Origin of the sequence: Streptomyces sp. NPDC085481 (genome assembly GCF_044541845.1) — a bacterium.
GTDB lineage: Bacteria > Actinomycetota > Actinomycetes > Streptomycetales > Streptomycetaceae > Streptomyces.
Map to the genome: position 1 here is coordinate 1 of NZ_JBITTJ010000005.1, position 54,946 is coordinate 54,946.

Sequence of the window (54,946 nt, forward strand, 5' to 3'; positions counted from 1 at the left end):
ATGGCGGTTTCCCTTGTTCTTCAGCGGGCGCTCCGTGCGCCGCGCTGTTTTCGATGAGGGAAAAGCTACGTTGCGTTCAAAGACTCGGCAACACCCTCGTTGCGCGAGAACTGCATTTATGCAGGTGGGAGTGGGGAAATCGTTGCAGTGACCCTGGCGGGTAACGCAACGTCAGGTGGGTGCGCGTTGCAATGAATTGAAAATGAACGCTATAGTGAAGCCACTACGGACCCACGAAGGAGGCCGCGATGCCGGGCGGCAGACTCACCCAGCAGGAACGCCAGCAGATCTCGCTGGGGCTGGCCGACGGGCTCGCCTACGCGGAGATCGCCAGACGCCTCGAGCGCCCCACCTCGACGATCACGCGCGAGGTGATGCGCAACGGCGGCCCCGCTGCCTACCGCGCCGACCTCGCCCACCGCGCCACCGAACGCCGCGCCCACCGCCGCAAGCCGGCCGCTTCCCGGGGGTCGGAGGCGCTCCCGCAGGCGCACGGACGCGATCCCGAGGCGGTGCGCGAGTACGAGGAGACGCTCACCACCGTCTTCATGGCGTCGGGTATGCCCAAGATGATGGCCAGGGTCATGGCCTGCCTCGTCATCGCCGACACGGGCAGCCTCACCGCGTCCGAACTCGTCCAGCGCCTCCAGGTCAGCCCGGCCTCCATCTCCAAGGCGATCGCGTTCCTCGAAAGCCAGGACCTCATCCGCCGCGAGCGCGACGAACGCCGCCGCGACCGCTACGTCGTCGACGACGACGTCTGGTACCAGTCGATGATGGCCAGCGCCCGCTCCACCGCGCACATCGCCGAGACCTCACGCCAGGGCGTCGGTGTCCTCGGCCCCGGCACCCCGGCCGCCATCCGCCTCGAGAACATCGCCCGCTTCCTCGACTTCGTCTCCGAAACCTCCGCCCGCGCCGCGCAACAGGCCCGCGACATCCTCCACTCGAAGCCGAGGCAGGACGAGGTCTAGGGGGGTGTCCCGCGCCTGCCCGGCGGCCGGCCCGGAGCGCGCCGGAGAAAAAACTTTCCGGACTCCGGTCACATCCGCGTGCGCCGATCCGTCAGGGCTGTGACGACGCCAAGCGGGCGCCGCAGCGAAGGAGAGCAGCCATGACGAACACGAACCCCTCCATCTCCCGGATGCCCGACCCGAGCGAGTTCGTGCCCGAGCTGAAGGACGTCAGCGCGGCCCTGTTCCGGGCCACGGGCAACCACTCGGTGCCGCGCACCACGATGAGCCTGGTCCACCTGCGGGCCGGGCAGATCGTCCACAACACCTACCTGACGGTCCTGAACACGTCCTTCCTGCGCAAGGCCGGGGAGTCCGAGGAGCGCATCACCGCCGTCTCCTCCTGGCAGGACGCCCCGTACTTCACCGACGCCGAGCGCGCCGCCCTCGCGTTGGTGGAGGCCACCCTCCAGCCCGCCCCGCACGGCAGGGAGCGCGTCACCGACGAGCTGTACGCCGAGGTGGCCGAGCACTACGACGAGAAGGCGCTGGCCACCCTGACCGTCGCGATCGGCCAGATCAACTTCTTCATCGCCCTGGCCGTCATCGGCAAGCCCCAGCCGGTCAGTTCCCTCGCCGACCAGCAGTGGGACTGACACCCGGGAGCAGGGGGGAGCGGCGAGCGGCGCTGTCGGCCCGGCTGGATAGCATCGGCGGCTCGACGTCTCTTCTGTCCTGGAGGACCCGGTCATGCGCAGGCGCACGTTCGTCACCGCCCTCGGCGCCGCTGCCGCGGCCGGCACCCTGCCGGTCGTCGGCGCGGGAAACGCGGCCGCCGCCGCGCCGCTCATCGCGTCCACGCTGACGGGCCGGGACCCGGCCGCGTCGCCCAACGCCCGTGCGGTGTACGCGCATCTGGTGAAGCTGGAGAACAACGCCCGTTCCGGGAAGCAGCCGATGACCATCATCGGCCAGCACATCGAGACCCAGAACGAGCTGTACAACCCGGGCTACGGTGATGCCGGCGGCACCACGCACTCCGGCTACTACTACGGCAAGGCCCGGGACATCACCGGAAAGCTGCCCGGCTTCCTGGAGATCGACCTCGGTCCGGGGTACGGCGCCGCCGGCGGCTGGGGCAGGTACGAGGACCGCTCGTACAACCGGCCGCTGGGCCTGCCGTCGGGCCAGCGGCAGTGGCAGTACGCGGACGACGCCGTCGACATCGCGGCCGGCGTCTGGAAGGGGCTGCCGCGGGCCGCGGACGGCACGTACAACCCCGGGGGCGTCATGGTCCGCGGCGACGGTACGAGCGCGACGCTCGCGAACGGCGGGGCGGCGGCCGGGATCGTCGGCATGAGCTTCCACCAGCCGTACCCGGGCTCCCCGTTGAAGGACTTCAGCCGGGTGCTGACCCAGGTCGCCGGCCGGCACCCCGGCGACGAGGCGGGCTATCCGGTCGCGACGGTCACGACGGACCAGGCCTGGTTCGACCGCGTGGTCGACTGGGAGTCGAACACGCCCGAGTACCGCGCCCTCCTCGCCGACCTCGGCGTCCTCGCCGCCTCGCTGTCGTACTTCGCCGCGTACGACATCCCCGTGCTGCTCCGGCCGTACCACGAGATGAACGGCGGCTGGTTCTGGTGGGGCGGCAGGACCCCGGCCGGCTACAGGAAGCTGTGGCGGATCACGTACGACTACCTCGTGAAGACGAAGGGCCTGCACAACCTGATCTTCGCCTGGTCCCCCAACGCCTGGAACCCGCAGGGCACCGACGTGCCGTCGGCCTACTACCCGGGGGCCGACCTCGTCGACGTCGTCGGTGTCGACGACTACAACCCTTACGGCTCCGACCTCACGCACGTCTACTACACGGGTCTCGCCGGCTACGCCAAGCCGCGCATGCTCGCCGAGACCTTCAACGTCCCGATCACGGCCTCCGGCAGCAACGCGCTGACCCGCAGCCCGTGGGTCATCTGGAACGTCTGGGGCTCCGGCCTGTCGAACACGTCGATCAACACCAACGCCGACGTGAAGGCGACCTACTACGCCACCGACCAGGTCCACACGGGCGGCTCGGGCACCGGTTTCGGCCAGAACTTCGCGTGGGGCTCGCTCCACGCGCACTGAGCTAGTCGATGTGCACGATCTGGAACGCCTCCGCCATCCGGCCCGCGGGCAGTCCGCCCGCCGTCGCGTGTTCGCTGAGCCAGTCGCGGAGCAGGCCCGACAGGTCGTCGAAGTGGGCGGTCTGGGAGGTGTGGATGCGCAGGGCCTCGACCTTGCGGTCGAAGACGGGGGTGACGTCCACGTACTGGTTCGGGGTGGGCCCCGTCATCAGCCACAGTTCGTGGACGATCCAGGGCTCCAGGCCCTCCTGCTTCAGGAGGTCCGGGTGGGCGAAGGGGTTGCGGGCCTCGGGGTAGATCGCGCGCAGGCAGGCGTCGCCGACGGCCCGGTGGTCGGGGTGGAGATCGGCGACGCGAGCCCAGTTGATCTCGGGGGACGGGACGATGGCGCGCTGCGGGCGGACCTCCCGGATGACCCGGCACAGGTCGCGGCGCAGCTCGACGGAAGGTTCCACGAAGCTGTCGGGGTAGCCGAGGAAGCGGACGTCGGCCACGCCGCTGAGCTTGGCCGAATGGACCTGTTCGGCGCGGCGCAGGTCCGCCATCGCCTGGCGGGGGAGCGCCTCGTCGTAACCGCCCGCGCCGCCGTCGGTGACGATGCAGTACGTGACGCGGGTGCCCCGTTCGATCCACTGCATGACGGTGCCGCTGACGCAGAACTCGATGTCGTCCGGGTGCGCCGCCACCACCAGCAGGGACTCGGGGGCTGAGCGGTCCGTCGGGTCGGGTGCGAAGTCCTCCATGGGGTCAGCCTGTTCGGGTGGCGGGGGGCGTCGCAAGGCCGTGCCGTGGCGTGAACCGGACATGGCACTTACGCGCCATTCAAAAACTTGGTAGATTCAAATCATTGGTCCGACAGAGGTGCGAACAGCGACCGTCAACGACACGTGAACACCGACCGGTACTGGTACGAGATCCGGAGGCCACCGGCAATGTGCAGGATTCTCGGCTCCTTCGCCGCGGGGGCGGACCGCCCCGACCCCGCCGAGCTCGCGGCGGTCTCGGCCCGCCAGCGGCACGGCGGCCCCGACGAGCACCAGGTGCTCAGCGGCCCCGGCTGGTCGCTCGGCTGCGACCGGCTCGCCGTCACCGACCCCTGCGGCGGCCGGCAGCCCTACCGGCTGCCCCACCTGCCCGGGATCCTCGCCGTCCTCAACGGCGAGATCTACAACCACGCCGAGCTCCGCCGCCGCCTCGCCGCCCGCGGCCACCGCTTCCCCGACCGCTGCGACGGCACCCTCCTGCCCGCGCTCTACGCCGAGTACGGGCCCGCCTTCGCCGAGCACCTCGACGGCATGTTCGCCGTCGCCGTCCTCGACCTGCGCCCCGGCTCCGTCCGGCTCGTCCTCGCCGTCGACGACATGGGCATGAAGCCCGTCCACTTCCACCACGACGGCCGGGACGGCTCGACCCGCTTCGCCTCCGAGATCCCCGCCCTGCTCGCCTTCGAGGGGGTACGCATCGCCCCGCGCGAGAACGCCCTCGACACCGTCCTCGCCACCCGCACCTCCTTCGCCACCCACACCGCCCTCGACGGCATCTCCGTCCTCCCGCCCGGTGCCACCGCCGTCGTCCGGCCCGGCTGCGCACCCGTGGTCCGCCGCCGCGCCCCGCACGGCACCGCGCACACCGCCCCGTCCGACGCCCCGCCCGCCGGCCCTCGGCCGGCCTTCGGCGACACCCAGGACGTGTTACGGCACGAGGTGCGCCGCCTCGCCACCGCCGACGTTCCCGTCTGCGCCGTCACCAGCGGCGGACTCGACTCCGGGCTCGTCACCGCCCTCGCCGCCGAGTTCGGGCGCGAGACCGACGCGCCGCCCCTGCACACCTTCCACCTCGCCTACCGCGGCAAGTGGCCCGGCTCCGAGGCCGCGTACGCCCGTTCCGTCGCCCGCCGGGCCCGCACCGTGCACCACGAGGTCACCGTCGACCCCGACGAGATCCCCTCCCTCCTCACCCGCACCGTCCGTCACCTCGGGCAGCCCAACGCCGACCCGATCGCCCTCTCCACGTACGCGCTCTTCCGCGCCGTCCGCGAGAACGGCTTCACCGTCGCCCTCGCCGGCGACGGCGCGGACGAACTCTTCGGCGGCTACGACCGGATGCGCGCCGCCCTCGCCGCGCCCGCCGGATCGGACTGGGCGGGCGCGTACGCCGACGCGCTCTCGGCGGCGCCGCGGATGCTGCGCGAGCACCTGTACACGTCCTCGTACCGCGCCTTCATCGCCGACCAGGGCTCCGCCGCCGACCGCATCGAGCAGGAGCTGCGCTCGGCCGAGGCGACCGGGACCGACCGGGCGACCGCGATGAGCGCCTTCGAGACGCGCTGGCGGCTGCCCGCCTACCACCTGCGGCGCCTGGACCACCTGTCGATGGCCTGGGCGGTCGAGGCCCGCCTGCCGTTCTGCCAGCCCGCCGTCGCCGCCCACGCCCGCGCGCTGCCGCCCGGTGCGCGGCACGGCAAGCGGGCGCTGTACGAGGCCGGTGCCGAGCTCCTGCCCGCGTCGGTCCTCAACCGGCCCAAGCAGCCCTTCACCCTGCCCGTGGCGGCGATGATCGCCCCCGGCGGCCCGCTCCTCGAAACCGTCCGTGAGCTGCTGTCCCCGGCCCGCCTCGTCCTGGGCGGCAAGATCCGCGCCGACCGCGCCCAGAGGCTGCTGGCCCGCCACCTCGAGCGCCCCAACGACCGGGACGCCCTGGCCCTTTGGGGCCTCGCCGTGCACGAACTGTGGAGCGAGGTCGTCCAGGGCATGCGCATCCCGGTGGGCTGTGCGGCCTGAGCCCTCGGGGCGCGTCCGCGCCACCGTCGTCCGTGCCACCGTCGTCCGCGCCGAGGACGCCCCGGGCCCCACTCTCGTGGTCGGCCTCGACCAACTCCCGGTCGGGGCCCTGGCGTCGGCGGACGAGCTGGCGTACCTGCGCCAGGTGCTCGCCGACACCCCGTACCGCGATCTCCACAAGATCGCCCTGTACGGGCCCCCGGCCCGCCCCGGCGCCCACCTCGACTACCGCTTCGTCCAGGCCCTCCCCGCCGGCCGTTTCGACTTCCGTACCGGGTGCGGGCACTCCCTCCTCGCCTGCGTCGTCGCCGACGGACGCACGGGGCCCGTCACCGTCCGTGCCGTGACCACCGGCGACACCGTCCTGTGCGAGCCGGAACCCGACGTCACGGCCCCCCACGCCCCCACCCACGCTCACACCCTCAGCTTCCTGCGCGCCCCCACCGCCCCCGGCACCCTCCCCACCGGCCGACCGCTCGATGTGCTCGGCGGCGTTCCCGTCTCGATCGTGCGGTACGGCAATCCGTACGTCTTCGTCGACGCCCGGCACCTCCCCGAACCGGCCCTCCAGGAGCAGGCCCTGCTCCACCTACGCGCCCACGCCGCCCGCCTGCTCGGACACCCGCCCCACTCCCCGCTCCCCAAGATCGCCACGTTCGCCCGGACCCGCGACGGGCTCGCCGTCCGCGCGCTCACCGTCGGCGGCTGGCACCCCCGGCTCGCGCTCACCGGTGCCGCGGCGCTGGCCGCCGCGGGGGCCATCGACGGCACCGTCGTGCCGGGGCCCGTCTCCACCGTGCGTACGCCCGGGGGCGGCACCGTCACCGTGTCCGCCGCGCGCGACCGCGTCAGCGTCCACCGCAAACGCGCTCACGTGCTCGCCCGCCTCGACCTGCCCTGGCGTATCCACGCAACGGCGTGAACGCGCACCCCGCTCGGCGCGAGATTCCCAACTCTCCTCTGCCACGCTGAATTACGACCGGCAACCGGTATCCGTGGGGAGAGCAGACACACATGAAATTCGAGAATCTGCGTGTCGTCGTGACCGGCGCGTCCCGCTATTTCGGCCGCGCGCTCGCCGTCGGATTCGCTCATCTCGGCGCCGAGGTCTATGTGTCGGCCCGTACCGTCGAGGCCGCCGAACGCACCCGTACCGAGGTCATGGGCTCCGCCCGGGACCGTATCCACGCGTTCGGCTGCGACCTGAGCCGGCCCGCCGAGATCCGGGAGTTCGCCGCGCGGGTCGGCGAGCGCACCGACCGGGTCGACCTGCTCGTCAACAACGGGGCCCGCTGGCTGGACGGCATGGACCTGGAGGCGGCCAGCGACGACGAGATCGTGGAGACGATCGAGTCGACGGCCGGCGGAACCGTCCTCATGGTGAAGCACTTCCTGCCGCTGCTGCGCGGCTCGCTGCGGCCCGACATCGTCAACATGGTCGCCGTCCGCGACGCCGAGGGCGCCTCCGCCGCCACCGCGGGCGTCGCCCACGAGGCCTTCTGGACCGCCAAGAGCGCCCAGGCCGGCTTCGCCGACATCCTCTCGCGCCGGCTGCGGCCTTCCGGGGTGCGGGTCTTCTCGCTCTATCCGCCGGACTTCTCCACCTCCGATCCGCGCTTCGCGGAATGGGACGGATCGAATCCGGACGGAATAGCCCCCGACGAGAAGCTGACCACCCAGGCGCTCTTCGAATGCATCGTCTACGCCGTCGAACAGCCCCGTGACTGCTTCATCCGCTCCTTCCACTTCGAACCCCGCTGAGCTCACCGCACCACAGCGTCAAGGAGGTCCCATGAGCACCCCCGTCTGGATCACCGCGACCCCTCCGGCCACCCACGGCGAACTGCACATCGGCCATCTCGCCGGCCCGTACGTCGCGGCCGACGTCCTGACCCGCTACCTGCGCGCCGAGGGCGAGCCCGTGCGGTTCACCACCGGCACCGCCGACCACGCCAGCTCCGTGGAGGTCCGGGCGCTGCGGCACAACCGCAAGCCCGAGGAGGTCGCCGAGGGCTACCGCGCCGCGATCACCGCGGACTGGCTGCGCTCCGGCGTCGAGTTCGACCACATCGTCAGACCGCGCCGGGACAAGGGGTACGCGCGCTGGGTGCAGGACCTCTTCAGCCGCCTGTACGCGCAAGGGGTCATCGCCCCGCGCACCCGCCTCCTGCCGTACTGCGAGCCCTGCGAGCGCTGGCTGTACGGGGCGCACGTCACCGGCACCTGCCCGCACTGCGGCTCGCTCAGCGACGGCGGCATGTGCCACGAGTGCGCCCGCCCCAACGACGGCGGCGACCTCATCTCGCCGCGCTGCTCGCTGTGCGACACCCCCGCCCTCGCCAAGCGCTGCCGGCGGCTCTACGTACCCCTGGAGCCGTTCCGCGAGACCCTCGCCGACTACTGGGCCGCCGCCGGGCTGCCGCCGCGGCTCGCGGCGCTGTGCGAGTCGCTGGTGGAGGACGGCCTGCCGGACATCGCCGTCGGACACCCCGCCGACTGGGGGCTTCCGGTTCCGGTCGAGGGCTTCCCCGAGCATCGCATCGACGGCTGCTTCGAGTCCGCCGCGATGCACCTGTTCGGCTACGACACGAAGGGCCCGCTGCCCGCCCGTGCCATCCACTTCTGCGGCTTCGGGCACGCCTTCTGCCACGCCGTGCTCCTGCCGGTGCTGCTGCTCGCCCAGGACATCAAGCTGCCGCAGGACTTCAACGTCAACGAGTCGTACGTCGTCGAGGAGGGCGTCCGCGAGGGGAACGTCTGGGCGCTGGACCTGCTCACCGAGTACGGCTCCGACACCCTGCGCCGCCACGTCCTGCAGGCCCGTCCGACCGGCCGCAGGACCGTCTTCCAGCGCGACCGGCTGGCCGCGGCCCGCCTGGAGCTGGACGAGAACTGGAACAGCTGGCTCACCCGGCTCTTCGCCTCGGTGCGCGAGGAGTGCGCCGGGCTCGCCCCGCAGGCACTGCCCGGTGGCACCGGCTGGGAGATCCTGGAGCGGCGCCTGCACCGGGGCGTGGACGACCTGCGCGAGGCGTACGGCGCCGACGCCTTCGACCCGCGCCGGGCCGTGGCCGTGCTCGACGAGATGGTCCGCTCGGTCGCCGACTTCGGTCACGTCAACGCGCACGAGCGCTGCCGGCCCACCACGAGCTGCCGCCACCTTCCCGCGCTTGCCGCCCAGTTGGCCGTGGCGTCCGCCCTGTCGGCCTGGTCGCGGCCGGTGATGCCGGAGGGCGCCGACCGGCTCGCGGCGGCGCTCCAGGTGGCACCGGGCAGGCCGGTCGACTGGTCCGCCCTGATCGCCCCGCTGCCGGGGACGCGGCTCGCGCCGCCGTCAGGCCCGGTCTACGGCTTCTGAAGCACCCCGGACCCTGAGACCCTGAACTACTAATCAACTAAGTAGCGCCGTAATCGAGTCATCGAGCACCCCCACCCCTGCCGCGTGACCGTGCGCGCGACGCGCAGGGACACACGCGGCCCACCCACAGGAGCCCCACGTGTCCCTGCGCGTCGCCATGCTCAGCGTCCACACCTCCCCGCTCCACCAGCCCGGAACCGGGGATGCCGGCGGCATGAACGTCTACATGGTCGAGCTCTCCCGCGCCCTCGCCGAACAGGGCGTGGCGGTCGACCTGTTCACCCGCTGCCGCGGCGAGGGCGTGCCCCGCCTCGTCGACCTGGAACCCGGCGTGCGGGTCCGCCACCTGCACGCGGGGCCGCGCCGGCCGCTGCCGAAGGAGGCGATGCCGGACCTGGTGCTGCCGTTCTCCCTCGCCCTCCTGAAGGAGGAGCGGGGCTACGACCTGGTGCACTCGCACTACTGGCTGTCCGGGCAGGCCGGGCGGATCGCCTCGTTCGGCTGGGGGATACCGCTGGTGCACACCGCGCACACCCTGGCCCTGGTGAAGAACGCCCATCTCGCCGACGGCGACACCCCGGAGCCCGAGCTGCGGATCCGCGGCGAGCGGCGGATCGTGGGCGACGCCGACCGGCTGATCGCCAACACGGGCGACGAGGCGGAGGCGTTGCGTTCGCTGTACGGGGCGGCGCCGTTGCGCACGGAGGTGGTACGGCCAGGCGTGGACCTGCGCACCTTCGGCCCGGGGTCCGAACGGGACGGCCGGGCCGCGGCGCGGGCGCGGCTCGGCCTGCCGGCCGATGCCTTCGTGCCGCTGTACGCGGGGCGCATCCAGCCGTTGAAGGGCCCGGACATCCTGGTGCGGGCCGTCGCCGAGCTGCTGTGGATGGCGCCGGACCTGCGCCGGCGGCTGCTGGTGCCGGTGATCGGCGGCCATTCGGGGGCGAGCCGGGAGGGCACGGTGTGGCGGCTCGCGGCGGAGCTGGGCGTCGACGACGTGCTGAAGGCCTGTCCACCCGTACCGCAGGAGCGGCTCGCGGACTGGTACCGGGCGGCGGACGTCCTGGTGGTGCCCTCGCGCAGCGAGTCGTTCGGTCTGGTGGCCCTCGAGGCGCAGGCGTGCGGGACGCCGGTGCTCGCCTCGGCGGTGGGCGGGCTGCCGACGGCCGTGTGGGACGGGGTGTCGGGGCTGCTCGTGCGGGGTCACGACCCGGTGGACTACGCCCGCCGGCTGCTCTGGCTGGCCCGGCATCCGCGGGCGCGGGTCTCGATGGGGGAGGCGGCGGTCCGGCACGCCCAGGGGATGAGCTGGCGCACTTCCGCGACGCGGACGATCGACGTCTACCAGGACGCGTTGGCGGGTGCGCTTCGGGTGGGGCAAGGGCGGCGGCACGCCCCTGCCCCGTCGGCCTCCCTCTCCTGGAGGAACGAGAAGGCCGTAGCACGAGTCTAGCATCTCTTTTGGTCTGACCAAAGGTTAGGGAAGCTCCGGATCCGTCAATTCCGTTGATTCGACGGCCCATTGACGCACTCACGCCATGGCGGGTCCACGCATGGAGAATCCCTGGATTCACCTCACGGGGCCGGACAGAATGGAGATGTCTTCAGGGAGCGCCCGGCGGCACGGGCCCCCGGAAGGCGGAATTCACATTCCCACTCCTGGAGGAATCATGACCGCTGAGCAGAACTCCGGAATGCGCAAGACGGTCCGTCAGTTCACCCTCGCCCTGGTGGCCTGTCTGGCCGTCGCGGGCGGAGCCGCGCTGGCCGCCGCCCCCGACGCCGCTCCCGCGGGGCAGCAGCAGGCCGGCGCGAACGACGACTGGCCGCACGCGACGGGCACCCCGGCCCCGCCGGTCGACTGACGCCGAGACGAAACGGAATGCGGCGCGTACGAGCGCCGAGAAAGGCCCCGCAATCGTCCTGCCACGATTGCGGGGCCTTTCCCCTGTACGTCGCAGGGAATTCGGCGCAGGGCGAGCCGCCCATCAGTCCAGCCAGCCGAGCCGCAGCGCACGCACCCCGGCCTCGAAGCGGCTCGACGCACCCAATTCCTGCATGAGTTCGGAGAGCATCCGGCTCACCGTCCGCAGCGACACCCCGAGGTTCCGGGCGATCTTCTCGTCCTTCATCCCCGACGCGAGCATCTGCAACGCCGCCCGCTGCTGCTCCGACAGCCCGTCCCCGCCCTGCTCGGGCGCCACGTGGTCGCCGTACGGGGAGGCCGTGTGCCAGCAGTGCTCGTACAGGCTCAGGTAGGAGCGGACGAGGAGCGGGCCGCGGGCCAGGATCGCGCCTTCGCCGGGTGCCTCCGGGCGCAGCGGCACCATGGCGTACTGCTGGTCGATGATGACCATGTTCATCGGGAGGTCGGGCGCGATGCGGACCTCGACGCCCAGCTCGGCCCGCCGGTTGAGCACCTCCGCCGCCTCCGGCCGGGAGGCGTCGCTGCTGCGGTAGATGGCACGGACGCGCACCCCGTTGTCGAGCTTGCGGCGGTCGCGTTCGAGTATCCGCTCGGGGACCTGCCGGCTCGGCCCGGTCGGATACATCGAGCAGGACGCCTCCTGCGTCACGTCGATGATGTCCTCGAGCGCCTGCTGGATCCGCCGGTAGTCGGTGATCACCTCGACCGCTATCTCGGAGCGGGTCAGCGAACCGGGCCGCAGATACGTGCCGGCCAGCGTCTCCAGGGTGCTGTACGCCTGGTCGGCCTCGGCCAGGTGCTCCCGCAGCCGGGCCCGTTCGCGGTCCAGCAGCCGCAGCAGCGCGATCTCCGGGTCGACGGAGGCCACCGCGTCCGCGTCCGGCCGCCAGGCCGAGTCGCGCAGGTCGGCGCTGGTGGCGTGGGTGCTGGTGGTGGGGACGATCAGGCCGAGGGAGATCAGCTCCGACCGACATCGCTCGTACTCCTCGCAGCCGAGGCCTAACTCTCTCGCCACCTCGGTGAAGCTCGACACCCCTCGTCTGCGCAACTCCTGGTAGAGGGGCACCAGTCGACCGGCCGTGTGGTCTCCGATGCCGCCGCCCGTCCTGACCATGGCGAACTCCCCCCTTGTCGCTGCGAATCGACCGTCCGGACCGTCAGGCTACGCCGTGTGCTCGTGCGGATCGCCGTCCAGGAGACCGAGCCGGGCGGCCTTCACACCGGCCTCGAAACGGCTGGCCGCGTCGAGCTCCTGCATCACCTCGGAGATCAGCCGGCTGACCGTGCGCAGCGAGACGCCCAGGTTCCGGGCGACCTGCTCGTCCTTGATCCCGGAGGCGAGCATCCGCAGCGCGGCCCGCTGCTGCTCGGTGAGCCCGTCGCCGCCGTGCTCGGTCGGCTCCTCGTGGCCGTACGGGGTGGCCGCGAGCCAGCAGTACTCGTACAGGGCCCGGTAGGAGCGCACCAGGCCGGGACCGCGGGCCAGGATCGCGGCCGCTTCCGGGTCGCGCGGATCGGTGGGCAGCAGCGCGAAGTTGTCGTCGGCCAGGACCATGTTCATGGGGACGACGGGGGAGAGCCGGATCTCGACGCCGAGCGCGGTCCGCGCGGCCAGGTGCTGCACCATCTCGGGAACCTGGCCCACCCGGTGGCTGTACATGGCCTGCACCCGGACCCCGCGCGAGACCCGGTCACGGTCCCACGCCAGCTCCAGGGCCATCTCCTCGCGCCGTACCGAGCCGGTCAGCATGGAGTGGACGGAGCCGCGCACGGTCCTGGTCAGTTCGGCGAGCTCACGCCGCACGAGGGCCGGGTCGTCGACGATCTCCACCTCGACCTGGGAGCCGGGCTCCATCCCGGCCCGCAGGAAGGGTCCGGCGAGGGTCTCCAGGGTGGTGTGGGCCCGGCTGGTCTCGGCGAGCCGGCTCTCCAGCCGGTCGCGCTCGTGCCGGAGGAGCGCGAGGAGGGCGATGTCGGGAGCGACGACGGCGGGGGTGGTGTGTCCTGCGGTCGGCCCTGCGGTCGGACCGATCAGGCCGAGGGCCGCCAACTCCGCGCGGCAGCGCTCGCGTTCGGCTTCGGTCAACTCCAGCCGGTCGGCGACCTCGTCGAACGTCTCGCCCGGGGCGGCGCGCAGTGCCTGGTAGAGGGCGAGAGCCTGCTCGCTTCCCGTGCGCGCTCCGACGGCGTTTTTGGACACAGCGCAGCAGACTCCCCTCGGATCGCGCGGATCCTGTTGAAACGCCCCGCTAGACCCTGCCACAAAATCGAACGCCACGCACGATGTTCAATCGTCGACCGAATCGGCACAATCGGGGCACAGGCCCTTGAAGACCACCTCGGCGTCGCTGACCCGCCACTGCGGCAGGCTGCCGCGCGGCGGCGCGGGCGCGGAGGCGGCGACGTTCTCCACCCGGCCGCAGTTCGTACACAGGGCGTGCTGGTGCGCGGGGCCCGAGATCTCGAAGACGGCGGGCAGGCCGGGGCGGTCGAACTTGCTGACCAGGCCCGTCTCCTGGAAGTGCCGCAGCATCTCGTACACGGCCTGGCTGGTGAGCGTGCCCAGCCGCTCACGTGCGGTCGCGGTGATCGCCTCGACGTCGAGATGGCCGCCGGCGGCGAGCACGGTGAGCACCTCGAGGCGCGGACCGGTGACCCGCAGGCCGACGTCTCGCAGGCGCTGGATCACCGCCTCGCGGCCCGTCAGCTCTTCCACGACTGCCATCTTCTCCGCCCGCCACCTGGTCGGCCCAAACTTTTGTGGGCATCGTACCTCTTGGCCGTCCTTGTCGGCAGTGGGCCGGTCGGTCCGCCCGGGCTGCTCGGTCCGCCCGGGCTGCTCAGGCTGCCCGGACTGCTCGGGCTGCCTAGTCGTCGGTCCGGCATACGAGCAGCACGCTCTCCGTGCGGTCGTCGATGCGGTGCCGCCGCCGGCCCTCGATGTGCAGGCCCGCCGAGTGCAGCTCGGCCGCCAGGTGGTCACCGTCCACGATCCACTTGTCGGTGGTCAGTACGACCCGCTCGGTGGAGAGCTTGCCGGTGCGCGCCGCGTAGTACGTGATCCGCTCGCTCATCGACGGCAGGTCGAACACCTGCCGGGCCACCACCCACTCGTCGATCCCGTCGAACCGCGGCACCTGGAACGCCCAGGTCCGCTGCGGCTCGGCGATGAGCCCCGGCAGCAGGTGCGAGGTGTAGTCGAGCGCGAGCGCACCGCCCGCCCCCAGGCGCGAGGCGATCTCGCGCAGCAGCCTGGGCCGCGCGTGCGGCGGTACGGCGGAGACCATCGCACCCGCGAGCAGCGCGAGCCGGTAGTCGCCGTCCAGTCGCAGCTCGGTGAGGTCGGCCCGGGTGGTCACGATCAGCTCGGCGACCTGCGGGCCGATCCGCCGGGCCCAGGACTCGAGGCGTTCCAGGGCGGGGCCGTCCCGGTCCACGGCCTCCACGGCGAAGCCGTGCCGGGCGAAGGGGACGGCGAGCCGTCCGGCGCCGGAGCCGAGGTCGAGGACGGGGCCGCCGGTGGAGCGGGCGAGGCTGAGATAGCGGACGATGTCGGCGCTGTGCGGGCCGAGGAGGGCGTCGTGGAGCCAGACCGCGTCCGCGTCGCCGGGGGAGACGGTCTCGAGCCCGGGCAGGGTGTCGGACGTGATCCGGATGCCTGCGCCGGGTGCGGGCGGGTCGAAGGGGGCCTTGCCCGGCCGGTCGTATCGGGACGGCAGGACCGGTGCGAGCACTGCGGGCACGGCGGGCAGGGAAGTGCCGCTCGGTGTGTGCATCGCTCCTCCAGGGGCTCGCTCGGTCCATGCCGTCCGGGCGGGGCGCCCGTGCCGCCGGGACCGCGCCGCTGTGCTCCATCCTGACCTGGGGCGGAGTGCCGGTTCCAGCGGATCGGGGGGCGTGAACACGCGATGGCGTGTGTCTGCCACGGGGGGGCGGCGGGAACGTCGGGGGAGGAACGGAGGGGTCAGAGCGAGCGGTTGAGGCGCGTGGGGTTGAGCGGGGCGAAGCCCTGCCGCTCGTAGAAGGGGAGCGCCGGGTCCTGTTCCGTCGGCAGGGTGAGCCGCTGCCGGGCGGCGCCGAACTCGCGCATCCGCTCGCTGGCCGCCGCCAGCAGGGCCGTACCGACGCCGCCGCGGCGCGCTCCGGGGATCACCGCGAGTGCGTACAGCTCGCCCTCGCCCGGTACGGGTACGCCGCCGGCCGCGACGCCGACGAGCGCGCCGTCCGCACCGGTCGCCACCAGCCAGCCGAGCCAGCCGGGCGCGCCACCGGGAATTTCAATTTCCGCGCGGATACGGGAAAGTGCGCATTGCGTCGAGACAAGCCGCCCCGTCGGGATTTCGCCGAGTATTTCCGTGTAGCTGCCCCGAATGGACTCCGCAAGCAGCCTGGATATCGTCGCCGCGTCGGCGGCGGCGGCCGCCCGCACGTCAGCCAGCTGCATTGGTTCGTACCCTTCGACGTGCCGAGCTGAACGCCAACATACCCACAATAGCGGGGAATTCAGGGTGGCGTGACCGATGTGAAATCTACGAATTCCCTTAGTAATTAATAGGGGAACGAGCAGCAGGCGATGATCAGCGGCGCCGCGGCGAGTCCGGCCGCCGCGATCGTGAGCAGCCCGCGGAGCACCGGATGCCCCGCGCTGTGCGGGGTGAGGATACGGCGCATGCGCAGCGCGGCCGAGGGGCCGCCCGCGGCGAACGCCTCGCGGGGTGCCCTTCCCGAGGCGAGCGCGTACAGGGCGGTCGCGAGCGCGTCGCGCGAGCAGCAGCGCAACGCCCTGTCGTCCGCGGTCATTTCGAGGAGCAGCGGTACCGCGGTGCCGCCGTTCCGGGCGAGCGGAAGGCGCGGAAAGACGGCGGCGAACGACTCGGCCGCGGCGACGAGCAGATGGTGCCGCCCCGAGATGTGCGCCCGCTCGTGCGCGAGGGCGGCCGCGAGTTGGGGGCGGGTGAGGGTGTGCAGGGCGCCCGAGGAGACCACGACCCGGCGCGAGCGGCCCGGCAGGCAGTACACGGCGGGGCGTTCGTGCTCCAGGACGGTGGCGCGCAGCCCCGCGTCGTACCGGCCGACGAGCCGCAGCGTCTCCGCGTGCCGCTGCCGCTGCCGGCGCGCCCGCAACAGCGCGCGGACGAATCCGGTGGCCGGTACGGCGAGCACGGCGAGGGCGACGCCGGCCGCCGTGGTCTCCAGTCCGCTGAGCTCCGACAGCCGCTCGGGCGGAGGGAACCGGAACGTGAACAGCGCGTCGCTGAGCCGGTGTCCGGTCCTGCTCGGCAGGATCAGCTGGGCCGGCAGCAGGGCGGCCGAGCCCGCGAACAGCAGGCCGCTCGCGACCCACACGGCGAGCGCGAGCCGGGGCACCTGCTGGGCCCAGCGGGCCCGTACGAGCAGCCAGGGCACCAGGAAGCCGGTGCAGAGGACGAGACCGAGCGGGGGCAGGGTGTGGTGGTTCATCGGTCCTCGCCCTGTGCGCGCCTGGCGGTGCGCAGCGCCGCGTCCAGGGCCGCCATGTCCTCGTCGGAGATGGTCTCCACGAAGCGCAGGAGCGCGGCGGGCCGGTCCTGGCTGTCGCCGAGCGCGTCCTGCATGAGTCCCGCGGTGTACTCCTCGCGGCTGCGGACGGGCTCGTACAGCCAGGCCCGGCCCGATTTCTCGCGGCGGAGCCAGCCCTTGCGGTGGAGTATGTCGGCGACCGTCATCACCGTGGTGTAGGCGACGCGGCGCCCCAGATTGATGTCGTCGACGATCTCGCGGACGGTCGCGGGCCGTTGCCATGCCCACAGCCGGTCCATGATCTCGGCCTCCAGCTCTCCCAGCCGGCGCACGTGCATCCCCTCCCCCTCGCGGGCGGCTCATCGTACGGGCCGTCCCGCCCGCGGAGGTATACCCCTCAGGGGTAGTCAGGGGGTGTGATGGCGCGATGACGACCCTCATGAGGAACCGCCCCCGCGCTCGGCGCAAGGGCGGTCGTCCCGAGGTGTGTTCCGAAGTGCCTTCCCGAACTCGTCTCGAACTGTCGTCGAACCGCTTCGCGGAGTGCGTCAGGTCCTGATCAGGCGGGCGATGGCCTTCGAGGCCTCCCCGACCTTCACCTTGGCCTGGTCCCCGCCGGCGGCGATGGCCTCCGTGACGCAGCAGCTGAGGTGCTCGTCCAGGAGGGCCACGGCGCAGGACTGGAGCGCCGCGTTGATGGCGGAGACCTGGGTGAGGACGTCGATGCAGTAGACGTCCTCGTCCACCATCCGCTGCACCCCCCTGACCTGCCCCTCGATACGCCTCAGGCGTCTGATGATGTCTTCCTTGTGCTGTACGTAACCGGCCACGGCGGCCTCCTCGTCACATCACTGGCCGACGGTCACTCGGCTCGGTTCCCGGTGGACTGGAAGCCCCGCAGGCGCAGGCTGTTGCCGACCACGAAGACCGAGGAGAAGGCCATCGCGGCGCCGGCGATCATCGGGTTGAGCAGGCCTGCCGCGGCGAGCGGCAGCGCGGCCACGTTGTAGGCGAAGGCCCAGAACAGGTTCGAGCGGATGGTGCCGAGGGTCCTGCGGGACAGCCGGATCGCGTCCACCGCGGCCCGCAGGTCGCCGCGTACGAGGGTCAGGTCGCCGGCCTCGATGGCGGCGTCCGTGCCGGTGCCCATGGCCAGGCCCAGGTCGGCCTGGGCGAGCGCGGCGGCGTCGTTGACGCCGTCGCCGACCATGGCGACCGAACGCCCCTCGGCCTGGAGCCGCTTGACGACGTCGACCTTGTCCTGCGGCATGACCTCGGCGACGACCTCGTCGATGCCGACCTCGGCGGCGACGGCCTCGGCGACCGCCTTGTTGTCGCCGGTGAGCAGGATCGGGGTGAGCCCGAGGCCACGGAGGCCGCGGATGGCCTCGGCGCTGGTCTCCTTGACCGCGTCGGCGACCTCGAGGACCGCGCGGGCCTCGCCGTCCCAGGCGACGGCGATGGCGGTCCTGCCGGCCTTCTCGGCGGTGTCCTTCGCGGTCCTGAGCTCCGCCGGCAGGGCCATCGTCCACTCTTCGAGCAGCTTCTCGCGGCCGACGAGGACGGCGTGACCGTCCACGACGCCCTGGACGCCGAGGCCGGGGATGTTGGCGAAGTCCTCGGGGGCGGGCAGGGTGCCGACGCGGGCGGCGGCGCCGGTGGCGACGGCCTGGGCGATCGGGTGCTCCGAGGAGTGCTCCAGGGCGCCCGCGAGGCGCAGGACGTCCTTCTCGTCGGTGCCCTCGGCGGTGTGCACCTTCAGCAGGGTCATCCGGCCCGTGGTGACGGTGCCGGTCTTGTCCAGGACGATCGTGTCGACCTTGCGGGTGGTCTCCAGGACCTCGGGTCCCTTGATGAGGATGCCGAGCTGGGCGCCGCGGCCGGTGCCGACCATGAGGGCGGTCGGGGTGGCGAGGCCCAGGGCGCAGGGGCAGGCGATGATCAGGACGGCGACGGCCGCGGTGAACGCGGAGGTCAGCCCCTGTCCCGTACCGAGCCAGAAGCCGAGGGTGCCGAGCGAGAGCGCGATGACGATCGGCACGAACACGGCCGAGATCTTGTCGGCGAGGCGCTGGGCGGCGGCCTTGCCGTTCTGGGCGTCCTCGACGAGCCTGGCCATCCGGGCCAGTTGGGTGTCGGCGCCGACGCGGGTGGCCTCGACGACCAGGCGGCCGCCGGCGTTCAGGGTGGCGCCGGTGACGGAGTCGCCCACGCCGACCTCGACGGGCACGGACTCGCCGGTGAGCATCGAGGCGTCGACTGCGGAGGAGCCCTCGACGACGGTGCCGTCGGTGGCGATCTTCTCGCCGGGGCGGACCAGGAAGCGGTCGCCGACCTGGAGTTCGGCGGTCGGCACGGTGACCTCGCGGTCCCCCCGCAGGACGGTGACCTCCTTCGCGCCCAGCTGCATCAGCGCCTTGAGGGCGGCGCCCGCCTTGCGCTTGGAGCGGGCCTCGAAGTAGCGGCCGGCCAGGATGAAGGCGGTGACGCCGGCGGCGGCCTCCAGGTAGATGTTCCCGGCGCCGTCGGTGCGGGCGATGGTGAACTCGAAGGGGTGCGTCATGCCGGGGGTGCCGGCGGTGCCGAAGAACAGCGCCCACAGCGACCACAGGAAGGCGGCGACGGTGCCGACCGAGATCAGCGTGTCCATGGTCGCGGCGCCGTGCCTGGCGTTGGTCCAGGCGGCCCGGTGGAACGGCCAGGCGGCGTACGTGACGACCGGCGCGGCGAGCGTGAGGCTCAGCCACTGCCAGTACTCGATCTGCAGCGCCGGCACCATCGCCATCGCGATGACGGGCACGGCGAGCGCGACGGCGGTGATCAGCCGCTGCTTGAGCGGCCGCAGCTCGGCGTCGGCCTTCTCCTCGTCGGAGGGCCCGTCGGCGCCGGGGGTCTCGCTCTTGGGGGGTGCGGGCTCGGCGGCGGTGTAGCCGGTGGCCTCGACGGTGGCGATGAGGTCGGCGACGTCGGTGTCGGCGCCGAAGGTGACCTTCGCCTTCTCGGTCGCGTAGTTGACGGTGGCCTCGACCCCGTCCATGCGGTTGAGCTTCTTCTCGATCCGGGCCGCGCACGAGGCGCAGGTCATGCCGCCGATGGCGAGCTCGACCTGGGCGGTGCCGGGGGTCGTCGTGGTCATGGTCTGCTCCTCGTGGTCTTTCGGGCGACTCGGGGGCCGGGGCTCGGGCGGAGGCGGGCGAGCCCCGGCGGCCGGTTGGCGCTCGGGGCGCCGGTCAGGCGCGGCCGGTCAGCTCGTAACCCGCGTCGTCGATCGCCGCGGCGATCGCGGCGTCGTCGGGCTCGCCGCCGGTGGTCACGGTCACCAGGCCGCCGGCGACGTCGACGTCGACGGTGATGACGCCGGCGAGTGCGCTGACGGAGTTGGTGACGGACGTCTTGCAGTGGCCGCAGGTCATGCCGGAGACGGCGTAGACGGTGGCGGTGCTGTCGGCGACGGCGGTGGCCGTCGAGACCTCGGCGGTGTTGGTCGAGCAGCTGCCGTCAGGGGTGCAGCAGGAACCCATGTCTTCCTCCATCGATCGGTGTGCGTTGTAGGCATTGGATACCCTCCGGGGGTATCCCTTCGAGTCCATGTATACCCCCCTGCCGTATGTCGCGCAAGCGTGGCCCCCGACTTGACTTGATACCCCCCAGGGGTATGGTGAGGTGCAATGAAGCAGTCGCTCACGGAGCGCCCACGTACGGGAGAGCAGCCATGAACACCGGAGTGAAGATCACTGCCTTTGCCGCCGCGCTCGCCGCGACCTTCGGGACCGCGTACGGAGTCGGCAAGGGCGTCGGGCCGATCGGCGAGCCGGCGAAGGCGGAGCACGCGGGACACGCGGGGCGCGCGGAGGCGACACCGGAGGGGGACCCCGGCGCGGGCCACGCGGGTCACGGCGCGGCGGAGACGGCGAACGCGCCGGCCGCCGGCGGCCTTCAGGTCTCGGAGGGCGGCTACACCCTCGCCCTCGGCACGCCGACCCCCGCCCTCGGCAGGAGCACCCTCACGTTCTCGATCAAGGACGCGGCCGGCAGGAAGGTCACCGCCTTCACCACCGAGCACGGCAAGGAGCTCCACTTCATCGTCGCCTCGCGCGACCTGACCGTCTTCCGCCACCTGCACCCGGTGAAGGCGGCCGACGGCACGTGGACGGTGGCCGCGGACCTGCCGGCGGCCGGCGGCTACAAGGCCTTCGCCGACTTCAAGCCGGCGGTGAAGGGCGCGAAGGGCGTCACTCTCGGTGCCGACCTGTCCGTTCCTGGCGCGTACGCCCCGAAGCCGATGCCGCCGGTGAGCCGGACCGCCGACGCCGACGGCTACCAGGTGCGGCTCGCCGGCACCCTCGACCCGGGCAAGGCGGGCGAGCTGCGGCTCACCGTCACCAAGGCCGGCCGGCCCGTCACGGACCTGGAGCCCTACCTCGGTGCGTACGGGCACCTCGTCGCCCTGCGCGACGGCGACCTCGCCTACCTGCACGTCCACCCGAACGAGGGTGGCCCCGGCCCGGACGTGTCCTTCACGGCGACGGCGCCGAGCCCGGGCACGTACCGCCTCTTCCTCGACTTCCAGCACGAGGGGAAGGTGCGGACGGCGGCGTTCACGGTCCGTACGGGCGGTACCGCGCCGGCCGGTGAGGCGCCGCACGATGCGGGAGCCCACTCCCACGGCTAGTCTGGTCATTGGACTAGACCTGTAGCCGCCGTTCGTGTCATGGAGGAATGGGCTCAATGAGCAACCGTGCAGTGCTGGAGGTGATCGCCCTCGACGAGGAGGACGCGGTCGCTGCCCAGGCCGGTGGGGCGGACCGCCTCGAGCTGGTCACCGACATGGCGGCGGACGGACTCACCCCGTCCACGACCGGCTTCGCGGCGATCCGCGCCGCCGTGGACATCCCGCTGCGCGTGATGCTCAGACTCGCCGACGGCTTCGCGGCGGGCGACATCGACACCCTCGTCGCCAGGACCGCCGAGCTGCGCGAGGCGGGCGCGACCGAATTCGTGCTCGGCTTCCTGACGCCGCACGGCGACCCGGACCTGGTCGCCGTCGAGCGCCTGATCGCCGTACTGGACGGCTGCAGCTGGACCTTCCACCGCGCCATCGACCGCGCCGCCGACCGCGACGCGCTGCGCAAGCAGCTCGCGGACCTGCCGGGCCTCGACACGTACCTGACGGCCGGCGCGGCCACCGGCGTCGACGACGGCCTGGCCACCCTGAAGGCGGAGGCGGCGCGCGCGGGCGAACCGGGCTACGAGCCGCAGATCCTCGTCGGCGGCGGTCTCCGCCTCGACCACCTGCCGGAGCTCCGCGCCGCGGGCCTCACCGCCTTCCACATCGGCGGCGCGGCCCGCCCCGCGGGCTGGACGGCACCGGTGTCGGCGACCGCGGTACGAACGTGGCGCGAGGCGCTGGACGCGTAGCGCGACAGGTCGTGCGCCGGGGCCGAACCCGTCCCCCCGGCGCACGCCGACACGAACCCGCACGGGGCAAGCCCCGCACCCTTCCTGGCCCCTTGGCCCCGGGGCCCCGTGGCCCACTGTTGGCCCCGTGCGCGGTCTTCCCCGGCCGGGCGGGGGCTGAAGGTCAGCGCAGAAAGGTCTTCCGCCATTCCAGCGGTGACATGGTCAGCGCCGCCTCGGCGAGAGCCTGTGCGGAGGCCGTCTTGAGGCTGTTCAAGGAAGTGTCGATCCAGTCCTGGACCAGGGTGTTGCCCTGCGCCCGGTACTCCACGGCCTGCACGAGACACTCCAACTTGTCCGCATCCCTGGCCACGACAGCCTCGGGCGTCTCCTTGGCCTCGTACTCCTCGACCACGCGCTGAACCCCGTCCCTCACCGCCGGGTGCGCGGCAGAGACCTGATCCGCGGTGACCGTCGCGTTGGTAGCGGCGTCGATGTAGCGCCGGCCGATGTGCGGGATGTCCCCGATCCGGGTCTCCTGCGTGTCGTGGAACAGACACATCAAGGCGACCTTGGCGGGATCCACCCCTTCCATCATGGCCAGCACCGCACCGATGACGCCGACGCGGAACGAATGCTCGGCGATCGACTCGGGGTTGTTGTTCCCGGTGAACCACCACCCGGTGCGCTTGGCGTTCTTGAGCACCCCCATCTCGAAGATGAACCCGGCCGTACCCTCGGCGTTCGCCGTCTCGTCTGCCATGCGGTGCCCTCCGGTGTCAGGTGCGATCAAGCAAAACGTAATGCACGGTGCTGAGTTCGCGGCGTGACCTCTCCGAGGTGCCGCCTCCGTCGAGCAGCCGCCCTGCGCGCTCCGCCAGGTCGCGTGCCAGCACATGCGACGCCTGGGGCAGCCAGGGATGCGCGGTCAGCAACGCCCAGAGGGTGTGCACGTACAGGTCGACGAATCCGGGAGCGTGGTGCAGACCGTATGTGAGTCCACGCAGGAGCGTGACCGGATCCCAGGCCGTCAGCTCGCGGTCCCGCATGAACTGGTCGTCGGACTGGGGAAGTCGCACGCCGCCCAGCCAATACGCCCAGTAGTTCAGGTTCGCGGCCTCGGCGGTGTCGTCATCGGCCAGGGACCGCTCGATGAAGTCCAGAAGCGGTTGCGGGTCTCCCAGCCGGGCCAGCGCCGTGGCAGTCGATCGCGCTTCCGCCCAGTGCTCCGACCATCCTCGTCCCGAGAGAACTCCCCGACGGGCATGCAAGGCGTGAGCCGTCCAAGACGCCGCCGCCGGTCCCCGGTCGTACGAGGTGAGGTAGAGGGCTTGGCGATGTAACAGCCTGCCACCCCCTGGTCTCCGGGCGGCTTCCGCCGTCTCTCGCAGATGATCGAAGAACGCGATTCGGTCTGCCGTTCCCAGCAGCGGGGCGGCTACGGCAGGCCTTCGGCTCGGAGCGGGCATACGTTCGCCCACCGCCGGAGGGGCCACTCCGGTCAAGGCCCAGGCCAGCATGTGCGCCGTGTCCCGGGTGTGTACCCATGACGCGAGTGGGTGCAGCCCGATGTCGCCACTGGGCTCCAGCGCGGCACCGATGATCTGGTCGGCGTCCATGGCCGAGTCCAATAACCCCACCACAGCCGGGTCCGCGCCCAGAGCCCCCAGCCGACGCCGCAGGTTCAACAGGGCCCCGGCCTTCATGTTCGCGAGCGGTCTGCGCCCCGACTCCCACCCCTGCATCGTGCCCAGATCCACGCCCAGGGCCTCGGCCATGGACATCTGCGTACGCGGGATGCTCTCCCGCGCCAGACGCAGCACGAAGCCTGCGACCGTCCCAGTGGCCGTACGTCCCCGTGCGGACGGTTTCGCCGCCATGACCAGCTCCCCGAGAGCGTTTCGTCCCCCAACACGTACTGCCAGTCAGTCCTACCGCGTCCGCGCCGACCGTACGTTCAAGACACGAAAACGACCAGCACCCGGGCGGGTCACGGGTGTTGACCACTCCGCCGTATCCCGTCCAGAGAGGAGTACGCCCATGACCACGTCCGATCCGTCCCCAGGCGCGCCGAGCCGTGCCCTTCGTGTCCGGGCGGCCGGCGGCTGGGAGAGGTTCATGCGGCGCGTCGAGGCCGAGGGCGTGAACCCGGTCGGGTCCGACGGCTATGAGCAACACCCTCTGCTCCACACGAAGGTTCGCGACACCGCCAGCAAGGGCGAAGGCGAACTGACCGCCGTGACGCACGAGCTGCACGGCGACGGCCGGGTTGTGCGTATCGCCCACATCCGGTCCGAGAACGGTGTCGAGTGGACGTCATCGGCCGACAACATCCGGCCAGCCGACGCCGACCAGGCGAACCGGACGACGACCGGTTCGGACGGTGGTGGCTCGCAGCCGTCGGCGCCGCAGGACGCGGACGCCCTCGAAGACCACCAGTGGGACTGACATGGCCGACTCGCCGCTCCGAGCCGATCCTGCTCGACGTCGCCACGGGCTCGCAGGCGCGGACCCGGGCGGACGAGAGCGGCGGGTGGGCCGTGACGCAGCGGGGTCCCCTCAAGTGGGACACGGCCCGGCACCCGGCTCAGGTTCCGGGGAGGATACGGCGCGTTTCGTAGGCCCACATCGCGATCTCGACCCGGTTGCGGGCGCCGAGTTTGGCCATCAGGCTGGCCAGATGCGTCTTCACCGTGCTGAGGCTGATGTGCAGTGCATCGGCGATCTCGGTGTTGGTCAGCCCGCGAGCGACGGCGAGGAGCACCTGCTCCTCGCGGGCGGTGACGGGGGAGACCGGCTGGGCCACGGGCCGGCCGGCGGGCAGGTCCGCGAATGCCTGGAGCAGACGGACGGTGACGCTGGGCGCGATGAGCGCCTCACCGTCGGACGCCGACCGTACGGCCTGCGCCAGGAGGTCCGGTCCCGTGTCCTTGAGGAGGAATCCGCGGGCGCCGGCCCGCAGTGAGCCGTAGACGTACTCGTCGAGGTCGAACGTGGTGATGACGACCACGGCCAGCGGGTCGGCGACGCCCGGGCCGGCGACCAGCCGGGTGGCCTCGAGCCCGTCGAGTACGGGCATGCGGATGTCGAACAGGCAGACGTCGGGGCGTAGTTCGCGGGCCAGACGTACCGCTTGCCGCCCGTCGGCGGCCTCGCCGACCACCTCGATGCCGGGCTGGGCGTTCAGCATGATCCGCAACCCGGTGCGGATGATCGTCTGGTCGTCAGCGACGAGGACGCGAATGGACACCGCTCTCGCTCCTCGCTCTCGGCAGTTCGGCTTCGACGTGCCAGCCCCGGTCAGTACCCGGGCCGGCTCGCAGTGTGCCGCCGAGCAGGGTCGCGCGCTCGTGAAGTCCGGTAAGTCCGTATCCGTCGCGACCCCGGCCGGTGCGCCGGCCGTTGTCGCGCACGCTCACCCGTACCGTGAGCCGTTCCGCGGCGACCCGGACGACGAGCTCGGTCGCGTCGACCGCATGGCGCAGCGCGTTGGTCACCGACTCCTGCACGATCCGGTAGACGGCCGCGTCCACGGCCGGGGGCAGCGCGTCCAGTTCGCCGTCGAGCCCCAGGTCGACCCTGAGGCGACCACCCGGGGTGCGCACCAGGCGCTCCAGATCCGCGACTCCGGCAGGGGGCGCCAGCTCGGCGCCGACCCCGCGGTCGCGCAGCGCGGCGACCATGGCGCGCATTTCCTCCAGCGTGCGCGCCCCTTCCTCCTCGACCCCCTCCAGCGCCTCGACGGCGGCGGACGGGTCGGTGCCCGCGAGCACCCGGCCCGCCTGGGCGATGATCACCATGGCCGACACGTGGTGGGCCACCGTGTCGTGCAGTTCCCGGGCGAGCTGCTCGCGCTCGCGGGAGCGCACCTGCTCCAACTGCCGCTCGCGAGCGGTCACCCAGAGGCGCACGGCAGCCCCGACCACGCCGGGCAGCAGCAGGAAGACGAAGCCCACGACCTTTTCGACGACCGGGGTCTCGTCCGTGACGACACACAGCGCGCCGACCGCGATGATCACCGCGCCGCCCAGCACGATCTCGCGTCCCGATCCCCACCGGGGCAGCGCGTACACCAGCACGAGCACGACCGCGCCGGTGTACAGGCCGAGGGGCTCGCGCAGTGCGGCGACGAGCGAGGCCACCGGAAGCAGGATCACCGAGCCGAACGCCAGCGTCACCATCGCCAGCGGGCGGGTCCGGCGCCACAGGGGCAGCAGGCACAGCCATACGGCGAACACCACCGCCACCGGCCGCCACACGACGTTCTCGCGCAGGGTGGCCTCCAGCGCCACACCGGCAAGGCCCGCGGCGAGCAGCGCCCAGTCCCGCCACACCCGGGCGGGCGCGTCGGGCGGCCGGGGTTCGGTCCACAGGGTTCGCAGGTCGTCTCGAAGCACGGTTCTCAGCCTAGGGACCGCGGCGTGCCGCGCATCGGCCGAAAGGACGGGTCGTCACTCCGCCCCGGGGCCGACGGATCCGCGGCCCGCGGGCCGATGCCGCGGAGCGCCGCGGCGACGAGCCTCGGTATCGGCGGCCGTACAAGGACGGCCGACGAGGTGGTTGGAGGACCCGATGCTCTCGAAAGCCCTGTTGCGCCTGGGCGCAAGCGCCGCCCGCCATCCCTGGCGGGTGATCGCGGCATGGCTGATCGCCGCCACGCTCGCCGTCCTCGCCGCCGTCGCCTTCGGCGGGCGTACCGCGGACTCGATGACCGCTCCGGGACTGGACTCCCGACGGGCCGCGGAACTGATCGAGCGGGCAGGTACCGGCGAGGAGGGGATGACCGCCCAAGTGGTCGTCACCCCCCTCGAAGACGGTGCGACGTTCTTCGACCACGGCAGCGCGGGCACCGCTCTCACGCGGCTGCAGACCGAAGTGAAGCGGCTGCCGCACGTGCTCGGCACGAGCGACCCGGCGGGGGCACTCGACACGGGCGGGGACACCGCCGTGCGCGGCGGCCTCGTTTCGGCCGACGGGCGGATCGCGGTCGTCCGGGTGCAGTACCCCGACCAGAGCCGGCTGTCGGCCGAAGACCTCGACGCCCTCGTCGATCTCGGCGACCGGCTGCGCGCCGAGCTGCCCCTGCGTATCGAGATGGGCGGGAACCTCTTCTACGCCTTCTCCGACCCCGACGGCGGCGCGAGCGAGCTGATCGGCCTCCTCGCCGCGGCCGCGATCCTGTTCCTGGCGTTCGGTTCGCTCGTCGCCGCCGCGCTGCCGATCGGCATGGCGGTCTTCGGGCTGACCATCGGAGTCGCCACGATGACGGTACTGGCGGGGGTGACAGAGGTCCCCACCTTCGCACCGGTCCTGGGCAGCATGGTCGGGCTCGGAGTGGGCATCGACTACGCGCTGTTCGTGCTCGCCAGGCACCGGGAGTACCTCGCGCGCGGGCTCGATCCGCAGGCGGCGGCCGGACGAGCGGTGGCAACGGCGGGTCGGCCGGTGGTCTTCGCCGGCGGCACCGTCGTCGTGTCGATCCTCGGCCTGGCGGTCGCGAACGTGCCGTTCATGACGGTGGGCGGGGTTGCCGTCTCGATCGTCGTCCTGACGATGGTGCTCGCGTCGGTGACGCTGCTGCCGGCCTTCCTCGGCGCGGCGGGCCCGCGCCTGGCCCGGGCCGGCCGGATCGGCCGGGCTCTGCAGACCAGGAAGCCGGGCCGACTCGCACGGCGGCGGGACCCGGCGGCAGGCGCCGCCCGCGCCGCCGGGTGGCGTCGCTGGATCGGGCACGTCGGCCGGCACCCGGTGCCCTACGCGGTCGGCGCGGCGGGGCTGCTGCTGACCGCGACGCTGCCCGTGCTCGGCCTGCGCGTCGGCCTGCCCGACGACGGCTCACAGCCGCAGAGCCGTACCGAACGCCGGGCCTACGACCTCGTCGCCGAGGGGTTCGGCCCGGGCACCAACGGTCCCCTCGTCATCGCCGCGGACCCCACCGGTGATCCGGGAGTGCTGGACCGACTCGTCGGGGCGGTCGCGGCGGATCCGGGCATCGCATCCGTCGCGCCGACGCACATCGATCCGGCCACCGGCATCGCGACCCTCGTGGTGTTCCCGACCACCAGCCCTCAGGACAAGGCCACGGCCGACACCATCGCCCGGCTGCGCACCGACGTGCTGCCCACGGCGATCGGGCACGGCCCGGCCAGGGCACACGTCGGCGGCGCCGCCGCGAGCCTGTCCGATGTGGGCCGACGCACCAGCCAACGCCTGCCGGTGTTCGTCGCCGCCGTGCTGGCGATGTCGTTCCTGCTGCTGATGCTGGTCTTCCGCTCGGTACTCGTACCGCTCAAGGCGGTACTGCTGAACCTGCTGAGCATCGGCGCGGCCTACGGCGTCATGGTCGCGGTCTTCCAGTGGGGCTGGGGAGGCGCACTCATCGGGCTGGAAGCGACGGTTCCGATCGTGTCGTTCATCCCGATGTTCCTCTTCGCCATCCTGTTCGGCCTGTCGATGGACTACGAGGTGTTCCTCCTCTCCCGCGTACGCGAGGAGTACCTGCGCACCGGCGACAACGGCACGGCGATCGTGGAGGGCGTCTCGCGCACCGCCCGGATCATCACCTCGGCCGCCCTCATCATGGTGGCGGTCTTCCTGTCCTTCTCCGTCGCCGAGGACCCCTCCACCAAGATGTTCGGGCTCGGCCTGGCCACCGCGATCCTCATCGACGCCACGGTCGTACGCATGGTGCTGGTACCGGCGACCATGACACTCCTCGGCCGGACCAACTGGTGGCTGCCGAAGTGGCTGGACCGGATGCTTCCCCGCGGCCCGGTCGGCACCGACGACACCGACGCGGAATCCACGGGTGAAGCCCCGCGTCCACGGCTGGTTGACCGTTGACTCAACTCCTGCCCGCCCTTGGCGTCCGGCACCTCAGCGCGTCACCTGGGGGCATGTCGAGTCGTGATCACCGGGTGGTCCTCGTGAGGTCCTTGATCCCGGCGGCGGGCTGGTCTGCTTGCCGGGAATCGGATCGCCATCAACGGGGTTGGTGGGGGGACGAGCCGATCATTGGAGGGTCATGCGAGCGATTCAGGTGTACGAAGTGGGCGGTCCCGAGGTGCTGCAGGAGGCCGAGGTGGACCAGCCGCGGCCGGGTCCGGGCGAGGCGGTCGTGGAGGTCGCCGCATCCGGGGTCAACTTCCTCGACGTCTACCACCGCGAAGGCCGGTACAGCCTCCCGCTGCCCTTCACCCCGGGCACCGAGGGCGCCGGCACGGTCGTCGAAGTTGGACCCGGCGTCGCTGACGTCGCGGTCGGGGACCGGGTCGGTTGGGTGGAGATTCCCGGCACGTATGCCGAGCGGGCCGTCGTGGACTCCTCCCGGCTGGTGCCGCTGCCCGACGATATCGACTCCGAGACGGCCGCCGCCGTACTCCTCCAAGGCATGACCGCGCACTATCTCGTCAAGGACGCCTACCCGGTCCAGGGGGGCGACACGGTGCTCGTGCATGCGGCTGCCGGTGGCATGGGGCTGCTTCTGACCCAGCTCATCACCCATCTCGGCGGCAGGGTGATCGGCACGACGTCGACCACGGCGAAGGCCGAGCTGGCGAAGCGTGCCGGGGCCGCTGAGGTGATCCTTTCCTCCGCGGTCGACGATCTCGCAGCCGAGGTGAGGCGGCTCAACGGCGGTCAGGGACTGCCGGTTGTCTTCGACGGCGTCGGCGCGCACACCTTCGACGCGAGCCTCGCCAGCCTGCGAACCCGCGGCCATCTCGTGCTCTTCGGCGCGGCAAGTGGTGCCGTGCCGCCGTTTGATCCGATTCGGCTCGCCCACGGCGGTTCGCTGTCCCTGATCCGGCCCAGCCTCGGGGACTTCATCGCCGATCGGTCCGAACTGCTCCGACGGGCCGCCGACGTGTTCGAGTGGGTGCGCTCCAAGGCGCTTGAGGTCAACGTGACGGGCCGCTACGCACTGTCCGAGGCCGCCCAGGCCCACAGCGATCTGGAGGCTCGGCGTACCACCGGCAAGCTGCTCGTCATACCCGATGCGGCCGCTATGGGACGCCGCGAGGAGACGCAGAGCTGATCGCGGGTGACGAGGTCGGGGAACTTGGAGACCGAGATGTCGAGGGCATGGCCGACCGTCATCGCCGAGATCCCCGACAGCGTCAGGCACTCAGCAGGACAAGATCAAGTTCTGGCGGGTTTCCGGCGTATCCGGGTCACACCCCTTCAAGAGCCCTCAGCCGAGACCTGGCTCACCCGTCCACAACCTCCTGGGACAGAACACCCAGGGCCCGCCCACCCAGCCCCCGCGCCGCAAAGTGCGTGGCGGTGGCTGGGTGGGCAGGGTTAGCCTCCGGCGCATGCAGACCATCGACGCCTCGCTCGTGCGCCGGCTGATCGCCGCACAGTTTCCGCAGTGGGCCGGCCTGCCCGTGCGGCGGGTGGACTCCGCAGGAACCGACAACGAGATGTTCCGGCTCGGGGACCGGCTGGTTGTGCGGATACCGAAGGCGGAGTGGGCGGCGGGGCAGGTCGAGAAGGAGCAGCGGTGGCTGCCGTTCCTCGCGCCGGGGCTGCCGCTCGACGTGCCGGTGCCGGTCGGGAAGGGGGTGCCGGGGGAGGGGTTCGGGCAGGTCTGGTCGGTGTACGCGTGGCTGGACGGGGCGGACGCGTACCGCGCGCCCGTCGCCGATCTCGCGCACGCCGCCGTCGAGTTGGGGCGGTTCGGGGTCGCCCTGCGGGCGCTCGACGCCGACGGTGGGCCCGTCTCCTTCCGGGGTGGGCCGGTCACCGCTTGGGAGGAGGGGGCCATGGTGGGGGCCGCGCGGGACCTCGGGGCGGACGGGGTGCTCGATGCCGATGTCGTCCTGGCGGCCTGGGAGTCGGTGCTGCGGCTGCCGCAGTGGGGCGGTGAGCCCGTCTGGGTTCACGGGGACCTCCTGCCCGGAAACCTGCTCACCCGCGGCGGTCGGCTCAGTGCCGTCATCGACTTCGGCGGTCTCGGCACCGGCGACCCCGCCTGCGACATGATGGCCGCCTGGACCCTGCTCACCCCCGAGACCCGCCCCCTCTTCCGCGAGGCCGCCGAGGTCGACGACGCCACCTGGGCGCGGGGCCGGGGCTGGGCCCTGTGCTGGGGCGTCGTGACGGAGCACTTCTATCGGGGGAAGAACCGGGTCCTGGCCGACGTGGCCCACCGGGCGTGGTCGCAGGCCCTGCCGGAGTACGCGGGGCGGGACTGAACTCTGGCCCCCGGTACCGGGACCTGTCAGGATCCCCGCATGGAGATCCGTCGCGTCACTCAGGCCGAGGCCGTCCACGCCGCCGGTCACCTCTTCGACACCACCCCGGGGCAGCAGGCGACCGAACGGTTTCTGGCAGACGAGTGCCATCACCTTCTGATCGCCTACGTCGACGACGTCCCGGCGGGGATGGTCACGGGTGTCGAGATGACACATCCGGACAAGGGGACCGAGATGTTCCTGTACGAGTTGGGCGTGGACGAGTCGTTCCGCGGGCACGGCGTGGGCCGGGCTCTGGTGTCGGCGCTTGCGGACCTGTCGCGCGAGCGGGGCTGCTACGGCGTGTGGACGATCACGGACGAGGACAACGCGGCGGCACTGGCGACGTACCGCCGCGCCGGCGGCGTCCCGGAAGCGGGCCAGGTGGTGCTCACCTGGACGTTCGACCAGCCGTAGACCGACGCGACGGAGCCGCTGCCCGCAGGGACCGGCGGCGGCCCGACCTCCGGCCGGGCGCGCCCGCCCCGGACGCGCCCCGGTTCACCGGTTCAGTCGCTCAACTGGTCCGGCAGGCCCGCGGTGTGTACCACCGTCAGGCCTGACACCGCACGCGTCAGCGCCACGTACAGCCGGCGCAGGCCCGTGCGCTCGTCCGGTTCGCCGTCCACCACGGCCGCCGGCTCGTCCAGGACCACGTAGTCGTACTCCAGGCCCTTCGCCAGCGAGGCCGGGACCAGGGTCAGGCGGGACTCGGCCGTGGTCTCCTCGCCGGGGGAGAGGTACGCGAGCCCCGCCGCCTCCAGGGCCTCGGCGAGCGGCGCGATGCGGGCGTCGGCGGCGATGAGGCCGATCGAGCCCTCGTGGGTCAGCGACTCCACGCACGCCGCGACCACGTCGGCGTCCAGGTCCCCGGAGGCCCGGATCGTCAGCGAGCCCGGGTTCTCCCGGACCGACGCGACCGGTGTCAGGCCCGGCGACATGTGGGGCAGCAGCCGGGAGGCGTACGCGATGACCTCGCGCGGTACGCGGAAACCGGCCGTCAGCTCCTCCACGTGCGCCGCCGGCTTGCCCAGGTGCGCGAGGGCCTGCGCCCAGCTCTCGGTGGCCCACGGGGTGGTGCCCTGCGCGAGGTCGCCGAGGATCGTGGCCGAGCCGGTGGTGCAGCGGCGGCCGACCGCGCGGTACTGCATGGGGGAGAGGTCCTGCGCCTCGTCCAGGACCACGTGGCCGAGCGAGTGGGTGCGCTCCACCAGGTCCCACGCCTCGTCGATCAGGACCGCGTCCGCCGCCGACCACCTGGCCGACTTCACGCTGCGGGCCGGCTTCGCCCACAGCAGCAGCTTCTGCTCCTCCTCGTCGAGGATCCCGGCCGCGTGCTCGGCCAGGAAGTCGGCGTCGCCCAGCAGGCGCAGCACCAGCTTGGCGGGCTCCACCGCCGGCCAGCACTCCTTCACGACCGCCTTCACCGCCGCGTTGCGGGCGACCGCGTTCTGCACCCGGTCGTCGGGCGCCTCGCCCGCCTGCTCCATCCGCACCAGCACCGCGTGCGCGATGCGCTGCGGCAGGGCCTCGCGGGCCGCCCCGTACCGGATGTCGCGGGCCTGCAACTCCCGGACGATCTCCTCCAGTTCGTGCGCGGGAACCCGCCAGCGCCGCGAGCCGCGCACCACCATCAGCGGCTCCGCCGGCAGCGTCACGTGCGACCACACCGCCCGCCGCAGCACCTCCGCCATCCGGGCGTCGCCCTTGACGACGGCGGTCGCCGCCTCGTCCGCGCCCCGCACCTCGACATGGCCGACCAGGTCGTCGACGGTCGCCTGCTGGACCTCCAGCTCGCCGAGCGCGGGCAGCACCTGCTCGATGTAGTGCAGGAAGGAACGGTTCGGTCCGATGACGAGCGTGCCGGTGCGGGCCAGCCGCTCCCGGTGGGCGTACAGCAGGTACGCGACACGGTGCAGGCCGACGGCCGTCTTTCCGGTGCCGGGCCCGCCCTGCACGCACACCGTGCCGGACAGGTCGGAGCGGACGATCTCGTCCTGCTCGGGCTGGATGGTCGCGACGATGTCCCGCATGGGGCCCACGCGCGGCCGCTCGATCTCCGCCTGGAGCAGCCGGCTGGTCCGCTCCAGCTCCTGCGGGTCGGAGAGGTGCTCGTCCTCGTACGCGGTGAGGTCGCCGCCCGTGTACCCGAAGCGTCGCCGGAGGCCGACGTCCTGCGGGTCCTTCTTCGACGCGCGGTAGAACGGCTGCGAGACCGGCGCACGCCAGTCGATCACCATCGGGTCGCCGTGGGCGTCGTGCACGTGCCGCCGGCCGATGTAGAAGCGCTGGCCCTCCTGCGTGGTGTGCAGGTAGTCGAGCCGGCCGAAGAACAGCGGCGTGCCGGCGAGGTCGGCGAGCGCCTTGATGCGGTCCTCGATCTGCCGGGTGAGGACGATCGAGTTGACCCAGTTGGCGGTGACGTCCTTGATGTCGAGCGACTCCACGTCCTCGCGCATCGCGCGCAGGGCGGCGCGGGAGGACGCGAGATGGGCGCGCTCCCGCGCGAGCGGATCGGTTGCGGACGTTGCGGACACGGTGAAGCCTCCGGGTCGGGTACGCGGACACGTCAAGGTGGCCGCCGGTTTCCGACCGGACGGCGGCGCTCCACGAGCGGGAGGCGGGGAAGCTGGCGAGTGTACAGCGGTCGTCGGCCGGGGGGCGAACGGTTTTCTTCCCCTCCGCCCCGTAGGGGGCGGGGTCCGACTCACGACGGACCCGGGTTCACCCCCCAGACCGATGTGTTCGGAATGTCCGATTCGCATCATGGAGACATGACCGCGACGACCTTCACCCCGGCGACCACCGGCCGCACCCCGGCGGCCAAGGGCCGCACCCCGGCGACCACCGGCCGCACCCCGGCGGCCAAGGGCCGCACCCCGGTGAGCACCACTCTCCCCCGCCCCCTGGCCTCCACCCTGCGCGCGATACGCGCCTTCGGCGCCGCGACCGTCGGTGTCGTCCTGCTCGGCGCGACACCCCCGCCGGAGGCGGGGGTGCGAGGCCGGCCGTCGGTCGTCCGGGATCCAGCCCTCCGGCAGCAGCGAGACCGGTGACGTGGCCCGCTACGGCGCGAGCAGCTCGCTCGCGTCCACGATCCGGTAGGCGTAGCCCTGCTCGGCCAGGAAGCGCTGGCGGTGGGCCGCGAAGTCCTGGTCGATGGTGTCGCGGGCGACGACCGAGTAGAAGTGCGCCTGGTGGCCGTCGGCCTTCGGGCGCAGGACGCGGCCGAGGCGCTGGGCCTCCTCCTGGCGGGAGCCGAAGGTGCCGGACACCTGGATGGCGACCGTCGCCTCGGGCAGGTCGATGGAGAAGTTCGCGACCTTCGACACGACGAGCACGCTGATCTCGCCGTTACGGAACGCGTCGAACAGCTTCTCGCGCTGGGCGTTCGACGTCTCGCCCTTGATCACGGGCGCGTCGAGGTGCTCGCCGAGCTCGTCCAGCTGGTCGATGTACTGCCCGATGACCAGGGTCTGCTGCCCGGCGAACTTCTTCACCAGGGCCTCGGTCACCTTCCGCTTCGTCGCCGTCGTCGCGCAGAAGCGGTACTTCTCCTCCGGCTCGGCCGTCGCGTACGCGAGCCGCTCGGAGTCGGTGAGGTCGACCCGGACCTCGACGCAGTCGGCGGGCGCGATGTAGCCCTGCGCCTCGATCTCCTTCCAGGGCGCGTCGAACCGCTTCGGCCCGATCAGCGAGAAGACGTCCGACTCCCGCCCGTCCTCCCGGACCAGCGTCGCCGTCAGCCCCAGCCGCCGCCGCGCCTGCAGGTCGGCCGTGAACTTGAAGACCGGGGCCGGCAGCAGGTGCACCTCGTCGTAGACGATCAGGCCCCAGTCGCGGGAGTCGAAGAGCTCCAGGTGGGGGTAGATCCCCTTCCGCCGCGTCGTCAGCACCTGGTACGTGGCGATGGTGACCGGCCGGATCTCCTTCCTGGTCCCGCTGTACTCGCCGATCTCGTCCTCGGTCAGCGAGGTCCGCTTGACCAGCTCGTGCTTCCACTGCCGGGCCGAGACGGTGTTGGTCACCAGGATCAGCGTGGTCGCCTTGGCCTTGGCCATCGCGCCCGCCCCGACCAGGGTCTTCCCCGCTCCACAGGGCAGTACGACGACACCAGAGCCGCCGTGCCAGAAGCCCTCGACGGCCTGCTGCTGGTACGGCCGCAGCGCCCAGCCGTCCTCGGCGAGGTCGATCCGGTGGGCCTCGCCGTCCACGTACCCGGCCAGGTCCTCCGCGGGCCAGCCCAGCTTGAGCAGGGTCTGCTTGATCTGCCCCCGCTCGGAGGGGTGCACGGCCACGGTGTCCTGGTCGATCCGGTCGCCGACCAGCGGCTGCACCTTCTTCGACCGGAGGATCTCCTCCAGGACCGGCCGGTCGGTGGTGGTCAGCACCAGCCCGTGCGTGGGGTGCTTGGACAGCGTGAGCCGCCCGTACCGCGCCATGGTCTCGGCGACGTCCACGAGCAGCGCGTGCGGCACCGGGTAGCGGGAGAACTCCACCAGCGCGTCCACGACCTGCTCGGCGTCGTGCCCCGCGGCCCGGGCGTTCCACAGCCCGAGCGGCGTCACCCGGTACGTGTGGATGTGCTCGGGCGCCCGCTCCAGCTCCGCGAACGGCGCGATGGCCCGCCGGCAGGCCTCGGCCTGCTCGTGGTCGACCTCCAGCAGGAGCGTCTTGTCGCTCTGGACGATCAGGCAGGACACACATACCTCCAGGGATAGGATCGCGTTGTGACAGACACCACATCTGCGCCTGCCACGGCAAGGGCCTTGCCCCGTGCCCGTCGCCCGAAGGGCGTCCCGGCCAACGCGTCGGGAATGCGCGCGGCCATCTATGTCCGCCTTTCGCGGGAAACAGAAAACTCTACCTCGCCCGAGCGCCAGCGCGCGGCCTGTGAGGCACTGTGCGCGGCCCGTGGGTGGCAGGTCATGGCCGTGGAAGAGGACATCGACGTCTCGGGTTAGTCGCGGGGTCTGGACCGTCCGGGACTGCAACGTGTCCTGTTCCGCCTCTCCGAGTTCGACGTGATCGTGTTCTTCAAGATCGACCGCTTGGCCCGCTCCACGGTGGACTTCGCGGAGATCATGAAGATCACTCAGGCGGAGAGCGTGGCTCTGGCGTCCGCCAGCGAACCCCTGGACCTCACGTCGTCCATGGGCCGCGCGATGGCGAAGGTGATCGCGGTCTTCGCGGAACTGGAGTCCGACACGATCGGCATGCGCGTCTCCAGCGCCCACGAGCACCTGCGGCGGGAGGGCCGCTATACGGGCGGCAGGGTGCCGTACGGATACCGGGTAGCCCCCAACCCCGACGGTGCGGGGAAGGTCCTGGAGGTCAACCCCGAGGAAGCGAAGACGATCCACGAGATCGTGGAACGGGTCCTCAACAAGGATTCGCTGCTCAAGATCGCAGTGGACCTCACGGAGTCCGACAAACCCTCGCCCGGCCACTCCTCGCGGCATACCACGGGCAAGCGCAGCGACTCCAAGCGCTGGTACCCCTCCACACTGCGGAGCCTTCTGGGGAACCCCCAGTTGCTGGGGCAGGTGATCGAGGACGGCAAGCCGATCCTGATGACGGACGGCCTGCCGCTGGTCAACCGCACGCCGATCCTGGACATGGACACCTGGCAGGCCTTGCAGGACGAGCTGAGCCGGCGAGCCAATCCGGGAGACCGACGCCGCGAAGGAACAGCGCTGCTGCGGGGGATCGTCTACTGCGCGGTGTGCCACAACCGCATGTACACGTACGTCGCCAAGGGCCGCATCCGCTATCGGTGCATCGGCCGGTTGAAGGCCCGGCAGGCAGGCACGGAGCTGACCTGTTACGGCGTGAGCATTGCGGGCGAGGGTATGGAGCAGCACGTCACGGCGCTGTTCCTGGAGAAGTTCGGTGCGCTCCCCGTGGTGCGCATGGTGGAGCACGCGGGCGAGGACTTCCGCCCGCAGATCCGGCAGGCCAGGGAAGCGCTGGAGGACCTTGAGAAGGACCGGTACGACCGTGGGCTGTTCAAGGGCGAGGAGGGCGCCGCGAGGTACGCGGCTCAGTACGCCAAGCTGGAGGAGCGCTTGGCGTCGTTGAACGAGAAGCAGCGCACCGCGAAGCCTGCGGGCGTGGAAGCGGTCCCGACCGGCCGGACTCACGCACAGCTCTGGAAGGACGCGGATACGGCGGGCAAGCGCGATCTGTTGCTGAACGCAGGTGCGTACGTCGAGGTCGGCATGTCCCGCAAGGGCGGCCCCAAGCTCGACACGTCCCGCCTCGCGGTCCACTTCGGCGAGGACGGCGAGATCCGCCGCGCGGACGCTGACGGCAAGGACGTCGAAGTGGTCCTACAGCGTTCTGCGGTTCAGACGCTTGAGCTGTTCTGAGCTCGCCGAGCGATGACGGAATGATGGTTCTCCGAGCCGGACTGGACTCCACGCCCCAACGACGAGCTGATGGCCCTTGCAGAGCGGTTCGCGCCCGACCAGCGCCAACCAGCAGCCACCGTGATCGAACAAGCCGCAGCGGAGCTCCCTGACTTCGACGACATCGTCATGGGTCTCTGTCGCTGAGATGGCAGGTCGAAACGGGGTGGTGACCTGGCCAAGCGTGAGGATTTCTCCTGTTCTGGCGGTTCGTGGCCCTACCCCAAGTACGGGGCGGCGCGGTGCTCCAGGAAGTGCCGGATTCGCAGCCGTTGCGTGTGGTGCATCGGAAGCGAATCGAGTTCTTCTGACGCCACGAAGCGGAGTTCAGTGCTCTCCTCGGAGATGGTCAGCGCACCACCGACGACCCGGGCGGTGAAGCAGACGTTGAACTGTCGGCGTACCTCTCCGTCGCTGTACGCGATGACATGACGGGGGTCGGTGTACGTGCCGACGAGTCCCGTGATCTCGACGTCCAGACCAGTCTCCTCCTTTACCTCTCGCACGGCCGTGCCGGGCAGGGAATCCTCCATGTCCATGGCTCCGCCCGGCAGCGCCCACAAGTCGTTGTCCCGGCGACGCTGGAGAAGTACGCGTCCGTCCCCGTCGGTCACGACGGCGGAGGCTGCCACGACCAGACTGTTCGGCCGGGGGGCGTTCGGATCGTCGTAGTACTCGGTTCGGGCCACGGCGCTCAGCCTTCCACGGAGTGGGCCGTTTCCCACACGGCGTCGAAGCTCCCCGCGTAGGTGTCGAACATGCCCCCGTCGTCGTGGCGTCGCAGGTGCCACACGGGCGCACCGTAGGCGTTGACGCCCCACACGTGTCCGTTGACCAGCATCTGGTCGTCCGCGCGGTACAGGCTGTTGTAGAGGGTCGTTCCGTGGGTGCGCAGCTCGATTCCCGGCACGCCCGCGAGGGGCCGGTAATGCAGGAGGGCGAGACGACAGCGGGATTCGATGCCATGGCCGAACTTCTCTTCCCGTCCGCGCTGCTGGACGTTGGGGTCGTCGGCGTCACCCACCGCGATGCGGATCGCGCAGCCTTCGTCGGCCCGTTCGCGCAGGAGGTCGCTGAGTCGGGGGTACGCCTCGTGAAGGAAGACGGCCGCGTACACCAGCACGTCGATTCGCTGCCGAGCATGGGAGAGGAGGTCCACGAAGACGGACACGGGAAGATCTGCCCGCTGTCCGTACAGGGCGACCAGTTCGGGGCTGACCGCGCGAGCGGCGCGCGCCTGCCGGAGTGCCGGCCACAGGGCATGCACGTCTTCTCCGAGTGCTTCCGCCGCCGCCAGTGCAGTTGTCCGGCGTGGAGTGCGCCCGAGATTGACCCACCGTTCCACGGACTTGGGGTCGACGCCCGTGACCTCGGCGAGGGCCGCGTGTGTCCAGCCGCCTGCCTCCATGACGGCTCGAAGTCGCTCGTTCGGCATGCTTGCGGCCCCCTCGGCTTCCGGACGTTCCCAGGGACGTTCTACAGGCCAGGGGACGTCCCGAAGTGGGAAACGTACGAGGTTCCTCCGTCCTGGTTACCAGCGCGACGATCGCGCCATGAGTGAGCCCACGCGATACAGCACCCCGCCGATCGAGCTGCCGCTGAACCTGGAGCGGGAGCCGGACCCTGCCGACGGGTGCGCGGGCTGCGTCGAGTTGGCTGCCGTGCGGGACCGTGCTCGCGTCGCGGGCGACTGGACGACCGTGACCGACTGCAACGTCTACATGCGGCGCCACCCCGAGGGGCACTGATGGTCACCCGAGCGGACATCGGAAAGCCTGTCAGGGATGACGTCGGCCGAGTCGGCATCCTGCGCGACCTGATCCCCGACTACGAAGACCCCGCCGAGTCGCCCGGAGCGCGCCGCAAGCGCCCCACGGCGTTCTTGCGCCCCGAGGGTGGCGGCCGGGAGTGGCTGGTCCCGCCCAGCGGCGTACAGCGGGTGTAACGCCCCACCGGGCGGCCCCGTCCGGCGACGGTGAGCAAGACAGCGGGTGGGGCTTTCCGCCGTCCGGCCCGGCGTGCTGGGGATGTGCATCCGACCTGATCGCTTGGACGATGAGTGGACCGTTCACGTCTCGTGCTTCCCTTCCACGCGGCCGAACGCGGCCAAACATCCAGTCTGCCTGATGCCGGGCGATCGGGGGCCCTCGCAGGCGGTCGGGAGCCCGGCCGCAGGCGGCGCGCTCGACCTGCTCGCCGCCCTCGCCCGCGACACCCCCACCGGCGTCGGCTCGGCGGAGGCGGCCGGCTGCGCCGTCCCGTCCCTCGCAGCCATCGAACCGGCACCCGGCCGCACCGTCCTGGCCGGCCTGACCGAGGTCACCCCGGACCGGCTGCGGGGCATGACCAGAGCCTGACCGCGCGTCCCGGCGTCCGGCCTGCCCGAGGTCGGCCGATGTCCGGAGCCCGACCCCGGTCGGCTCGTGGACCCGCGCGCCCGGGGAGGTCCTACGCCTCCTCGTCCGCCAGTTCCGCGACCCCGGTGATGCGGTGCAGCGGATACGTACGGACCTCGTCGGCCGTGTGGTCGTAGCCCGTCACGAAGCCGCCCTCGACCCGGACCGGCGCGATGACCCGCTGGCTGGCGGCGCCCTCCGCGTTGACGTAGCCGATCCACACGGCCGTGCCGGTCATGGCGGCGGCCTGGACGGTGGCCAGGGTCTCGGCCGGCGAGGTGCGGGGGAGTTCGCCGGCCGCGAGCGCGGTGGCGGGCTCCTTGCGGACCACCGTCGAGGCCCGGTCGCCCGCCCGGATCGCCCGTACCGCGGCCGCGAGCAGCGTCGCGTCCGGGGCGGGCGGGCCGTCGGGGACAGGGGCCGGGGCGGTACGGGGCGGGGTGCGGTACGCGTCGGCGCGGGTGATCAGGACGTCGCCCTCGGCGGACTCCGCGGCCGGCGCGTACCCCATCGCCCGCAGCCCTTCGAGCAGCGACGCCGGGTCCGCCTGCGCGGCGAGCACGGTCGGCGCGAGCCGCCGCAGCCGCAGGGACGCGGAGCGCCGGTCGGCCAGGATCTCGCCCAGCATGGCGTCGTCGTCGCAGCGCACGTATGCGGAGGCGGCGCCGACCCGCAGGTGGCCGTGCCGGCGCGCCACGTCGTCGATGAGGTACGCGAGCGGCTGCGGCACCGGCGTGCGCGAGTGCGCCGCCAGGAAGTCGTGCAGGTCGGACGCGCTGCGGCCGGCGTCGAGGGCGCGGCGCACGGAGCCGGGCGTGAAGCGGTAGACGGTGGCGCCGCCCTTCGACTCGACGTCGGCCAGTACGGAGAGCAGGTCGGCGAGCGGGCGGCGCAGCGGCCCGGGGGCGACGGCCGTCAGGTCGGCCTGGAGCAGCACGTGGTCGACGGCCTCGGGCAGCAGCGGCGCGAGCAGGGTCGCGGCGCGCGAGGCGGCGACGGACGGCTCGCAGTCGTGCCGGTGCTGCGGCGCCTGTGCCGCGTCGTCGTCGGGGGCCGCCTCGGCGAGCGGCAGGTTGAGCAGCGCGCGGGCGGGCGAGGAGAGGGCGCCGCGCCCGGTGACGCCGAGGAGTTCGGCCTCCTCCAGGGTCCAGGCGGCGATCCGGGACCGGAGGTCTCCAGGACCGCCGTCGCCGCCGGGGGCGGCCGGGCCGCCCGGGCCGCCCGAACCGCCGCCCCGCAGCGGCCGGTCCCATCTCAGCCGGGCGAGCACCGACTCCGGGTCCGCGGCAGCGCCCGGCGGCAGGGTCGCCTGGAGGACGAGGACCCGGTGGCGCACCTCAGGGGCCGGGCCGCGGTCGAGCCCGGGGCCGAGCGCGGCGAGGACGCGGCCCTTGGCGTCCTGGCTGCCGACCACGCCCGCGGTGCGGGTGGCGGTGAGCCAGGGGGCGACGAGCCGGGCCCAGCGTTCGGCGGGCGGCAGGTCGAGCCAGTCGTCGTAGCCGGGCGTCGGCGCGTACCGCTCGTCCGCCTCGCCGTCCGAGGCGAGCAGCCCCGCCCCGAGGCAGAGTTCGAGCCAGAACGCGGCGGTCTGCTCGGGCACGTCGAGGGTCGCCGCGGTGCGCTTGAGGTCGCGTACGGACAGGCCGCCGGCCCGCAGCACCTGCGGCCCGCCCTGGTCCCAGGACTTGAGCAGCTCCTCGACGGTCGCGAGGGCGGTGTACGCCTGGCCGGCCGCCGCGTTGTCCACCACCTGTGGACGGTACTCGCGGGCCGTCACCACCACCGGCGGCACCGGCTCCGGCGACCGGTGCGCCCGCCCGCCCCGCAGGTGCAGCGCCGCCTCGCGCGGCAGCACCACCGTCCGCGTCGACACCGGCAGCAGCAGTCCCCGGTCGCGCAGCCACTGCACGGGCGGCGTCGGATTAGCCGTCACCTCCCCGTACGGCGGGCCCCACACGAGCCGGTCGAGCACGGTGAGCGCCTCGGTGGGCGCCGTGTCGAGCAGCTCCGCCATCCTCGTACGGTCGGTGAACAGCTCCGTCAGCGAGGCGACCGCCGACACCGGGTCGTGCGTCGCGGGCAGCCCGGCCGCCGCGATGATCTCCTGGAGCCTGCCTGGCGACATCCCGGCCGTCGCCTCCGCGACCGTCGGCCCGAGCCCGGTGGGGGACGGGTGCTGCGCCGACGGCGCGAGCAGCTCCCGCGCGGTCCGTACGAGCCGGAGCCGCTCGTCGTCACCCCAGACGAGCGCCTGCTCGCGCAGGACGGCGACGGCGCGGGGGAGGGCGGCTTCGATCGCGGGCGCGTCGGTGTGCCCCGCGCCCGGGGTCTCCCCGCCATCGCCGGTGAGCAGCCGGAGGAGCACGGGATACGGGGCGGGGTCCGGCGCCACCGCCAGCGCCTCGGCCGTCTGGAGCGCGAACCGGTCGAGCCGCTCCAGGGCGCGCACCACCGAACCGCGGGTGCCGGCCCGGGTGGCCAGCTGCGTCAGGTCGTTCGGCACCGGGGAGAGCAGATCCGGCCGGGCCCTGAGCAGCGCGGCGAGGCCCTCGTCGCCACCGGCGCGCAGCGCCTCCGCGAGAGTGCGCGGCGCCGTGCCGACGCCTGTTCCTTCGGGCACGTGCGCCTCCCGGTCGAGCTCACCGATCCCCATCCGGACCACGTTAGCCCCTGCGCAGGCGCTAACGTCGTGCCGTGGGGATCGAGAACGACCAGTTGGTCTTCGACTATCTGAGCCGGATCGGCGATCTGGCGCAGCAGCGCCAGGTGCCGGCCGCCGAGCGCCGTGAACTCGTCTCGGGCCTGCGCGACGAGATCGAACGCCGCCGGTCGGTGAAGGGCGAGCGGGTGGCGGGCATCCTCGGCGACCTGGGCACCCCGGACGAGGTCGTCGACCGCGTCGCCCCGGTCCCGGCACCGCGCGAGCCCGACTGGTGGCGCACGGACGGGCCGGAGGTGCCCGGCTTCGTCGGGGGCGTGGAGATCCCGGACCTGCTGAAGCCCCCGCGGCCGGAGGAGGACCCGGAAGAGGATGACCGGGCGCCGGGCGAGGCGTCGGACGGGCCCTCGTCCGAGGCCGAGGCTCCGGACGGGGAACCGGAGGCGAGGCCGCGCCGGCGCGTCACCCTCCGTCTGGGCAGCCCTCTCCTCGTCGCCTCCGCCGTCCTCCTCCTCGCGGGCGCCGCCCTCGGCTCCCTGGTCGCCCTGGCCGCCGGCTGGCTCCTCGCCTACGCCTCCCGCGCCCGCCGCGCCGCCGTCCTCGTCATCCCGGGCGCGTCGGCCACGGTCGCGGTCGTCTGGCTGTGGGGACGCGTCGAGGGCCGCTGGGGGGCCCCGGTACCCCCGGGCGGCGAGGCGATGGGTGCGGCGGTCTCGGAGACCTGGCCGTGGACCCTGCGGGCGGCGGCGATCGCGTCCGGTCTCTTCCTGCTGTGGCGCTCGCGCCGGGGCTGACGGCTCAGGGACGGGGTGAACTCACGATGGCGGCGAACGGGACCGCGGTGTGGGCCTCGACCGTGAACAGGTCGAACCTGCGGTACTCCCTCTGGGTCTCCTCGTCGTTGATGAGGCCCTTGCCCTTGAACGTGGAGATGGACGCGTCCCAGCCGGAGCCGGTGGGATTCAGACCCCACCATGAGGTCACGTAGCGCGGCTTCCGCGTGACGTTGACCAGGTTGTTGTTGTAGCGCACTTGTGCGTGGTAGAGGAGATTCTCGCCGCAGTCCTTCGGGAGGCAGTGCACCACCGATTCCTCGTCCCACGAGTACTGTTCGATGCCGAACGCGTCCAGGTCGATCTTCCCCCGGTCCTTTCTCATGACCATGACGTCCAGGTCGGCGTCCACCACGTCGTATTTCGCGCCCTTGGATATCTGGACCACTTTCTCCTCGGTGTACTCCTCGCCCGGGTCGAACCAGGTGCCGGGACCCGTGAAAGGGCCCGCAGCGAGGGTGTCCCACGTGAAGGACCCCGCCATCCGGGACGCGTCGTGCTCCCTGGACGCCTCCAGCGCGGGGCGGAGGTCCCTCAGCCCGTCGCTCTTCTCGACGTACTTTCCCGAGCGGCCGAAGACCGACCAGTTGTCGCCGAGGACGTACACCGGAACGGACCCGCTGTTCCTCAGGTGCAGCGTCACGGGGAGCTGGACGACCGGGCGTTCGAGATCTGCCCGGGGGACTCCGAACCTCACGGTCAGGGCAAGGTTCGCCGGCGCCGCCGTCGGCTGGTACACGGCCGAATAGGCGATGTTCACCGCGGCCAGGAGCGCGGTCGCCGTCACACCGGCCGCGATCTTCGTCGGGTGCGGGGTGCCCCGCCACGCCTTCGCCCGGATGACCACGTACAGCGCCCACAAGGACCAGACGAAGAGCGGGAAGAAGGCCCGTGTGTAGTCCGTGTACTCCATCTCCTGGAACCACAGGAAGACCAGCATGGTCGTCACCGTCAGCGCGATGAGGACACCCACGGAGACGATCGCCCCGGAGATCTTCAGTCCCCGCTTGCCCCAGTAGTCGAAGACCGCCACGGCCGCCGCGGCCTCGGCCACGCCCCCGAGCAGGAACACGAACCCCGTGATCCGCCCTGCGAACGTCAGCGCCTCGAAGGCGTCCGGGATGCCGATGGCGGTCAGCAGGGCCCAGCCGCCCACCAGACCGGCCGCCATCAGCCCGATGGTCGCGCGCCTGTGCCACGTACGGTCCGGCCAGGTGTCGCTGCCGCCGCCGAGCCAGGACACGGCGGAGCGGTCGTCCGGGTCCAGGTCCTCCGGGTGGCCGTGACGGCGCAGGATGCCCCGCAGTTCTCGCAGAGACCAGGCGCTTCCCACCGTCTCGCGGCCGACGCGCACCTCGCGCAGGCCACGGTCGTCGGGCGGATGCACCGTGACCTTGGTCCGGCGTTCCATGGCCCCAGACTCCGGCCGGGAGGAGCCCCGCGCAGGCGGTGGGGCGCCATTGGAGTGCTCCGCTACCCCGGAACGGTCACCCCCACCGCCCACGGCGCCCCCGGTACCACCAGCGGCGAACCCGTCACCGGGTCCGGGACGACGACCGAGTCCAGGCCGAAGACCTCGCGTACGAGCTCCGCCGTGACGACGTCACCCGGCGCGCCCTCCGCCACCACGCGGCCCTCCTTCATCGCGACCAGGTGGTCGGCGTACCGGGCCGCCTGGTTCAGGTCGTGGAGGACCACGACCACGGTGCGGCCGCGGACGTGGTTGAGGCGGCGGACCAGGTCCAGGACCTCGACCTGGTGCGCGATGTCCAGGTACGTCGTCGGCTCGTCGAGCAGCAGCAGGTCGGTCTCCTGGGCGAGGGCCATCGCGATCCAGACCCGCTGGCGCTGCCCGCCGGACAACTCGTCCACCGAGCGGTGGGACAGGGCGCTGACGTCCGTGCGCTCCATCGCGTCCACGACCGCCCGCTCGTCGTCCTCCGACCACTGCTTCCACCACGCCTGGTGCGGCTGCCGCCCCCGCGCCACCAGGTCCGCGACGGTGATGGCCTCCGGTGCGACCGGGGTCTGCGGGAGCAGGCCGATGGACTGGGCGATCCGCTTGGTCGGGATCCTCGCCAGCTCCTCGCCGTCGAGCAGGACGGCCCCGCCCTTGGGCTTCAGCAGCCGCCCCAGGGCCCGCAGCGTCGTCGACTTGCCGCACGCGTTGGGGCCGACGATGACGGTGACCTTGCCGTCGGGGATCGCGAGGTCCAGTTCGTGGACGACCGTCCGCTCCTCGTACGCGAGCGTCAGCTCCCGTGCCGTCAGCCTGCTCACGACCTGCCTCCTCCGGTGCGGCTGCGAACGATCAGCCAGATCAGGTACGGGGCGCCGACCGCCGCCGTCAGGACGCCCACCGGCAGTTCGGTGGGCGCGAACAGCCGCCTGCCCAGCAGGTCGGCGAGGACCACGATGACGGCGCCCATGAGCGCCGAGCACAGCAGCGGGATCTGGGCGGTCCTGGTGGTCCGCCGGGCGATCTGCGGGGCGAGCAGCGCCACGAAGTCGACCGGGCCCGCGACCCCCGTCGCCACCGACGCGAGGACCACGCCCACGGCGACGAGCCCCAGCCGGACCCGCCCGAGCCGCACGCCGAGCGCGGTCGCCGTGTCGTCGTCGAGCGCCACCGTCCGCTGAGCCCGGGCCGCCCACAGCACGGCCGGCAGCATCACGAGCAGCGTCCAGCGCAGCGGCGCCGACTCCTCCCAGCCCCGCCCGTTGAGGGAGCCGGTCATCCAGATCTGCGCCTGCTGGGCGACCAGGTAGTCGCCCTTGGTCATGAACAGATGGGTCACCGAGCGCAGCGCGATGGCGAAGCCGATGCCGATGAGCACGAACCGGGTGGCGTGCAGCCCGCCCCGCCACGCGAAGAGGTAGACGAGCGCGGCGGCCAGCACCCCGCCGGCGATCGAGAGGTAGGGCAGGACGGTGTACGAGGCGAGCCCGAAGGTCATCGCCGACACGGTCACGGCGCCCGCGCCCTGGCTGATGCCGATGATGTCGGGGCTGGCCAGCGGGTTGCGGGCGACGGTCTGGATGAGCGCGCCCGCGATCCCGAACGCGGCGCCGACCATCAGCCCGGCCCCGAGCCTCGGCAGCCGCAGCTCCTCCACGACGAACGCGGCGGGCGAGCGCTGACCGGCGAGCACCCTCAGCACCTCGCCGGGGCCGACGAACCGCTCCCCGACGCAGAGGTACGCGACACAGACCGCGGCCAGGACGAGGAGCAGGCCCCCGGCGACGAGCGCGGAGCGCCGGTGCACCAGGAAGGAGGCGCGCCCGGCGCGCACCAGACCGTAGCCGTACGGACGGACCTGAAGGGTGCTCATGCCGGCACCGCCTTGCGCCGCACCAGCGTCACCAGGAACGGAACGCCGATCAGCGCCGTCATCACGCCCGCCGGCACCTCGCCCGGCGGGAACAGGATCCGTCCGGCGACGTCCGACACGAGCAGCATCACCGGCCCGATGAGCGCCGCCATCGGCAGCACCCAGCGGTGGTCGCCGCCGACGACCGCGCGGGCGATGTGCGGAACGGCGAGGCCGACGAAGGCGACGGGTCCGGCGGCGGCGACCCCGGCGCCGGTCAGCACGGTCGCGCCGACGCCCGCGACGATCCGCACGGTCGCGACCCGCTGCCCGAGCCCCTTGGCGACGTCCTCGCCGAGCGCGAGCGCGTCGAGCCCGCGCGCCACCGACAGCACGAGGACGGCCCCGAGCAGCAGGAAGGGCCAGATCTGGCCGACGATGTGGGCGTCCCGGCCGTCCAGCGAGCCGATCTGCCAGAACCGGAACTCGTCGAGCGCCGAGGCCTTCGTCGTCAGGATCCCGGTGGTCACCGACAGCAGCAGCGCGTTGATCGCGGCCCCGCCGAGCGCCAGCTTCACCGGCGTCGCCCCGCCGCGCCCGCCGGCGGCGATGGCGTACACGGCGACGGAGGCGAGGGCCGCGCCGGCGAAGGCGAACCACACGTATCCGGTCAGCGAGTGCACCCCGGCGAAGGCGATGGCGAGGACCACGCCGACCGAGGCGCCCTGGCTGACGCCGAGGATGCCGGGGTCGGCGATCGGGTTGCGGGTGATGCCCTGCAGCGCGGTCCCGGCGAGCGCGAGCGCCGCGCCGACCATGAGGCCGATCAGGGTGCGGGGCACCCGGAGCTGCCGTACGACCTCGGCGTCGTCGCTCGTGGCGCCGTGCAGGAGCGCGTCGAACACGGTCGACGGGGGGATGGCGCGGGCGCCCACCGCGAGGCTGAGCAGGATCGCGAGCAGCAGGGCGACGACCGCCGCCGTGGTCGCGGCGACGCGCCGGGAGGCGCGTCGGGAACGTGTGGCGGTCATGGACACCCATCGGCGGTTATGGTGTGCGGTTCGGTAAGGCTTCGCTAAGTGTAGACAGCAGCGGTTTTCGAACACACGGGCACAATGACCCCCATGACGATGACGCCCTCCGCCCCGACCGTCGGCTTCGACCTCGACATGACCCTCATCGACTCGCGCCCCGGCATCCGGGCCGCCTATCTCGCCCTCACGGCCGAGACCGGCGTCCCGATCGACGCCGACCTGGCCGTCTCCCGGCTCGGGCCGCCGCTGGAGCAGGAGATCGCCGAGTGGTTCCCGGCCGAGCACGTGACGGAGATGGTCGCGCGCTACCGCGCCCTCTACCCGGCGTACGCCATCGAGCCGACGCTTCCGATGCCCGGCGCGAGGGATGCGATTCAAGCCGTTCGCGAGGCGGGCGGCCGGACCATCGTCGTGACCGCCAAGAACGGACCGCACGCCGAGCTCCACCTCGCCCACCTGGGCATCGAGCCCGACGCCGTCATCGGCGGGCTGTGGGCCGAGGCCAAGGCGCAGGCGCTGCGCGCGCACGACGCCGGGGTGTACGTCGGCGACCACACCGGCGACGTACGCGGCGCGGCGACCGCCGGCGCCTACGCGGTCGCCGTGGCCACGGGACCCTGCGCCCCCGAGGAGCTCCGCGCGGCGGGCGCGGACGTGGTCCTGACCGACCTGACGGACTTCCGTGCCTGGTGGGAGGGTTACCGCGGCTGAATCGTCGCGGCCTGCACGGCCCGTGCCCGGCGCCGCTGGGCGGCGATGGAGCGGAGCACTCCGGCGCCGGCGACGAGGAATCCGACCCCCATCAGCATCGAGACCAGGTACGCGACCGTGGGGAACGGATCGCTCCCGAGGAACAGCGGAGCCACCGTGACCAGGGTCGCCACCGCGCCGACGATGAAGGCGATCGCACCGGCCCGGACGAGGCCGTCGCCCGGAGCACTGTCGTCCGCTGCGGCCGAAGGGGTTTCACTACGCATTCGGCCAGGGTAGTTCCCAGGCCGGGACAACGGACCGGCGACGTCTTGTCACCGGGCCTGAGCCCATTAGCCTTGGTGCCCGGGTCGGTGACCCGCCGTATCTCTTTCGCAGAGAGAGCTTTTCCACCAGAGCCGGGATCCCGGCGCACCCATCGAGTACGAGGACGAGGACGGACGTGCCTACCGGCAAGGTCAAATGGTTCAACAGCGAGAAGGGCTTCGGCTTTCTCTCCCGCGACGACGGCGGCGACGTCTTCGTGCACTCGTCGGTGCTCCCTGATGGAGTCGACGCCCTGAAGCCGGGGCAGCGCGTGGAGTTCGGCGTGGTCGCCGGACAGCGCGGCGACCAGGCGCTCTCGGTCACCGTTCTCGACCCCACCCCGTCCGTCGCCGCGGCGCAGCGCCGTAAGCCCGACGAACTGGCGTCCATCGTCCAGGACCTGACGACGCTCCTGGAGAACATCACGCCGATGCTGGAGCGCGGCCGCTACCCCGACAAGGCGAGCGGCGCGAAGATCGCGGGCCTGCTGCGGGCCGTCGCGGACCAGCTCGACGTGTGAGCCGCTCCCCTCAGGGGAACTTCAGCGCGTCCGGGCCGAGGGGCGGTACGAGTCCCTCGGCCGCGGCGCGCGTGAGCAGCCCGCGCACCGCCGCGTAGCCGGTCTCGCCGAGGTCGGCGGTGAACTCGTTGACGTAGAGGCCGATGTGCTGGTCGGCCACCTTCGGGTCCATCTCCTGGGCGTGCTCGAGTACGTACGGGCGGGAGACGGTCGGGTCGTCCCAGGCCATCCGGACCGATGCCCGCGCCGACTCGGCGAGCAGCCGCAGGGTGTCCTCGCCCAGCGAGCGCTTGGCGATGATCGCGCCGAGCGGGATGGGCAGGCCGGTGGTGTGCTCCCAGTGCTCGCCCATGTCGGCGAGCGCGTGCAGCCCGTAGTTCCCGTATGTGAAGCGGGCCTCGTGGATGACGAGCCCCGCGTCGACCTTGCCGTCGCGCACGGCGGGCATGATCTCGTGGAACGGCAGCACGACCACCTCGCCGACCCCGCCGGGCACGGTGTCCGCCGCCCACAGCCGGAACAGCAGATAGGCCGTCGAACGCTCGCTCGGCACCGCGACCGTCTTCCCGGTCAGGTCCAGGCCCGGCTCCCGGCTCAGCACCAGCGGCCCGCAGCCGCGGCCCAGGGCTCCGCCGCAGGGCAGCAGGGCGTATTCGTCAAGGACCCAGGGCAGGACGGCGTACGACACCTTCAGGACGTCGTACGGGGCGTCCGCGCCCTCCGCCCACCCGTTGGTGAGGTCGATGTCGGCGAAGGTCACGTCCAGGCGCGGGGCGCCGGGGACCCGGCCGTGGGCCCAGGCGTCGAACACGAAGGTGTCGTTCGGGCAGGGCGAGTAGGCGATCTTCAGCTTGGTCACGACGGGGGCTCCACGAAGACGGTCTGGCTGAGCAGCTGGAAGGCGTACCGCAGCGAGTCCAGGGCCTCGCCGATCCGCCAGGCGGCACGGTCGCGCGGGCCGACGGCGTTGGACACGGCCCGGATCTCGACGACGGGCACGCCGTACGCGGCGGCCGCCTCGGCCACCCCGAAGCCCTCCATCGCCTCGGCGGCGGCCCCGGGATGACGCTCCGCCAGTTCGGCGGCGCGCCCGGCGGTGCCGGTGACGGTCGAGACGGTCAGCACGGGCCCGAGCACATGCCGCTGCCCGCCGCCGGCGAGCGCGGCCGCGACCGCTCCGGTGAGCGCCTTGTCCACGGCGTGCACGGACCGCCCGAAGCCGAGCTCCTCGACGGCGAGGTAACCGTCGGCCGTCTGCGCCCCCAGATCGGCCCCGACGACGGCGTCGGACACGACGACGGAACCGATGGGCGCGTGTGGTGCGAAGCCACCGGCGATACCGGCGGACACGACGAGGTCGTACGGAGGAGTCGCAGGGGTCTCCCGGGGGGCTTCCCCGGGTGTTTCCCCGGGGGTCTCCCGCACCGCCGCGTACGCGAGGGCCGTGGCGGTCGCCGTGGCGGCCGCCGCCGGGCCGACGCCCGCGACGAGCACGTCGACGACCGGGTACGGCCCGGGGTGCCCGGGCGTGCCGGGCCGCGGCACGGGCGTGTCCGGCCGGGCGCTCGTACCGGCGTGGCGGCGCAGCGCGAAGCCGCCGGGCAACGGGAACTCGCCGCACAGCGGGAACCCGCCCCGGCCCGGCCCGCCTGACGCGAGGCCGCCTGACGCGAGGCCGCCGGCGACGGAGTCCGCCTCCGCCGCCACGGCCGTCACGATGAGGATCCGGTGGGTCACCGGCGGATCAGGAGTCCTTCTTCTTCAGCTCGAAGTGCCAGATCCCGGTCACCGTCTTGCCGGTGTTCTCGACGATCGTGACCTGCGTCTTGTTCGTCTCCTCGCCCGTCTGGCTGGAGAAGAAGGCGCTGGCCGGGATGGTCCGGTAGGTCTTCTTGAACGGCTCCGGCTCGGCCGCCTGGCCGCCCAGGAAGATCGTCCAGCCGTTGTCGGCGATGTCCGGGTCGACACCGAAGCGGACCTTGTCCGAGGGGTCGACGGAGATGGACTTCTCGGCCTTCTTGTTGAGGCAGGCCGGGATCTGCGACTCCTTGATGGCGTCGCCGTCGTTGTAGCAGGCCGCCTCGGAGTTCACGGACAGGGACCCGACCGTCACGGTCGCAACAGGGGTCGGCTTGTCGCAGGCGGAGAGGACGAGGAGCCCGGCGGAGACGGCCCCGAGGGCCAGGGCGGCCCGGCGGTGCTTGCGGGTGAGGAACGCAACGGTCATGGGCCGAAGGCTATCGGGCCCCGCCGCCCGCGCCACGCGGGGGTACGGCGTGCCGCTTCCGACATCCGTCGCGGGCTTACGCCACCCGTGCCCTGGTGCTCAGGCCAACCGTGCCGTGGGCCCGCCCCGCCCGTTGCCGCCTCCCCGCCCGTTGCCGCCTCCCCGCCCCTTGCCGCCGCCCTGCCGCCGTGCGGCCGTCAGCAGGCCCCGTACGGACAGCAGCACGCCGAGCCCCAGGATCGCCGCGGCCACCGCCATGCCGAGCCGGCCGTTCAGCGGCAGGGAGATGCCGATGGCGCCGCCCACCACCCACGCCATCTGCAATGCGGTCTCCGAACGGGCGAACGCCGAGGTGCGGACCACCTCGGGCACGTCGCGCTGGATCAGCGCGTCCAGGGACAGCTTCGACAGCGCCTGGGTCAGGCCCGCGACCGCGCCGAGCACCGCCACCATCAGGCCGCCGAAGAAGACCGCCGTACAGATCGCCGTGGCGCACACGATCGACACCATCGTGGCGATGATCACCTCGGGCCCGTGCCCCCGGTCCCGCAGCAGCGAGCCGACCGCCGTCCCGCACGCGTTGCCGACACCGGCGCACACGCCGACGATGCCGAGCGACACCGCCGCGCTCTGCCCCGAGAGGGGGTGCACGCGCAGCAGGAAGGCCAGGAAGAAGATCAGGAACCCGGACAGCATCCGCTGCGACGCGTTCGCCTGCAGCCCGTGCAGCACGGCCGGCCCGACCGTCCGCAGGCTCGGCTTCTTCTCGCCGTGCGTCAGCAGGTGCGCCCGCCGCTCCCCCTTCGCGGAGTCCACCTTGTGCGGCATCCGCAGCGCCCAGTACGTACCGAGCAGGAACAGCGCGCACGCCCCGTACAGCGGCCAGGCGGGCCCGACCAGCTGGAGCCCGGCGCCGATGGGCGCGGCGATACCGGTCGCGACCAGGCCGGCCAGCGTGACCCGGGAGTTGGCCTTCACCAGGGAGAAGTTCGGCGGCAGCAGGCGCGGAACGACGGCGCTGCGCACCACGCCGTACGCCTTGGACGCCACGAGCACGCCGAGCGCCGCCGGGTACAGCTGGATCCCGCCGGTGGCGACCGCCCCCGACATGGCGATGGCCAGCACCGCCCGGGTCAGCATCGCCCCGGCCATGGCGGCGCGCCGGCCGTGCGGGAGGCGGTCCAGGAGCGGGCCGATGACGGGGGCGAGAAGGGTGAAGGGCAGCATCGTGATGCCGAGGTAGAGCGCGACACGGCCGCGCGCCTCGTCCGTCGGCACGGCGAAGAAGACCGTCGTCGCCAGCGCGACGGTGATCATGACGTCGCCGGCCCCGTTCACGGCGTGCAGCTCGATCAGCTTGCCCAGGCCCGACTCGCCCGCGCCGTGCGCGTGCGTGGCGCGCCGGATGCCCTTCGCCGTGCCGGTGAACGGCAGGTGGAGGGCACGGCCGACCTTCCGGCCCGCTCGGCTGAGCGGCCCGGCGTGATCGTGGGATCGTGCGGGAGACCGTGCGGCTGCCACTCCGTCATAGTGCCCCACGCGCAGCTCGGAGGAACCGTGGCAGGGCCCGGCGACAGTCCGCGATCCGGGCCACTTGGTACGGGCAGGTGGGCGGCGGGCGGCGGAGAGGGTAGCGTGCGTAGCGCGCCACCGGCGGATGTTCTCGGCCGCGCGCCTCTTCGGCATCCCGCAGAATGGATGACGATAGGTGTGCCCGAGACACGCGAGAAGCACGAGAGACATGTCGGGCGTGGACGTCGATGCGGCCCTCTGGTCCGCTCCGCCCACGGCCCCGGAGCTCCCTCCCGCTCGCTCCCGCTCCTCGGCCGGCGCACCCGTGAGACGGCGTAGGAGAGAAGCGAGACCTGTGAGTGCTGCGACGACGCGAAGCCGTACCCCGCGTACCCCGCGAGCCACGCGTACCCCCGACCGCCTCTGCGCCGAGGCGGTAGACCTCGCGAGGGAGGCCGCCGAAGAGGCGGCAGCACCCGGCGTCGTCGGGGAGCACACGGAGGTCGTCGCCGAGGGCGACCGGGTCGTCACCCACTTCTTCGAGTGCAAGGAACCCGGCTACCGCGGCTGGCGATGGGCCGTGACGGTCACCCGGGCCTCCCGGGCGAAGAACGTCACCCTTGACGAAACCGTCCTGCTGCCCGGCCCGGACTCCCTCATGGCCCCCGAATGGGTGCCGTGGAGCGAGCGGCTGCGCCCCGGCGACATGGGCCCCGGTGACCTGCTGCCCACCGAGCAGGACGACCTGCGCCTGGAGCCCGGCTACTCGGGCGAGGACGCGCCGCCACCGAATTCGGCGGTCTCCGAGGAGCTGGCCGACCACCTGGACGCGGAGGACGCCGAGATCGTCTCCCGCACCCCGTCGCGGGGCGCGATCGCCGCGGTCGCGGAGGAGCTCGGCATGCGCCGGGCCCGGGTCCTGTCCCGCTACGGCCTGCACATCGCGGCCGACCGCTGGGACGAGTCCTTCGGCGCGAAGACCCCGATGGCCCAGGCGGCCCCCGCGACCTGTGTGTCCTGCGCCTTCCTGGTGCCGATCGCCGGGTCCCTGAAGCAGGCGTTCGGTGTGTGCGCCAACGAGTTCTCGCCGGCCGACGGCCGCGTCGTCTCCCTGGCGTACGGCTGCGGCGGCCACTCCGAGGCCGCGATCATGCCGAAGCCGCCGCGCCCGGCGGCGCCGGTCCTGGACTCGATGGCGGCCGACGAGTTCCCGCTGCGTCCGGCGAAGGACTCCGGGTCGACCACGGAGCCCGACGGGGCTTCGGAGGACCTGGGGCACTCGTAGGGGCCGGCCGGCCTCGTCTTCGGGCGGGTGTCGTTGGCGGGCCTCGTCTTCGCGGGTGCCGCGGGGGAGGGCAGGGGCCGCGTTCCGGACTGCATGATTTACGGCGCGGTACCGGTCCGGCGGCAGCCGGGGCACCTTGCCCCGCGCCACAAGTCCTCGTCGGCGGGCCTCGTCTTCGCGGGTGCCGCGGGGGAGGGGCAGGGGGCCGCGTTCCGGACTGCATGATTTACGGCGCGGTACCGGTCCCGTGGAAGCCGGGGCACCTTGTCCCGCGCCACAAATCACGCTTTACGTCCGGAACGCGGCCCCCTGCCCGTCCCCCGCTCCCGTCCGTCCGGCTCCCACCGCACCCTGGGGCGTGAAACGTGCCCCCGCGCGCCCCCGGGCCCTGACGTGCCCCGTCGATCGTCGCGGGGCAGGGCGCGGTACCTTCGGGCCCCGGCCCCCATCCCCGTCCCGCAGA

The 54,946-nt window shown here is 72.4% G+C and carries 54 protein-coding genes and 1 pseudogene; 26 read left to right on the forward strand and 29 right to left on the reverse strand.

What is annotated here, in order from left to right; genetic code table 11:
• Positions 1-248 precede the first annotated feature (248 nt).
• The 3 genes from ACIGEZ_RS12865 (at position 249) to ACIGEZ_RS12875 (ending at position 3,083) form a co-directional block, all read left to right on the forward strand.
• Positions 249-974, forward strand: a complete 726-nt coding sequence (locus ACIGEZ_RS12865; protein ID WP_399829659.1) for a helix-turn-helix domain-containing protein — start codon at positions 249-251, stop codon at positions 972-974.
• A 140-nt stretch (positions 975-1,114) separates the two neighbouring features.
• Positions 1,115-1,609 carry a carboxymuconolactone decarboxylase family protein gene (locus tag ACIGEZ_RS12870; protein ID WP_399829662.1) on the forward strand — a complete coding sequence of 165 codons (495 nt, stop codon included), beginning with the start codon at positions 1,115-1,117 and terminating at the stop codon, positions 1,607-1,609.
• Positions 1,610-1,703: 94 nt separating this feature from the next.
• Positions 1,704-3,083 carry a glycoside hydrolase family 26 protein gene (locus tag ACIGEZ_RS12875; protein ID WP_399829664.1) on the forward strand — a complete coding sequence of 460 codons (1,380 nt, stop codon included), beginning with the start codon at positions 1,704-1,706 and terminating at the stop codon, positions 3,081-3,083.
• A gap of 1 nt (position 3,084) precedes the next feature.
• On the opposite strand, the gene ACIGEZ_RS12880 is transcribed toward ACIGEZ_RS12875, so the two are convergent.
• Entirely contained in the window at positions 3,085-3,825 is a 741-nt protein-coding gene (locus tag ACIGEZ_RS12880) for a PIG-L deacetylase family protein (RefSeq protein ID WP_399829667.1), read from the reverse strand.
• A gap of 189 nt (positions 3,826-4,014) precedes the next feature.
• On the opposite strand from ACIGEZ_RS12880, the gene asnB reads away from it, so the two are divergent.
• From asnB to ACIGEZ_RS12910, 6 genes are all read left to right on the forward strand, one after another.
• The gene (gene asnB, locus ACIGEZ_RS12885; protein ID WP_399829670.1) at positions 4,015-5,862 is read left to right on the forward strand and encodes an asparagine synthase (glutamine-hydrolyzing); all 1,848 of its coding nucleotides are present in this window, start codon (positions 4,015-4,017) and stop codon (positions 5,860-5,862) included.
• Positions 5,852-6,784, forward strand: coding sequence for a hypothetical protein (locus ACIGEZ_RS12890; RefSeq protein WP_399829673.1), 933 nt, complete (start codon positions 5,852-5,854; stop codon positions 6,782-6,784). Before asnB ends, ACIGEZ_RS12890 begins: the two co-directional genes overlap by 11 nt.
• Positions 6,785-6,876: 92 nt before the next feature.
• Positions 6,877-7,623: an SDR family oxidoreductase gene (locus tag ACIGEZ_RS12895; RefSeq protein WP_132911960.1), complete on the forward strand. Its 747-nt coding sequence runs from the start codon at positions 6,877-6,879 to the stop codon at positions 7,621-7,623.
• Between the two features lie 31 nt (positions 7,624-7,654).
• Positions 7,655-9,220: a class I tRNA ligase family protein gene (locus ACIGEZ_RS12900; RefSeq protein WP_399829677.1), complete on the forward strand. Its 1,566-nt coding sequence runs from the start codon at positions 7,655-7,657 to the stop codon at positions 9,218-9,220.
• Positions 9,221-9,377: 157 nt separating this feature from the next.
• Positions 9,378-10,673: a D-inositol-3-phosphate glycosyltransferase gene (gene mshA / locus ACIGEZ_RS12905; RefSeq protein WP_399830575.1), complete on the forward strand. Its 1,296-nt coding sequence runs from the start codon at positions 9,378-9,380 to the stop codon at positions 10,671-10,673.
• Between the two features lie 217 nt (positions 10,674-10,890).
• Positions 10,891-11,085 carry a hypothetical protein gene (locus tag ACIGEZ_RS12910; protein WP_399829679.1) on the forward strand — a complete coding sequence of 65 codons (195 nt, stop codon included), beginning with the start codon at positions 10,891-10,893 and terminating at the stop codon, positions 11,083-11,085.
• Between the two features lie 123 nt (positions 11,086-11,208).
• On the opposite strand, the gene ACIGEZ_RS12915 is transcribed toward ACIGEZ_RS12910, so the two are convergent.
• The 10 genes from ACIGEZ_RS12915 to ACIGEZ_RS12960 form a co-directional block, all read right to left on the reverse strand.
• Positions 11,209-12,261, reverse strand: a complete 1,053-nt coding sequence (locus tag ACIGEZ_RS12915; protein ID WP_399829681.1) for a LuxR C-terminal-related transcriptional regulator — start codon at positions 12,259-12,261, stop codon at positions 11,209-11,211.
• Positions 12,262-12,309: 48 nt separating this feature from the next.
• Complete coding sequence (locus ACIGEZ_RS12920; RefSeq protein ID WP_399829684.1) at positions 12,310-13,347, reverse strand: LuxR C-terminal-related transcriptional regulator; 1,038 nt, start codon at positions 13,345-13,347, stop codon at positions 12,310-12,312.
• Between the two features lie 87 nt (positions 13,348-13,434).
• A complete protein-coding gene (locus tag ACIGEZ_RS12925; protein WP_399829687.1) occupies positions 13,435-13,872 on the reverse strand; it encodes a Fur family transcriptional regulator in 438 nt (145 codons plus the stop codon).
• 142 nt (positions 13,873-14,014) lie between these two features.
• On the reverse strand, positions 14,015-14,923 hold the full coding sequence (locus tag ACIGEZ_RS12930; protein WP_399829689.1) for an SAM-dependent methyltransferase: 909 nt from the start codon (positions 14,921-14,923) through the stop codon (positions 14,015-14,017).
• Positions 14,924-15,111: 188 nt separating this feature from the next.
• On the reverse strand, positions 15,112-15,591 hold the full coding sequence (locus tag ACIGEZ_RS12935; protein ID WP_399829692.1) for a GNAT family N-acetyltransferase: 480 nt from the start codon (positions 15,589-15,591) through the stop codon (positions 15,112-15,114).
• Between the two features lie 104 nt (positions 15,592-15,695).
• Positions 15,696-16,607: a M56 family metallopeptidase gene (locus ACIGEZ_RS12940; protein ID WP_399829695.1), complete on the reverse strand. Its 912-nt coding sequence runs from the start codon at positions 16,605-16,607 to the stop codon at positions 15,696-15,698.
• Positions 16,604-16,978, reverse strand: a complete 375-nt coding sequence (locus ACIGEZ_RS12945; RefSeq protein ID WP_399829698.1) for a BlaI/MecI/CopY family transcriptional regulator — start codon at positions 16,976-16,978, stop codon at positions 16,604-16,606. Before ACIGEZ_RS12945 ends, ACIGEZ_RS12940 begins: the two co-directional genes overlap by 4 nt.
• A 216-nt stretch (positions 16,979-17,194) precedes the next feature.
• On the reverse strand, positions 17,195-17,476 hold the full coding sequence (locus ACIGEZ_RS12950; RefSeq protein WP_031010474.1) for a metal-sensitive transcriptional regulator: 282 nt from the start codon (positions 17,474-17,476) through the stop codon (positions 17,195-17,197).
• Between the two features lie 32 nt (positions 17,477-17,508).
• On the reverse strand, positions 17,509-19,782 hold the full coding sequence (locus tag ACIGEZ_RS12955; protein WP_399829700.1) for a heavy metal translocating P-type ATPase: 2,274 nt from the start codon (positions 19,780-19,782) through the stop codon (positions 17,509-17,511).
• Between the two features lie 94 nt (positions 19,783-19,876).
• Complete coding sequence (locus ACIGEZ_RS12960; RefSeq protein ID WP_399829702.1) at positions 19,877-20,167, reverse strand: cation transporter; 291 nt, start codon at positions 20,165-20,167, stop codon at positions 19,877-19,879.
• 191 nt (positions 20,168-20,358) lie between these two features.
• On the opposite strand from ACIGEZ_RS12960, the gene ACIGEZ_RS12965 reads away from it, so the two are divergent.
• Both ACIGEZ_RS12965 and ACIGEZ_RS12970 read left to right on the forward strand, forming a co-directional pair.
• Positions 20,359-21,318, forward strand: a complete 960-nt coding sequence (locus tag ACIGEZ_RS12965) for a hypothetical protein (RefSeq protein WP_399829705.1) — start codon at positions 20,359-20,361, stop codon at positions 21,316-21,318.
• Between the two features lie 56 nt (positions 21,319-21,374).
• Positions 21,375-22,064 carry a copper homeostasis protein CutC gene (locus tag ACIGEZ_RS12970; RefSeq protein ID WP_399829707.1) on the forward strand — a complete coding sequence of 230 codons (690 nt, stop codon included), beginning with the start codon at positions 21,375-21,377 and terminating at the stop codon, positions 22,062-22,064.
• 163 nt (positions 22,065-22,227) lie between these two features.
• Here ACIGEZ_RS12970 and ACIGEZ_RS12975 read toward each other — a convergent pair whose 3' ends face one another.
• Both ACIGEZ_RS12975 and ACIGEZ_RS12980 read right to left on the reverse strand, forming a co-directional pair.
• Positions 22,228-22,806, reverse strand: a complete 579-nt coding sequence (locus ACIGEZ_RS12975; RefSeq protein ID WP_399829710.1) for an HD family hydrolase — start codon at positions 22,804-22,806, stop codon at positions 22,228-22,230.
• A gap of 16 nt (positions 22,807-22,822) precedes the next feature.
• Complete coding sequence (locus tag ACIGEZ_RS12980; protein WP_399829713.1) at positions 22,823-23,821, reverse strand: XRE family transcriptional regulator; 999 nt, start codon at positions 23,819-23,821, stop codon at positions 22,823-22,825.
• A 262-nt stretch (positions 23,822-24,083) separates the two neighbouring features.
• Between ACIGEZ_RS12980 and ACIGEZ_RS12985 the strand changes: the two genes are divergently transcribed.
• Positions 24,084-24,491, forward strand: a complete 408-nt coding sequence (locus ACIGEZ_RS12985) for a hypothetical protein (protein WP_399829716.1) — start codon at positions 24,084-24,086, stop codon at positions 24,489-24,491.
• Positions 24,492-24,630: 139 nt separating this feature from the next.
• On the opposite strand, the gene ACIGEZ_RS12990 is transcribed toward ACIGEZ_RS12985, so the two are convergent.
• Both ACIGEZ_RS12990 and ACIGEZ_RS12995 read right to left on the reverse strand, forming a co-directional pair.
• On the reverse strand, positions 24,631-25,293 hold the full coding sequence (locus tag ACIGEZ_RS12990) for a response regulator (protein ID WP_399829719.1): 663 nt from the start codon (positions 25,291-25,293) through the stop codon (positions 24,631-24,633).
• On the reverse strand, positions 25,268-26,440 hold the full coding sequence (locus ACIGEZ_RS12995; RefSeq protein ID WP_399829722.1) for a sensor histidine kinase: 1,173 nt from the start codon (positions 26,438-26,440) through the stop codon (positions 25,268-25,270). The genes ACIGEZ_RS12990 and ACIGEZ_RS12995 overlap by 26 nt, the downstream gene beginning before the upstream one ends.
• A gap of 175 nt (positions 26,441-26,615) precedes the next feature.
• Here ACIGEZ_RS12995 and ACIGEZ_RS13000 point away from each other — a divergent pair, with 175 nt between their 5' ends.
• From ACIGEZ_RS13000 to ACIGEZ_RS13015, 4 genes are all read left to right on the forward strand, one after another.
• A complete protein-coding gene (locus ACIGEZ_RS13000; RefSeq protein ID WP_399829724.1) occupies positions 26,616-28,886 on the forward strand; it encodes an MMPL family transporter in 2,271 nt (756 codons plus the stop codon).
• Positions 28,887-29,067: 181 nt separating this feature from the next.
• Positions 29,068-30,078, forward strand: coding sequence for a quinone oxidoreductase family protein (locus tag ACIGEZ_RS13005; protein WP_399829727.1), 1,011 nt, complete (start codon positions 29,068-29,070; stop codon positions 30,076-30,078).
• A 280-nt stretch (positions 30,079-30,358) separates the two neighbouring features.
• Positions 30,359-31,240, forward strand: a complete 882-nt coding sequence (locus ACIGEZ_RS13010; RefSeq protein ID WP_399829730.1) for an aminoglycoside phosphotransferase family protein — start codon at positions 30,359-30,361, stop codon at positions 31,238-31,240.
• A 39-nt stretch (positions 31,241-31,279) separates the two neighbouring features.
• A complete protein-coding gene (locus tag ACIGEZ_RS13015; RefSeq protein ID WP_399829733.1) occupies positions 31,280-31,696 on the forward strand; it encodes a GNAT family N-acetyltransferase in 417 nt (138 codons plus the stop codon).
• Positions 31,697-31,788: 92 nt separating this feature from the next.
• Here ACIGEZ_RS13015 and ACIGEZ_RS13020 read toward each other — a convergent pair whose 3' ends face one another.
• Complete coding sequence (locus tag ACIGEZ_RS13020) at positions 31,789-33,816, reverse strand: HelD family protein (protein WP_399829736.1); 2,028 nt, start codon at positions 33,814-33,816, stop codon at positions 31,789-31,791.
• Between the two features lie 237 nt (positions 33,817-34,053).
• On the opposite strand from ACIGEZ_RS13020, the gene ACIGEZ_RS13025 reads away from it, so the two are divergent.
• Complete coding sequence (locus ACIGEZ_RS13025) at positions 34,054-34,335, forward strand: hypothetical protein (protein WP_399829739.1); 282 nt, start codon at positions 34,054-34,056, stop codon at positions 34,333-34,335.
• Positions 34,336-34,344: 9 nt separating this feature from the next.
• Here ACIGEZ_RS13025 and ACIGEZ_RS13030 read toward each other — a convergent pair whose 3' ends face one another.
• Entirely contained in the window at positions 34,345-35,982 is a 1,638-nt protein-coding gene (locus tag ACIGEZ_RS13030) for a DNA repair helicase XPB (RefSeq protein ID WP_399829741.1), read from the reverse strand.
• 114 nt (positions 35,983-36,096) lie between these two features.
• Here ACIGEZ_RS13030 and ACIGEZ_RS13035 point away from each other — a divergent pair.
• Positions 36,097-36,531: pseudogene (locus ACIGEZ_RS13035) on the forward strand (recombinase family protein); the annotation flags it as partial.
• 24 nt (positions 36,532-36,555) lie between these two features.
• Positions 36,556-37,650: a recombinase family protein gene (locus ACIGEZ_RS13040; protein ID WP_399830577.1), complete on the forward strand. Its 1,095-nt coding sequence runs from the start codon at positions 36,556-36,558 to the stop codon at positions 37,648-37,650.
• Positions 37,651-37,907: 257 nt separating this feature from the next.
• On the opposite strand, the gene ACIGEZ_RS13045 is transcribed toward ACIGEZ_RS13040, so the two are convergent.
• On the reverse strand, positions 37,908-38,378 hold the full coding sequence (locus ACIGEZ_RS13045) for an NUDIX domain-containing protein (RefSeq protein WP_399829744.1): 471 nt from the start codon (positions 38,376-38,378) through the stop codon (positions 37,908-37,910).
• A gap of 5 nt (positions 38,379-38,383) precedes the next feature.
• Entirely contained in the window at positions 38,384-39,124 is a 741-nt protein-coding gene (locus ACIGEZ_RS13050) for a helix-turn-helix domain-containing protein (protein ID WP_399829747.1), read from the reverse strand.
• 118 nt (positions 39,125-39,242) lie between these two features.
• On the opposite strand from ACIGEZ_RS13050, the gene ACIGEZ_RS13055 reads away from it, so the two are divergent.
• The 3 genes from ACIGEZ_RS13055 (at position 39,243) to ACIGEZ_RS13065 (ending at position 40,046) form a co-directional block, all read left to right on the forward strand.
• A complete protein-coding gene (locus ACIGEZ_RS13055; protein ID WP_399829750.1) occupies positions 39,243-39,437 on the forward strand; it encodes a hypothetical protein in 195 nt (64 codons plus the stop codon).
• Positions 39,437-39,634 (forward strand): hypothetical protein, encoded by a 198-nt coding sequence (locus tag ACIGEZ_RS13060; protein ID WP_399829752.1) that lies wholly within the window; start codon positions 39,437-39,439, stop codon positions 39,632-39,634. Before ACIGEZ_RS13055 ends, ACIGEZ_RS13060 begins: the two co-directional genes overlap by 1 nt.
• A 181-nt stretch (positions 39,635-39,815) precedes the next feature.
• Positions 39,816-40,046, forward strand: coding sequence for a hypothetical protein (locus tag ACIGEZ_RS13065; RefSeq protein WP_399829755.1), 231 nt, complete (start codon positions 39,816-39,818; stop codon positions 40,044-40,046).
• Between the two features lie 91 nt (positions 40,047-40,137).
• Here ACIGEZ_RS13065 and ACIGEZ_RS13070 read toward each other — a convergent pair whose 3' ends face one another.
• A complete protein-coding gene (locus ACIGEZ_RS13070; protein WP_399829758.1) occupies positions 40,138-42,738 on the reverse strand; it encodes a helicase-associated domain-containing protein in 2,601 nt (866 codons plus the stop codon).
• 41 nt (positions 42,739-42,779) lie between these two features.
• On the opposite strand from ACIGEZ_RS13070, the gene ACIGEZ_RS13075 reads away from it, so the two are divergent.
• A complete protein-coding gene (locus ACIGEZ_RS13075) occupies positions 42,780-43,538 on the forward strand; it encodes a hypothetical protein (protein WP_399829761.1) in 759 nt (252 codons plus the stop codon).
• A 4-nt stretch (positions 43,539-43,542) separates the two neighbouring features.
• Here the strand turns inward: ACIGEZ_RS13075 and ACIGEZ_RS13080 are convergent, their stop codons facing one another.
• The 4 genes from ACIGEZ_RS13080 to ACIGEZ_RS13095 all read right to left on the reverse strand — a co-directional run bounded on the left by ACIGEZ_RS13080 (position 43,543) and on the right by ACIGEZ_RS13095 (position 47,919).
• Positions 43,543-44,988, reverse strand: coding sequence for a hypothetical protein (locus tag ACIGEZ_RS13080; RefSeq protein WP_399829764.1), 1,446 nt, complete (start codon positions 44,986-44,988; stop codon positions 43,543-43,545).
• Between the two features lie 62 nt (positions 44,989-45,050).
• Positions 45,051-45,857 carry an ABC transporter ATP-binding protein gene (locus ACIGEZ_RS13085; RefSeq protein WP_399829767.1) on the reverse strand — a complete coding sequence of 269 codons (807 nt, stop codon included), beginning with the start codon at positions 45,855-45,857 and terminating at the stop codon, positions 45,051-45,053.
• On the reverse strand, positions 45,854-46,909 hold the full coding sequence (locus ACIGEZ_RS13090; RefSeq protein ID WP_399829770.1) for a FecCD family ABC transporter permease: 1,056 nt from the start codon (positions 46,907-46,909) through the stop codon (positions 45,854-45,856). Before ACIGEZ_RS13090 ends, ACIGEZ_RS13085 begins: the two co-directional genes overlap by 4 nt.
• Positions 46,906-47,919 (reverse strand): FecCD family ABC transporter permease, encoded by a 1,014-nt coding sequence (locus ACIGEZ_RS13095; RefSeq protein ID WP_399829773.1) that lies wholly within the window; start codon positions 47,917-47,919, stop codon positions 46,906-46,908. The genes ACIGEZ_RS13090 and ACIGEZ_RS13095 overlap by 4 nt, the downstream gene beginning before the upstream one ends.
• A 93-nt stretch (positions 47,920-48,012) precedes the next feature.
• Between ACIGEZ_RS13095 and ACIGEZ_RS13100 the strand changes: the two genes are divergently transcribed.
• Positions 48,013-48,633, forward strand: a complete 621-nt coding sequence (locus tag ACIGEZ_RS13100) for an HAD family hydrolase (protein ID WP_399829776.1) — start codon at positions 48,013-48,015, stop codon at positions 48,631-48,633.
• Here the strand turns inward: ACIGEZ_RS13100 and ACIGEZ_RS13105 are convergent.
• Complete coding sequence (locus ACIGEZ_RS13105) at positions 48,621-48,899, reverse strand: hypothetical protein (RefSeq protein WP_399829779.1); 279 nt, start codon at positions 48,897-48,899, stop codon at positions 48,621-48,623. The genes ACIGEZ_RS13100 and ACIGEZ_RS13105 overlap by 13 nt on opposite strands.
• Positions 48,900-49,075: 176 nt before the next feature.
• On the opposite strand from ACIGEZ_RS13105, the gene ACIGEZ_RS13110 reads away from it, so the two are divergent.
• Positions 49,076-49,459 carry a cold-shock protein gene (locus ACIGEZ_RS13110; protein WP_399829782.1) on the forward strand — a complete coding sequence of 128 codons (384 nt, stop codon included), beginning with the start codon at positions 49,076-49,078 and terminating at the stop codon, positions 49,457-49,459.
• 10 nt (positions 49,460-49,469) lie between these two features.
• On the opposite strand, the gene ACIGEZ_RS13115 is transcribed toward ACIGEZ_RS13110, so the two are convergent.
• The 4 genes from ACIGEZ_RS13115 to ACIGEZ_RS13130 all read right to left on the reverse strand — a co-directional run bounded on the left by ACIGEZ_RS13115 (position 49,470) and on the right by ACIGEZ_RS13130 (position 53,207).
• Complete coding sequence (locus ACIGEZ_RS13115) at positions 49,470-50,318, reverse strand: 1,4-dihydroxy-6-naphthoate synthase (protein WP_399829785.1); 849 nt, start codon at positions 50,316-50,318, stop codon at positions 49,470-49,472.
• A complete protein-coding gene (locus tag ACIGEZ_RS13120) occupies positions 50,315-51,196 on the reverse strand; it encodes a futalosine hydrolase (protein WP_399829788.1) in 882 nt (293 codons plus the stop codon). The genes ACIGEZ_RS13115 and ACIGEZ_RS13120 overlap by 4 nt, the downstream gene beginning before the upstream one ends.
• A 7-nt stretch (positions 51,197-51,203) precedes the next feature.
• The gene (locus tag ACIGEZ_RS13125) at positions 51,204-51,686 is read right to left on the reverse strand and encodes a DUF2771 domain-containing protein (RefSeq protein WP_399829791.1); all 483 of its coding nucleotides are present in this window, start codon (positions 51,684-51,686) and stop codon (positions 51,204-51,206) included.
• Between the two features lie 99 nt (positions 51,687-51,785).
• Positions 51,786-53,207: an MFS transporter gene (locus ACIGEZ_RS13130; protein ID WP_399829794.1), complete on the reverse strand. Its 1,422-nt coding sequence runs from the start codon at positions 53,205-53,207 to the stop codon at positions 51,786-51,788.
• A 346-nt stretch (positions 53,208-53,553) separates the two neighbouring features.
• On the opposite strand from ACIGEZ_RS13130, the gene ACIGEZ_RS13135 reads away from it, so the two are divergent.
• A complete protein-coding gene (locus ACIGEZ_RS13135) occupies positions 53,554-54,483 on the forward strand; it encodes a DUF3027 domain-containing protein (RefSeq protein WP_399829797.1) in 930 nt (309 codons plus the stop codon).
• Positions 54,484-54,946: the final 463 nt, after the last annotated feature.

What these genes read in the sequence shown, in the direction of transcription:
- ACIGEZ_RS12935 (WP_399829692.1), bottom strand. Translation starts at nt 15,591, where the DNA reads ATGCAGCTGGCTGACGTGCGGGCGGCCGCCGCCGCCGACGCGGCGACG.
- ACIGEZ_RS12985 (WP_399829716.1), top strand. Translation starts at nt 24,084, where the DNA reads ATGACCACGTCCGATCCGTCCCCAGGCGCGCCGAGCCGTGCCCTTCGT.
- ACIGEZ_RS13015 (WP_399829733.1), top strand. Translation starts at nt 31,280, where the DNA reads ATGGAGATCCGTCGCGTCACTCAGGCCGAGGCCGTCCACGCCGCCGGT.
- ACIGEZ_RS12900 (WP_399829677.1), top strand. Translation starts at nt 7,655, where the DNA reads ATGAGCACCCCCGTCTGGATCACCGCGACCCCTCCGGCCACCCACGGC.
- ACIGEZ_RS13010 (WP_399829730.1), top strand. Translation starts at nt 30,359, where the DNA reads ATGCAGACCATCGACGCCTCGCTCGTGCGCCGGCTGATCGCCGCACAG.
- ACIGEZ_RS13105 (WP_399829779.1), bottom strand. Translation starts at nt 48,899, where the DNA reads ATGCGTAGTGAAACCCCTTCGGCCGCAGCGGACGACAGTGCTCCGGGC.
- ACIGEZ_RS12975 (WP_399829710.1), bottom strand. Translation starts at nt 22,806, where the DNA reads ATGGCAGACGAGACGGCGAACGCCGAGGGTACGGCCGGGTTCATCTTC.
- ACIGEZ_RS13065 (WP_399829755.1), top strand. Translation starts at nt 39,816, where the DNA reads ATGCCGGGCGATCGGGGGCCCTCGCAGGCGGTCGGGAGCCCGGCCGCA.
- ACIGEZ_RS12980 (WP_399829713.1), bottom strand. Translation starts at nt 23,821, where the DNA reads ATGGCCGAGGCCCTGGGCGTGGATCTGGGCACGATGCAGGGGTGGGAG.
- ACIGEZ_RS12930 (WP_399829689.1), bottom strand. Translation starts at nt 14,923, where the DNA reads ATGCACACACCGAGCGGCACTTCCCTGCCCGCCGTGCCCGCAGTGCTC.
- ACIGEZ_RS12865 (WP_399829659.1), top strand. Translation starts at nt 249, where the DNA reads ATGCCGGGCGGCAGACTCACCCAGCAGGAACGCCAGCAGATCTCGCTG.
- ACIGEZ_RS13055 (WP_399829750.1), top strand. Translation starts at nt 39,243, where the DNA reads ATGAGTGAGCCCACGCGATACAGCACCCCGCCGATCGAGCTGCCGCTG.
- ACIGEZ_RS12970 (WP_399829707.1), top strand. Translation starts at nt 21,375, where the DNA reads ATGAGCAACCGTGCAGTGCTGGAGGTGATCGCCCTCGACGAGGAGGAC.
- ACIGEZ_RS13070 (WP_399829758.1), bottom strand. Translation starts at nt 42,738, where the DNA reads ATGGGGATCGGTGAGCTCGACCGGGAGGCGCACGTGCCCGAAGGAACA.
- ACIGEZ_RS12870 (WP_399829662.1), top strand. Translation starts at nt 1,115, where the DNA reads ATGACGAACACGAACCCCTCCATCTCCCGGATGCCCGACCCGAGCGAG.
- ACIGEZ_RS13125 (WP_399829791.1), bottom strand. Translation starts at nt 51,686, where the DNA reads ATGACCGTTGCGTTCCTCACCCGCAAGCACCGCCGGGCCGCCCTGGCC.
- ACIGEZ_RS13005 (WP_399829727.1), top strand. Translation starts at nt 29,068, where the DNA reads ATGCGAGCGATTCAGGTGTACGAAGTGGGCGGTCCCGAGGTGCTGCAG.
- ACIGEZ_RS12940 (WP_399829695.1), bottom strand. Translation starts at nt 16,607, where the DNA reads ATGAACCACCACACCCTGCCCCCGCTCGGTCTCGTCCTCTGCACCGGC.
- ACIGEZ_RS12955 (WP_399829700.1), bottom strand. Translation starts at nt 19,782, where the DNA reads ATGACCACGACGACCCCCGGCACCGCCCAGGTCGAGCTCGCCATCGGC.
- ACIGEZ_RS13080 (WP_399829764.1), bottom strand. Translation starts at nt 44,988, where the DNA reads ATGGAACGCCGGACCAAGGTCACGGTGCATCCGCCCGACGACCGTGGC.
- ACIGEZ_RS13090 (WP_399829770.1), bottom strand. Translation starts at nt 46,909, where the DNA reads ATGAGCACCCTTCAGGTCCGTCCGTACGGCTACGGTCTGGTGCGCGCC.
- ACIGEZ_RS12895 (WP_132911960.1), top strand. Translation starts at nt 6,877, where the DNA reads ATGAAATTCGAGAATCTGCGTGTCGTCGTGACCGGCGCGTCCCGCTAT.
- ACIGEZ_RS12875 (WP_399829664.1), top strand. Translation starts at nt 1,704, where the DNA reads ATGCGCAGGCGCACGTTCGTCACCGCCCTCGGCGCCGCTGCCGCGGCC.
- mshA (WP_399830575.1), top strand. Translation starts at nt 9,378, where the DNA reads ATGCTCAGCGTCCACACCTCCCCGCTCCACCAGCCCGGAACCGGGGAT.
- ACIGEZ_RS12910 (WP_399829679.1), top strand. Translation starts at nt 10,891, where the DNA reads ATGACCGCTGAGCAGAACTCCGGAATGCGCAAGACGGTCCGTCAGTTC.
- ACIGEZ_RS12965 (WP_399829705.1), top strand. Translation starts at nt 20,359, where the DNA reads ATGAACACCGGAGTGAAGATCACTGCCTTTGCCGCCGCGCTCGCCGCG.
- ACIGEZ_RS13050 (WP_399829747.1), bottom strand. Translation starts at nt 39,124, where the DNA reads ATGCCGAACGAGCGACTTCGAGCCGTCATGGAGGCAGGCGGCTGGACA.
- asnB (WP_399829670.1), top strand. Translation starts at nt 4,015, where the DNA reads ATGTGCAGGATTCTCGGCTCCTTCGCCGCGGGGGCGGACCGCCCCGAC.
- ACIGEZ_RS13060 (WP_399829752.1), top strand. Translation starts at nt 39,437, where the DNA reads ATGGTCACCCGAGCGGACATCGGAAAGCCTGTCAGGGATGACGTCGGC.
- ACIGEZ_RS12960 (WP_399829702.1), bottom strand. Translation starts at nt 20,167, where the DNA reads ATGGGTTCCTGCTGCACCCCTGACGGCAGCTGCTCGACCAACACCGCC.
- ACIGEZ_RS13025 (WP_399829739.1), top strand. Translation starts at nt 34,054, where the DNA reads ATGACCGCGACGACCTTCACCCCGGCGACCACCGGCCGCACCCCGGCG.
- ACIGEZ_RS13000 (WP_399829724.1), top strand. Translation starts at nt 26,616, where the DNA reads ATGCTCTCGAAAGCCCTGTTGCGCCTGGGCGCAAGCGCCGCCCGCCAT.
- ACIGEZ_RS13095 (WP_399829773.1), bottom strand. Translation starts at nt 47,919, where the DNA reads ATGACCGCCACACGTTCCCGACGCGCCTCCCGGCGCGTCGCCGCGACC.
- ACIGEZ_RS12925 (WP_399829687.1), bottom strand. Translation starts at nt 13,872, where the DNA reads ATGGCAGTCGTGGAAGAGCTGACGGGCCGCGAGGCGGTGATCCAGCGC.
- ACIGEZ_RS13100 (WP_399829776.1), top strand. Translation starts at nt 48,013, where the DNA reads ATGACGATGACGCCCTCCGCCCCGACCGTCGGCTTCGACCTCGACATG.
- ACIGEZ_RS12915 (WP_399829681.1), bottom strand. Translation starts at nt 12,261, where the DNA reads ATGGTCAGGACGGGCGGCGGCATCGGAGACCACACGGCCGGTCGACTG.
- ACIGEZ_RS12880 (WP_399829667.1), bottom strand. Translation starts at nt 3,825, where the DNA reads ATGGAGGACTTCGCACCCGACCCGACGGACCGCTCAGCCCCCGAGTCC.